Origin of the sequence: Georgenia sp. M64 (genome assembly GCF_038049925.1) — a bacterium.
Classification (GTDB): domain Bacteria; phylum Actinomycetota; class Actinomycetes; order Actinomycetales; family Actinomycetaceae; genus Georgenia.
Map to the genome: position 1 here is coordinate 113,582 of NZ_CP145809.1, position 57,671 is coordinate 171,252.

The window sequence follows — 57,671 nt, forward strand, 5'->3', positions numbered from 1 at the left end:
AGCACACGGACGCCACGATCGACGTCTCCGGCTTCGACCAGTCGCTCCTGGACTCCGGCGTCATCGACGGCGCCCAGATCGGCATCCCCACCTCGACGAACACGCTCGCGCTGTTCGTCAACCCCAACCTCGTCGAGCAGGCCGGCGTCGAGCCCCTCCCGGAGGACTACACCTGGGAGGACTACAACGCCTTCCTCGCCGCCGTCTCGGACGCCGGCGCCACCACCGACGAGGGTCAGCCGATCTACGGCGGCGCCGACTACACCGGCACCTTCTGGTTCTTCATGCAGTGGCTCGTCCAGCAGGGCGTCACCCCCTTCGAGGACGACGGCTCCTTCGGCTTCGACGAGCAGCACATGAAGGACTTCCTCGCCATGACCGAGGACCTCCGTGCGGCCGAGCAGGTCTACCCCGTCGACCGCGGCATCCAGCTCCTCCCGCTGGGCGGCTTCACCGTCAACGAGTCGGCCTCGGAGTTCAGCTGGGACAACTTCCTCGCCGGCTACACCGCCGACTCGGGCACCGAGAACATCGAGATGCTCCCCATGCCGGTGCCCGAGGACGGCGAGCGGGGCATGTTCTTCAAGCCGTCCATGCTGCTCTCGTCCGGCGCGAACACCGAGCACCCGGAGGAGGCGGCCATGCTCATCGACTTCCTCGTCAACGACCCCGAGGTCGGCGCCATCTTCGGCACCTCGAAGGGCGTCCCGGCGGTCGCCGCCCAGCGTGACGCGATGGAGCTCGAGGAGGGCAGCGTCGACGCCCGCGTCGTCGCCTACGAGGACGCCGTCGCCGAGTACGTCACCGAGCCCGTGCCGATCCCGGTCAAGGGCTTCGGCTCCATCGAGGCGGAGTACAAGCGCCTCGCCGAGGAGCTGGCCTACGGCACGATCACGGTCGACGAGTTCGTCGAGACGTGGTTCGCCGAGGCCCAGCTCATGACCCAGTAGGACTCCCGACGCCCACGAACGGATCGACAACCGTGACCACCACCGACACGGTGACCGGTCGGCGTGCCGCCGTCCCGCCGTCCCCCGCCCCGCGGCGGAGACGGCGGGCGGCGGAGACCCGGGCCGGCTACGCCTTCCTCACGCCCTGGCTGCTGGGCTTCTTCGCCCTGACCGCCGGCCCCATGCTCGCCTCGCTCTACCTCGCCTTCACCGACTACAACCTCTTCGCCGCCCCGTCGTGGGTGGGGCTGGAGAACTTCCGGCTCCTGTTCGACGACCCGAGGTTCATCCAGTCGGCGAAGGTGACGCTGACCTACGCGGTCCTGGGCACGCCCATCAAGCTCGCCGCCGCCCTGGCGGTGGCGATGCTGCTCAACACCGCCCACCAGGGCAAGGGCTTCTACCGGTCGGTGTTCTACGCACCCTCGCTCATCGGTGCGAGCGTCTCGATCGCCATCGTGTGGAAGGCGATGTTCATCGACAACGGCATCGTCGACCGTCTCGGACAGTCGGTCGGCCTCGAGGCCGGCGGCTGGGTGGGCAACCCCGACATGACCATGCCGATGTTCATCCTGCTGACCGTCTGGCAGTTCGGCGCCCCGATGGTCATCTTCCTCGCCGGCCTCAAGCAGGTCCCGGCCGAGCTCTACGAGGCGGCCTCCGTCGACGGTGCCGGCCCGGTGCGCAAGTTCTTCTCCATCACCCTGCCGATGCTCTCGCCGGTGCTGTTCTTCAACCTCCTGCTCGAGACCATCCACTCGTTCCAGATCTTCGCCTCCGCCTTCATCATCTCCGGCGGCACCGGCGGGCCCGCGGGCTCGACCCTCTTCTACACGCTCTACCTCTACATCCGCGGCTTCCAGGACTTCCGCATGGGCTACGCCTCGGCGATGGCCTGGGTCCTCGTGGTCGTCGTGGGCCTGATCACCATCGTCTTCTTCCGCACGTCGAAGTCCTGGGTGCACTACAGCGGGGAGGGAAAATGACCGCCGTCGACACCGCGCCGGCCACCACGCGCGACTCCGAGGAGCACAGCGCCGCCCTGCGCAGCAGGCACCAGCGCTCCTCCCGGGTCCGCTCGCTGCTGTTCCACCTGTTCGTCCTGGCCGTCGCCGCCGTGGTCCTCTACCCGGGCCTGTGGATGCTCATGTCCTCGCTCAAGCCCACGTCGGAGATCGTCGGCAACGTCAGCCTCATCCCCACCAACGCCTCGCTGGACAACTTCACCAAGGCGCTGCAGGGCATCGGTGGGATCTCGTTCTGGACGTTCTTCTGGAACTCCACGATCCTCGCGGTGGGGGCCGTGGTGGGCACCGCGCTGTCGGCGTCGGTCAGCGCCTACGCGTTCTCACGCATCGAGTTCCCCGGCCGCAAGGTCTTCTTCGCGCTGATGATCGCGACGCTCCTGCTGCCCTTCCACGTCGTGATCATCCCGCAGTACATCGTCTTCAACAATCTCGGCCTGGTGAACACCTACGTCCCGCTCCTCATCGGCAAGTTCCTCGCCGCCGAGGCGTTCTTCGTCTTCCTCATGGTCCAGTTCATGCGCAACCTGCCGCGCGAGCTGGACGAGGCCGCCCGCATCGACGGCGCGGGACACCTGCGGATCTTCACCTCGATCATGCTGCCGCTGATGAAGCCCGCCCTGGTGACGTCCTCGATCTTCGCGTTCATCTGGTCCTGGAACGACTTCTTCGGTCCGCTGCTGTACCTCAAGGACCCGTCGTTGTACTCCCTGCCCATCGCGCTGCGGCTGTTCGTGGACCAGACGTCGACGTCCGACTACGGCGCCCAGATGGCGATGGCCGTGCTCGCCCTCATCCCCGTCCTGCTGTTCTTCCTCCTCTTCCAGCGTCACCTCATCGAAGGTGTCGCCACCCAGGGGCTCAAGGGCTGATGGGGACGGCGGCGCGGGAGCGGGCGACGGTGACAGGCGGGACGAGCGGGGACCGACCCCGGGACCGGTTCGAGGGCCTGCCCGACGACCGGTCCGACGCGAGCGGGCACGAGCTGCCCGACGGCGGCGAGACGGACCGGTCCGCCGACCGCGCCGCAGGCTTGACGTCGCGGATGTCGCTGTTCACCGAGGTCGCCGTCGTCGGTGCCGCCGTCGCCGTCGCCGCGATCACCGTGGTGCTGGCGGTGCTGGTCATGGCGGCCGGGGCCGCGCACCTGCGTTGCCACCTCGCAGGCGAGCCGGACACCGTCCGGCGCCTGCTGACCGACGTCCGCTCCGCCGTCCGTGACCTGTGGCCGCTCGCCCTGGCGGTCCCGGCCGCACTCGCCCTGCTCGCCACGAACGTGTGGGCCGGGCTCAACGGCCTCCCCGGCGGCACCGTCGTGGCGGCGGTCAGCGCCGCGACAGCCGTCGCCGTCACGGTGGTCACCCTCCGGGTGGTGGGCACGTGGGAGCCGGGACGGTCCTGGCGGCCCGCCGTCCGGGCGGCCGCCTCGTGCTCCGTCACCGACCTCACGGGGTCGGTGCTGCTCGTGGCCGCCGTCGTCATGGTGGCCACCATGGTGTGGATGCTGCTGCCGCTGCTCCTCCTCGCCGGTGGGCTGCTCACCATGGCCGCCCTCGCCGTCGAGCGACGGGCCGGGCGATGAGCGTGGCGCTGACCGGGGTGACGAGTTCGGCGCCGACCGACGCGGCGCTGAGGGTCCGGCACGACCTCGGCCACCGGGTCGTCGTCGGTCACGGCGACGTCGATCTCGTCACCTACGTCTACGGCCCCGATGACGTCCAGCTCGAGTCCCCCCGGCCCTACCTCCACCCCGTGCGCACGCTCGGCGGGGAGCTCATGACGCTCTTCCGCCCGCACGACCACGTCTGGCACAAGGGCATCGCCCTGTCGCTGCCGAACGTCGGGCGCCACAACTTCTGGGGCGGACCGACCTTCGTGCGCGACGAGGGCTACGTGCAGCTGGCGAACAACGGGAGCATGGACCACGTCCGGTTCACCCAGCTCGAGGTCTCCGGCGACGCCGCACGTCTGGCCCACGAGCTCGCCTGGCACACCCAGCCCGACGGTCCCGACGGCGGCGCCGAGGTGGTGCGCGAGACGCGGCGGATCACGGCCACCGTGCCGCCCGACGACGGATCGCGGGCGGCGTCGACGGCCTGGGTGCTCACGCTGGAGTCGTCGTTGACCAACGTCTCCGACGAGGCGCTCGACATCGGCTCGCCCACGACGAACGGCCGCGAGAACGCCGGGTACGGCGGTCTCTTCTGGCGTGGTCCCAGGGCCTTCACCGGCGGCACCATCCTGTGGCCCGGGCAGGCGGGCGGGGAGGAGGCCCGCGGCACCCGCGCGGAGTGGATGGGCTTCACCGGCCGCCACGACGGGTCCGGGGAGTCCTCGAGCCTCGTCGTCGTCGACGACGGCGCCAACCCCCACCACCCGCCCGAGTGGTTCGTGCGCAACGAGTGGTTCGCCGGGGTGAACCCGGCGCCGTTCTTCAGCGAGGAGGTGCCGTTCCCGCCCGGTGGGACGCTGGACCTGCGCTACGCCGTCGTGATCGCCGACGGCGCCGCCGACCCGGTCCGGGCCGAGGCGCTCGCCGGGTTCGGCCGCACGGCGCTCGCGGGGCTGGATGCGGCTGAGCCCGAGGGTGTTGCTCGGGGTTGAGCCCGCAGGTGTTGCTCGTTTGAGCCCGCCGGATTCGCCCGGTTGAGCCCGCCGGATTCGCCCGCGGGTGAGTCCGTGGGCTTCGCTCGGGGGGTGAGCCCGCGGCTGAGTCAGGACCCTCCGGCGCGAGTCAGCAGCAACGTTTCTGCTGACTCGACCCGGTGGGTACTGACTGGGCGAAGCCGCGTCCGATGGGTACTGACTGGGCGAAGACGTGCCCGGCGGGTACTGACGGGGCGGATCGGTGCCGGGCGGCCGAGGTCTCGGGCGGTTCGGCCTGGGCGGCTACCGACTGGACGGCGCCCGTCCGGTCACTCGCGACCGGACGCGCTGCTTGCCGGCCCGGCGGCGCCCGGCCGGAGGTCGGTGACCTCCGCGCGCAGCCCGGTGGTGAAGCGCTCGTCGGCGTCGAGCACCTCCGGCGTCACCGATCGGCCGTGGGTGGCTGAGGCGTAGATCGCGGCCACGAGCTCGAGCGGACGGCGGGCGTGGGTGAGCAGGTCCGGGAGCGGCTGCCCCGCGGCGACGGCGTCGACGAACGCGCGCACCAACGGGATGTGCCCGCTCGGCTCGTCGTCCTCCGGCAGCTCCCACGTGCGGGCCCGCTCCGGGTCGACGCCGCGGGCAGGGGTGACCCTCCAGCTGCCGCGGTCGTGACCGTAGAGGTGCTCGACCTCGATCGTGGCCAGCTCGGTGTCGATGCGCAGGTAGCTCGTCTCGCGCGGCGAGAGCACCGAGGACACGGCGGTGGCGACGACCCCGTTGTCGAAGCGGATGATCGCGGTCGAGGCGTCCTCCATCTCGATCTCGCGGGCCAGCCGCCACAGCCTCGCGTCGACCTCGGCCCAGTCGCCGAGGAGGTGCGCGAGCAGGTCCATCTGATGGATCCCGTGGCCGAAGGTGGTCCCGCCGCCCTCGCCGTCCCACGTGCCGCGCCAGTCGACGGCGTAGTAGTCGTCCTGGCGCAGCCAGAGCGTCTGGCACTGCGCCAGGAGCGGACGGCCCAGCTCGCCGGAGTCGAGGAGCGACCGCACGTGCGCGGCCGCGGTGCCGGTGCGCTGCTGGAAGACCATGCCGAACGCGATGCCCGCCGCGTCGGCGGCCGCCTGCATCTCGTCGAGCTCGGTGAGGGAGAGCGCGGGCGGCTTCTCGCACAACACGTGCACGCCCGCCGCGCAGGCGGCGAGGGTCTGCTCGCGGTGGAGCTCCGGCGGCGTGCAGAGGATGACCAGGTCGAGGTCCTCGCCGTCGAGCAGCGAGTCGAGCGTCTCGTGCCGGCCGGGGACCGCCCATCGGTCGGCGAACTCCTCCCGGCGCCGGGCGCCGCGGTTCGCCACCGCGACGAGGTCGACGCGTGGGTCGGCGGCGAGCGCCTCGGCGTGCAGGTGGGCGACGGCACCGGTGCCGACGATGGCGGCCTTGAGAGTCACCGCTGCTCCTTCGCTCGGGGGACTCTCCGCAGCGTAGCCGCATGTCTAAAACGTTTCAATCCACGAATGGGCGCGTCCGTCTTCAGCTCCGGGCAACGTGTCTGCTCCGGACCCGGGCAACGCGTCTGCTCGGGACATTGACGACGCGTCCTGCTGCAGACCTACGCGTGAGCCGCGACGCCCGCGAGCTCCGGCAGCTCGAACCGGAGTGGGTCGGCCCGGACCATCGCGACGCCGCGGTGCACCGCACCGAGGGTGACGCTGTCGGCCCCGAGCGTGGACGCGACGAGCGTCGGGACCGGCAGGTGCGTGTGCGCGGGGAGCTTCGCCGCGGCACTCTCCACGATGGGGCCGGCGGCCTGGGCCAGGGCGCCGGCGACGATGACCCGCTCGACGTCGAGCAGGCCCGTGAGGACGGCGGCCACCCGGGCGAGCCGCTCGCCCAGGCGGTCGACGATCGCGGCGGCCGCCTCCTCCCCGGCCTGCGCCGCCTCGACGACGTCGACCAGCTCGGCCGGCTCGGCGGCCCGGCGGCGCATCAGCGACCCGGGGGGGACATCGCCCGCGTCGATGGCCTCCTGCGCCCAGGCGCGGGCGACGAAGCCCAGGCCGTCCGCGGACCCGACGTCCTCGACGAGGTCGAGGAGGTGCAGCTCTCCGGCGCCGCCGTGCCGGCCACGCAGGAGCGTGCCGTCGACGATGAGGCCCGCGCCGAACCGCTCCCCGGACAGCAGGGCGACGAACGACGACGCACCCACCCCGGCGCCGACGCTGCCCTCGGCGATCGCGGCCAGGTTGGCGTCGTTGTCGACGACGGTCCGCCCGGCCGCCAGCTCGGTGGCGAGGTCGGCGTTCATCCTCGGCCAGTATCCGTCCTGCCCGGCAGGTGAGCGTCCGCGGTCGTCAGCGGGTGCGGGGATGCCCACGACCGTGACGAGAACGGCCCGGTCGTCGGCGCCGACGGCGTCCAGCGCCTCGGCCACGGCGGCGCGTGTCACGGCCACGCGGCTGGCGGCGTCCTCGTCGTCGCGCTGGGTGCGTTCCGCGCGGGCGAGGACGCCCCCCCGAAGGTCGGCGACGCACGCGGTCACCCGGTGCTGGCCTGCGTCGACCCCCAGGACGTACCCCGCCCGCGGCTCGAAGGCGTAGTGCCGGGCGGGCCGGCCCTTGGTCGCCCCGCCCGGCGGCCGGTGGTCCTCGACCTCGCGGAGCCAGCCGAGCCGGACGAGGTCGTCGGCCCGCGCCAGCACGGTCGCGCGCGTGAGGCCGGTGGCGGTCATGGCGTCCGTCGCGGTGAACGTGGGCACGTCCCAGGCGTGGTCCAGCACCGCGGACATGTTCGTCCGGCGCAGCAGCTGCGGCGGGGGCGGCGTGCTGCGGCTGGGGTCTTGACCTGGGTGGCGCACGTCCCTACATTAAACCCTGCGCCTAAATTTAGATGCTAAATCAATCCCTGGCCGCACCGTACCGCCACGTTCGCATCGAAGGAGACGACGACGTGCCCTCCCAGCCTCCCCTGCCCTCCCGGGCCCTGACCCGCCGGACGTTCCTGCGCGGTCTCGGTGCTGCCGGGGCCGGCCTCGCCCTGTCCGGCTGTGCCCCGACCTCACGGTCCGGGGTCACGGAGATCACCTTCTACCAGTCCAAGCCCGAGGTGATCGGCTACTTCGACGACCTCATCGAGCAGTTCCACCAGTCGCAGTCGAGCATCCGGGTGCGCCACGACGCGACCTCCAACCTCGCCGGCTCCTTCGTGCGGGAGTCCCCGCCGGACATCGGCTGCCTCAACTACAACTTCGAGATCTCCCGCTACATCGAGCGTGGGGCCCTGAGCGACCTCGGCGACATGCCGGAGGCCGCACGGATCAAGGACGAGCTGCAGCCCCTCATCGACGTGACGGCCACCTACCCCGGCCGGACGAGCGTCATCCCGTACTCCCTCATGGCGGCCGCCGTGCTCTACAACCGCGACATCTTCGCGGAGCACGGTCTCGAGCCGCCGACGACGTGGGAGGACTTCGTCGCCCTCTGCGAGACCCTCACCGCGGCCGGCGTCACACCCGTCTACAGCACGTTCCGCGACCCGTGGACGATCGCCCAGGGCCACTTCGACTACTCCGTCGGCGGCATGCTCGACACGACCGACTTCTTCACCCGGCTCAAGGCGCAGGGGGCGGACGTCGGCGCGGGCTCGCCGGTCGCGTTCCAGAAGCAGTTCCTCGAGCCGGTCGAGCGGATGACCCAGATCGCCGCGTACTCCAACGACGACGCGCCCAGCCGAGGCTACGGCGACGGCAACCTCGCGTTCGCCAACGGCGAGGCCGCCATGTACCTGCAGGGGCCGTGGGCCCTCACCGAGATCGCCAAGACGAACCCCGACATGAACGTCGGGGCGTTCCCCCTGCCGATGACCCAGGACCCGGAGGACCGCAAGGTCCGGGTGAACATCGACCTGGCCCTGTGGATCCCGGAGGGCTCCACCAAGAAGGCGGCGGCGCGGGAGTTCCTCGCGTTCCTCATGCAGCCGGAGATCATCGACACCTACAACGCCGACAACCTCGGCTTCGGCGTCACCAAGGACGCCGCAGAGGTCACGAACCCGACCCTGGTCGAGCTCAAGGAGTACTACGACCGCGCCGCCTTCTACATCGGCGCCTCGCAGCTGGTCCCTCAGTCGATCCCGCTGCAGAACTACGCCCAGTCGTTGGTGGCCGGGGCACGCCCGGAGTCCGTCCTGCGCACCCTCGACGCGGACTGGGCCCGCCTCGCCTTCCGATCCTGACCAGCCTCACCGCCGAGAACTGGAGTCACCCCATGGCCACCACCACAGCCACCCGACCGGATCGGGGCACCGCCGCCGTGCCCGCGAGATCCGGCAGCGGCCGGCGCCCCGCCGGCCTGACGTTCTACCTCTTCCTCGTGCCCTCGCTCGTCCTGTTCACCCTCGCCATCACGGTGCCGGCGATCATGGGTATCACGCTCAGCTTCACGAACTCCGTCGGCTTCGGCGAGTTCGACTTCGTCGGCCTGACGAACTACGTCGCGATGGTCTCCGACCCGGCGATCCTCAGCTCGTACGGGTTCACGGTCGGCTTCGCCCTGGTCACCGTCCTGCTGGTCAACGTCGTCGCCTTCCTCCTGGCGGTCGGCCTGACCGCCAAGATCCGGGGCAAGATGGCGCTGCGGGCGATCTTCGTCCTGCCCATGGTCATCTCGGGCATCGTCATCGCCTACGTCTTCAACTTCCTCTTCTCCAACTCGCTGCCCCAGCTCGGGCAGGCGATCGGGTTCGGACCCCTCGAGCAGAGCCTGCTCGCCGACCCCGACCTCGCGTGGGTCACGATCGTCATCGTCACCGCCTGGCAGGCGATCCCCTCCGCCCTGCTCATCTACATCGCCGGCATCCTGTCCATCCCCGGCGAGGTGTACGAGGCCGCCTCTCTCGACGGTGCGTCGGCGACCAGGCGACTGCTCGCCATCACGCTGCCGCTGGTGGCGGGCTACGTCGTCATCAACATCATCATCGGCTTCAAGAACTTCCTCAACGCCTACGACATCATCGTCGGCCTCACCAACGGCGGTCCCGGCACCGCGACCCGGAGCGTCGCGATGACGATCTTCTCGGGCTTCACCGGCGGCGACTACGCCTACCAGATGGCCAACGCGACGATCTTCTTCCTCATCGCCGTCGTCCTGGCCGTGCTCCAGCTGCGCCTCACGCGCGGAAAGGCTGCGTTCTGATGACCACCAGCCAGACGGGCGTCACGACCGCCCCCGCACAGGTCCCCGTGAGACGGCGCCCGCTCAAGGCCCGGTCGGGCGACACCCGGCCGAGCTGGTCGGCGACCACCGTGCTCCTCCTGTGCTCGCTCGCCGTCTTCGCCCCGCTCTACGCGACCCTGACGATGGCCTTCAAGACCACCCAGCAGTCCGTCGACGGCCAGGCCTTCTCCCTGCCCTCCCCGCTCAGCGTCGACGGCTTCGTCGCCGCCTGGGACCTCACGAACTTCCCCCGCGGGTTCGGGATCTCGGTGTTCGTCACCGCGATCACCGTGGTCGGCACGGTGATCCTCGCGGCCTTCGCCGCGTTCGCCATCGCCCGGAACTGGGACCGGCGGTTCTTCCGCTGGTCGTTCTTCTACCTCCTCGCCGCGATGTTCCTGCCCTTCCCCGTCCTGGCGCTGTCCCAGGTCAAGCTCACCGGCATGGTCGGGCTGGCGAACCCGGTCGGCGTCGCGATCCTGCACGTGATGTTCCAGCTGTCGTTCAGCGTCATGCTCTTCACCGCGTTCATCCGCTCCCTGCCCGAGGAGCTCGAGGAGAGCGCGCGGCTCGACGGTGCGTCGACGTGGATGACCTTCCGCCACGTCGTCTTCCCGATGATGGCGCCCATGAGCGCGACGGTCGCGATCTTCGCGTTCCTCGCGTCGTGGAACGACTTCATGATGCCCTCGCTCATCATCGCCGACTCCACGCAGCAGACCCTGCCGGTGCTGCAGAGCGTGTTCCAGACCCAGTTCAGCAGCAACTACAACGTCGCGTTCGCGTCCTACCTCATGGCCATGGCGCCCGCGATCGTCGTCTACGTCTTCACCCAGCGATGGGTGATGGCCGGCGTCACCCAGGGCGCCATCAAGTAGCACCGGCCCGACAGGCACCGCCGAACCGGCACACCCGCGGGCACACCCGCACCGCACCGGCACGTCCGCACGGGCGAGTCGCACCGACACACCCGCACCGGCACACCGCACCGACACACCCGATCCGTACAGAGAGCGAGCCCGAAGCCCATGACCGAAGTTCTCGACGTCCGCGCCATGCCCGACCTGGGCAAGGACGACGCCGCCTGGTGGCGCCAGGCGGCTGTCTACCAGATCTACCCCCGCTCCTTCGCGGACTCCGACGGCGACGGCATCGGCGACCTGCCCGGCATCACCTCGCGGGTGCCGTACCTCCGGCGCCTGGGCGTCGACGCCGTGTGGCTGAGCCCGTTCTACCCCTCGGCGCTCGCCGACGGCGGCTACGACGTCGACGACTACCGCGACGTCGACCCGCGCCTGGGTACGTTGGCCGACTTCGACGCCCTCGTCGCCGCCCTGCACGGGGAGGGGATCCGGCTCGTCGTCGACCTCGTCCCCAACCACACCTCCGACCGCCACGAGTGGTTCCGGGAGGCGCTCACCTCACCGAAGGGCTCCCCGGCGCGGGACCGCTACATCTTCCGCGACGGCAAGGGCCCGGACGGCGCCGAGCCGCCCGCCGACTGGACCTCCGCCTTCGGTGGCCCCGCCTGGGAGCCGGTCGGTGACGGCCAGTGGTACCTGCACTACTTCGCGACCGAGCAGCCCGACCTCAACTGGGACAACCGAGAGGTGCGCGACGACTTCCTGCGCACCCTTCGGTTCTGGTCCGACCGTGGCGTCGACGGCTTCCGGGTCGACGTCGCGCACGGCCTGGCCAAGCAGCTGCCCGACGAGCTGCCCACGCAGGCCGAGCTCGACGCCCTGCCCAAGGACGGGACCCACCCGCTCTGGGACCGCGACGAGGTCCACGAGATCTACGCCGAGTGGCGTGCGGTCTTCAACGCCTACGACCCGCCCCGCACCGCGGTCGCGGAGGCGTGGGTGCAGGCGTCGCGCCGGGCGCGCTACGCCAGCGCCGAGGGCCTGGGCCAGGCCTTCAACTTCGACCTGCTCGAGGCCGACTTCGACGCCGAGCAGTTCCGTGAGGTCATCACGTTCAACCTCGAGCTCGCCGAGACGTCCGGCTCGTCGACGACGTGGGTCTTCTCCAACCACGACGTCGTTCGTCATGCGACGCGCTACGGACTGCCCCCGCGGCACGGCAGCACGGACAAGCACGGCGGGAGCTGGCTCCTCTCCGGCGGCACCGAGCCCGAGCTGGACCGGGAGCTCGGCGTGCGCCGCGCCCGCGCCGCGACGCTGCTCCAGCTCGCGCTGCCCGGCTCGTCCTACCTCTACCAGGGTGAGGAGCTGGGTCTGCACGAGGTGGCGGACATCGCCCCCGACGCCCGGCAGGACCCGGCGTACTTCCGCAACGCCGGCGTCGACGTCGGCCGGGACGGCTGCCGTGTGCCGCTGCCCTGGGCGCGGGAGGGGGAGTCGTTCGGGTTCGGCCCGGCGGCGGCGGTCATGCCCCAGCCGGACTGGTTCGGTGACCTCTCGGTCGAGGCGCAGGACGGCGTCGCGGGCTCCACCCTCGAGCTGTACCGCGACGCCCTCGCGCTGCGCCGGGAGCTCCAGAGCGACGAGGACCTCGTCTGGGTGAGCACCGACGACGACGTGCTCGCCTTCCGCAGGTCCAACGGCTGGCTCAACGTCACGAACTTCGGGGCGCGGACCGTGGCCCTTCCCGCGGGTGAGGTCCTCCTGAGCAGCGTGCCGCTCACCGACGGCAGGCTGCCCGGCGCCGCCACGGCGTGGCTGCGCACCGAGGTCTGAGGCGCGCTCGGCAGCTGAGCGGCGGCCGCCCCTGCTGAGCCCGGCTCGGCGGGGGCGGCCCCGTTCACCCGGCGGCGGTGACCGGCTGCGACGACTCCCGCACGACGAGCTCGGGGGTGAAGACGACCTGTCGCGCCGGCTCGTGGTCGGGCCCGGCCGAGCGCAGCAGCATGTCGGCGGCGAGGTGGCCGAGCTGGTGGGTGGGCTGGCGCACCGACGTCAGCGGGGTCATGAGCATCGCGGCGAAGTCCACGTCGTCGTAGCCGACGACGGCCATGTCGCCCGGGATGGACAGCCCGTGCGCACGCAGGACGCGCATCGCGCCGAGGGCGGTGAGGTCGTTGACGCAGAACAGTGCGCTCGGCACCGGGCCACCGGCGAGCAGCTCGGTCACGCCCTGCTCGCCGCCGGTGGCGTTGAGGGAGGGGACGACGACCTCGACCAGGGCCTCGTCAGGGTCGAGGCCGGCCTCGGTCAGGGCCCGCACCGCGCCGGCGCGTCGGTCGACGCACTGCTTGATCGAGGGCGGGCCGTTGACCAGCCCGATGCGCCGGTGGCCCTGGGAGATGAGGTGGGTGACCGCCATCGCCGCTCCGGCGACGTCGTCCACGGCGACGGAGCAGATGCCGGGGTCCGGGGAGGTCCGGTCGAGGAGGACGATGCCGAGGCCGCGCTCGCGCAGGCGCATCAGGGGCCCGAGGTCGTCGCCGGCCGGGGTCGCCAGGACACCGAGGACCCCGTGCTCCTCGAACAGGCGGAGGTAGCGCGCCTCACGGCGTGGGTCCTCGTCGGAGCTGGCGAGCATGAGGGTGTAGTCGTCCTCGGCGAGTCGGTCCTCGATGCCGCGGGCGACCTCGGTGAAGAACGGGTTGGCGATGTCGAGCAGCACGGCGCCGACCGTGGTGATCTTCCCGGCCCGGAGCTGCCGCGCGGATCCGTTGCGCACGAAGGAGAGCTCGGCGATCGCACGCTCGACCTTCTCGCGGGTGGTCGGGGCCACCCGGTCGGGCCGGTTGAGGACGTTGGAGACCGTGCCCAGCGAGACGCCGGCGAGGCGTGCGACGTCGTTGATGCTCGAGCGGCGCACGGACGTTGCCGCCGGCTCGACCGCGTCGGTCGTGCCGGAGTGCTGGACATTCTCGGTCGTGCTCATCCGGCGCCTCCTCGTGCCCACGCGGTCCTTGACGACCCCCCGGGACCTCCCTAGCGTCCATTGTGCCCCTGAACCGATTCACGGGGCGATCGCCCACGGAGGAACCATGGCCCGCGTCTGCTTCGTCTCCCGCATCCGCCCCGACCAGGTCGAGACCTACAAGGCCCGGCACGCCGAGGTCTGGCCGGCGATGCTCGACGCGCTGCACGAGACAGGGTGGCGCGACTACACCCTCCACCTCGCGCCGGACGGCCTGCTCGTCGGGGTCGTCGACGTGGACGACTTCGACGCCGCGCGCGAGGCGATGGCCGCTCGCGAGGTCAACACCCGGTGGCAGGCCGAGATGGCCGAGCTCTTCGGCACCGACGGCCCGCCCGACGAGGGGTTCGTCGAGCTGGAGTGCGTCTTCGACCTCGACGCCCAGCGGGCCGCGCTGGGCCGGACCGACTGAGGAGCCTGCGGGGAAGCTTCACCGGGTCGGTGGGGAGGATCCGACGGTTCGGGTCACATCCGACGGCTCTCCACCGTCGGAAGCTCCCCAGCATGGGCGCGGCGCGGCGCGTCAGCCGGTCCGCCGCCGAGCGTGCGAGGGTGGGGCCTGGCCGCCACGCCGATCTTCCTCACCCGCACCGGTTGACGACGCGCCGCCGCCCTCGCTACGCTGGATGAAACGTTTCACAGAGCAGTGGAGCGACGACCAGGAGCGAGGAACACCGTGACGACGTCGAGCATCGACGACCGGCGCCGGGCCGCGACGGCCGCGCTGCGCGAACAGACCATCGAGCTGCCGAGCTGGGCGTTCGCCAACTCCGGCACGCGGTTCAAGGTCTTCGGCCAGGCCGGCGTGCCGCGCGACCCCTTCGAGAAGATCTCCGACGCCGCCGAGGTGCACCGGTACACCGGCGTCGCGCCGCGCGTGTCCCTGCACATCCCGTGGGACCTCGTCGAGGACTTCGGCGCGCTGCGCCGCCACGCCGAGGACCTCGGGGTGAGCATCGGCGCCATCAACTCCAACGTCTTCCAGGACGACGACTACATGCTCGGCTCGCTGTGCAACCCGGACCCGCGGGTGCGCCGCAAGGCCGTGGACCACCACCGCGCGTGCGTCGACGTCATGCGCGCCACGGGCTCGACCGACCTGAAGATCTGGCTCGCCGACGGCCTCAACTACCCCGGCCAGGACGACCTCCGTGCCCGTCAGGACCGCCTCGCCGAGGGCCTCGCGGCGATCTACGCCGAGCTCGACGAGAACCACCGGATCCTGCTCGAGTACAAGTTCTTCGAGCCCGCGTTCTACGCCACCGACGTCCCGGACTGGGGGACCTCCCTGCTGCACTGCCTCGCGCTGGGCGAGCAGGCGACCGTCGTCCTCGACACCGGCCACCACGCGCCGGGCACGAACATCGAGTTCATCGTCGCCCAGCTGCTGCGGCAGGGCCGGCTGGGGGCGTTCGACTTCAACTCGCGCTTCTACGCCGACGACGACCTCATGGTCGGTGCGGCCGACCCCTTCCAGCTCTTCCGGATCATGCACGAGATCGTCGGCGCCGACGCCCTGCGGCCGGACTCCGGCGTGAACTTCATGCTCGACCAGTGCCACAACATCGAACCGCGCATCCCCGGCCAGATCCGGTCGGTGATGAACGTCCAGGAGGCCACCGCCAAGGCCCTCCTCGTCGACCGCGAGGCGCTCGGCGCCGCCCAGGCCGCCGGTGACGTGCTCGGCGCGAACGCGGTGCTCATGGACGCCTACAACACCGACGTGCGCGACCTCCTCGCCCAGCTCCGCCAGGACATGGGGCTCGACCCCGACCCGATGGGCGCCTACGCCGCGTCGGGCTACGCCGAGAAGATCGCCGCCGAGCGCGTGGGCGGAACCCAGGCCGGCTGGGGCGCCTGAGCCCGGGTCCGGGCCACCCACCACCAGGACCAGGACCTGAGCCGCCCGGACCTTCGTGGCCCGACCGCCGCCCTGAACGACCCCGCGCCCGCTCGACCCGCGCTTCCCGACCCACGAGAGGACCCCCGTGACCAACCCCGCAGCCGCCGACCTCGTCGCCCGCTCCAACCGCCTGGGCGCCGACGCGCGCAACACCAACTACGCCGGCGGCAACACCTCCGCCAAGGGCACCGAGACCGACCCCGTCACCGGCGAGCCGGTCGAGCTGCTGTGGGTCAAGGGCTCCGGCGGCGACCTGGGCACGCTCACCGAGAAGAACCTCGCAGTCCTGCGCCTCGACCGTCTCCGGGCGCTGACGAACGTCTACCCGGGCGTCGAGCGCGAGGACGAGATGGTCGCCGCGTTCGACTACTGCCTCCACGGCAAGGGCGGCGCCGCCCCGAGCATCGACACCGCCATGCACGGCCTCGTCGACGCCGCGCACGTCGACCACCTCCACCCCGACTCCGGCATCGCCCTGGCCACCGCCGCCGACGGCGAGGCCCTGACCCGCGAGTGCTTCGGCGACCGCGTGGTCTGGGTGCCGTGGCGCCGTCCCGGGTTCCAGCTCGGCCTGGACATCGCCGAGGTCGCCCGCGCCAACCCCCAGGCCATCGGCTGCGTCCTGGGCGGCCACGGCATCACCGCCTGGGGCGCCACGAGCGAGGAGAGCGAGGCGCGCTCGCTGGAGATCATCGCCGCCGCGGAGGAGTTCATCGCCGCGCGCACCGAGGCCCTCGCCGCCGAGGGCACCCACCCCTTCGGTCCCGAGGTCGCCGGGCGGGGCGCCCTGCCCGCGACCGAGCGTCGCGCCCGCGCCGCCGCCCTCGCCCCCACGGTCCGCGGCCTCGCGAGCACCGACAAGCCGCAGGTCGGCCACTTCACCGACGCCGACGTCGTCCTGGAGCTCCTGTCGCGTGAGAAGCTCGGCGCGCTCGCCGAGCTCGGCACCTCCTGCCCCGACCACTTCCTGCGGACCAAGGTCAAGCCGCTCGTCGTCGACCTGCCCGGCGACGCCCCGCTCGAGGACGTCCTCGTCCGGCTGACCGAGCTCCACGCGGCCTACCGCGAGGACTACGCCGCCTACTACGACCGTCACGCGACGCCGGACTCCCCGGCCATGCGCGGCGCCGACCCCGCGATCGTCCTCGTGCCGGGTGTCGGCATGTTCTCCTTCGGCAAGGACAAGCAGACCGCCCGCGTCGCCGGCGAGTTCTACGTCAACGCCATCAACGTCATGCGTGGCGCCGAGGCGATCAGCACCTACGCCCCGATCGACGAGTCCGAGAAGTTCCGCATCGAGTACTGGGCGCTGGAGGAGGCCAAGCTCCAGCGCATGCCGAAGCCGAAGACGCTGGCCACGCGCGTCGCCCTGGTCACCGGCGGCGGCTCCGGCATCGGCCGCGCCACGGTCGAGCGGCTCGCCGCGGAGGGCGCCTGCGTCGTCGTCGCCGACCGTGACCTCGCCGCGGCCCAGGAGGTCGCCGCCGCCCTCGGCGGGGACGACGTCGCCGTCGCCGTCGAGGCCGACGTCACCGACGAGGACGCCGTCCGCGCGCTCGTCGACGCCTCCGCGCTCGCCTTCGGCGGGGTGGACCTCGTCGTCAACAACGCGGGCCTGTCGGTCTCCAAGCCCCTGCTCGAGACCACGACGGCGGACTGGGACCTCCAGCACGACGTCATGGCCCGCGGCTCGTTCCTCGTCTCGCGCGAGGCGGCCCGGGCGATGATCGCCCAGCGCATGGGCGGCGACATCGTCTACATCTCCTCGAAGAACTCGATCTTCGCCGGCCCCAACAACATCGCCTACTCGGCCACGAAGGCCGACCAGGCCCACCAGGTGCGTCTCCTCGCCGCCGAGCTGGGCGAGCACGGCATCCGCGTCAACGGCATCAACCCCGACGGCGTCGTGCGCGGCTCCGGCATCTTCGCCGGCGGCTGGGGCGCCAAGCGGGCGGCCGTCTACGGCGTCCCGGAGGAGGAGCTGGGCGCGTACTACGCCCGGCGGACCCTGCTGAAGAAGGAGGTCCTGCCCGAGCACGTGGCCGCCGCGGTGCTCGCCCTGACCGGTCCGGACCTCGTCCAGACCACGGGCCTGCACGTCCCGGTGGACTCCGGCGTCGCGGCCGCCTTCCTGCGGTGAGGGCCCGGCCGTGAGGACCTACGCCGCCGTCGACCTCGGCGCCTCGTCCGGCCGGGTCATCACCGGCCGGGTCGAGGGTGGGCGCGTCGTCACCGAGGAGGTCGGGCGCTTCCCCAACGGGGCGGTGCCCGTCCCCACCCGCGGCGGGACCACCCTGCACTGGGACGTCCTCGCGCTGTGGTCGGGGATCCTCGACGGGCTGCGCCGCGCCGCGGCCGGCGGCGACCTCGCCGCCGTCGGCATCGACTCCTGGGCCGTGGACCACGGCCTTCTCGACGCCGGCGGCGCCCTGCTGGGCAACCCCGTGCACTACCGCGACGCCCGTACCGACGGAGTGCCCGAGCAGGTCTTCGCCCACCTCCCGGCCGAGGAGCTGTACGCCACCACCGGCGTCCAGGTGCAGCAGTTCAACACCATCTTCCAGCTCGCGGCCGCAGCCGGGACGCCCGCCCTGACCGCCGCCCGGCGCGCCCTGCTCGTCCCCGACCTCCTCGGCTACTGGCTCACCGGCGCCGAGGTCGCCGAGGTCACCAACGCCTCGACCACCGGCCTGCTCGACGTCCGGGCGCGGGACTGGTCGGCCGACGTCGTCGGCCGGCTGGGGGCGGCGTACGGGACCGACGTCGCCGGGCTGCTCGCCCCGGTCGTCGAGCCGGGCACCGACCTCGGGCCGCTGCGCCCGGAGATCCTCGACCGGATCGGGCTCGCCCCGGCCGGTGGGTCCGGCTCCCCGGGCCGCTACCCGCACCTCGTCACCGTCGGCTCGCACGACACCGCCTCCGCGGTCGCGGCCGTCCCCGCCGAGCGGGAGGACTTCGCCTACATCTCCTGCGGCACGTGGTCCCTCGTCGGCCTCGAGCTGGACGCCCCCGTCCTCACCGAGGCCTCCCGCGCCGCCAACCTCACCAACGAGCTCGGCGTCGACGGCACCGTGCGCTACCTCCGCAACGTCATGGGCCTGTGGGTGCTCCAGGAGACCCTGCGCACCTGGCGCGAGCGCGGCCAGGACGCCGACCTCGCCGGGCTGCTCGCCGCGGCCGCCGACGTACCCGCCCTGCGCTGCGTCGTCGACGTCGACGACCCGGCGTTCCTGCCGCCGGGCGACATGCCCGCCCGCATCGCCGAGGCCGCCCGGCGCACCGGGCAGCGCCCGCCGGAGAGCCCGGCCGAGACCGTGCGCTGCATCCTCGACTCCCTCGCCCTGGCCTACCGGCGCGCCGTGCGCACCGCGGCCGGCCTCGCCGGTCGGGAGGTCGGGGTGATCCACCTCGTCGGCGGCGGCGCCCGCAACGCGCTGCTGTGCCGACTCACGGCCGCGGCCACCGGCCTGCCGGTCGTCGCCGGGCCCACGGAGGGGGCTGCGCTCGGCAACCTCCTCGTCCAGGCCCAGAGCCTCGGCGACGTCGCACCGGGGTTGCCGGCCCTGCGCCGGGTGGTCGCCGCGTCCGTGCCGACCACCCGCTACGAGCCCACCCACGCCCGCACCGCCCGGGACCGACCCGCCGGCACCGAGGCCGCGTGGGACCACGCAGAGGACCTGCTGCGGCCGTGAGGGTCGCGCACCGCCAGAAGGAGACACCATGCCCGTGACCGCCCCCTACCCCGAGCTCGACGAGATCCTCGCGAGCATGGGGGTCGCCGGCAGCCGGATCAGCGAGATCGACGCGAGCGAGGCCGGGGCGGGCAACATCTCCGTCCAGCTCGGCTGGGAGGTGGAGGTCCGCCGCCGCTTCCCCCTCGCCGAGGAGATCGAGCTGCCCCTCGCCGCGCCCGCGCTCGCCGGCCGCACCCTCCTCGTGACCGGCTCCGGCCGGCGCCTGCGGCAGATCTCCGACGATCCGCTCGCCAACATCGGTGCGCTGAGCGTCAACGACGGCGGGACGACGGCGACCCTGCGCACCGCGCCCGGGCGCCTGTTCGAGCGGCTCACGTCCGAGCTGAACTCCCACCTCGCCGTCCACAACGACCAGGTCGAGCGCCGCGACGTCGTCTTCCAGGCCGTCGTCCACGCCCAGCCGATGAACCTCACCTACCTCAGCCACATCGAGGCGTACCGCTCCACCGAGGCGATGAACGCCCGCATCATCCGGTGGGAGCCGGAGACGATCGTCGCCGTCCCGCAGGGCATCGGCGTGCTGGAGTTCATGGTCCCCGGTTCGCCCGAGCTCATGGCGGCCAACGTCGCCGGTCTGCGCGAGCACGAGATCGTCCTGTGGAGCAAGCACGGGGTCATGGCACGCTCGGACCTGTCCGTCACCCGGGCCGTGGACCGCATCGAGTACGCCGAGACCGGCGCCCGCTACGAGTACATGGACCTCGTGGCCGGCGGCCGCGCCCAGGGGCTGACCAGGGAGGAGCTGCACACCGTCGTCGAGGCGTTCGACGTGCCGACGACGCTCGCCTGACCGGCGGCGTGGGGGCGGGACCCGAGCCTGTCGCGGTGGAAAGCGCTTGCCAGCGAGGGGTCGGGCTGGCAGGATCGGGTGGGACCCGCGGTGTGACCCGTGGGCCCGCCGCGAGGCGGACCGGCACCGGAGCGGGCCGGCCACGACGAGGAAGGGCGACGATGCCGAAGGTTGCGATGATCACCGGCGGGAACCGCGGGATCGGTCTGGGGATCAGCGAGCGGCTCCTCGACGAGGGGTACGCCGTCTCGATCCTGGCCACCCGGGAGGAGCCGGCCGACGTCATGGGCGCGCTGCGCGAGCGCGGCGAGGCGATCTACGTGCGCGGCTCGGTCGCCGAGCTCGACGACCACGCCCGCTACGTCGACGCCACGCTCGAGGCGTTCGGGCGCATCGACGTCCTCGTCAACAACGCCGGCGTCGCCCCGAGCGTGCGCGACGACATCCTCGTCGCGACGCCCGAGAGCTACGACCGCGTCATGGACATCAACCTGCGCGGGCCGTACTTCCTCACCCAGCGGGTTGCGGCGGCGATGATCGAGGCGCGCGGCGAGCTCACCGGGCTGCCCGAGGCGCCGGTCGGCACCATCGTCAACGTCTCGTCCATCTCCGCCACGGTCGTCTCGACCAACCGCGGGGAGTACTGCCTGTCCAAGGCCGGCGGGGCCATGGCCACCCAGCTGTGGGCGGCGCGGCTGGCCCCCGAGGGGATCGTCGTCTACGAGGTCCGACCCGGCGTCATCGCCACCGACATGACCTCCGGCGTCAAGGAGAAGTACGACGCCCTGTTCGCCGGCGGCCTGGCGCCCATGCCGCGGTGGGGCCGCCCGTCCGACGTCGCGGGCGCCGTCGCCCAGCTCGTCGCCGGCCAGATGCCCTACTCCACCGGCGACGTCGTCAACGTCGACGGCGGCATGCACATCGCCCGCCTGTGACCGCCGAGCCCGCGCCCACCGCGTCCGGGAGGACCGCCATGACCCACGACCCGCAGCCCCTGACCATCGCCGGGAGGCAGGTGCCCGTCGTCACGGCCAACACCGTCGTCGTCGGCACCGGCTCGGCCGGCTTCTGCGCCGCCGACCGGCTCGTCGACTTCGGCCAGGACGACGTCGTCATGGTCGTGGACAAGGTCGGCGCCGGCGCGAGCCGCAACGCCGGCTCGGACAAGCAGACCTACTACAAGCTCACCCTCTCCGGCTCCGACCCCGACTCGGTCCACGAGATGGCCCGCACCCTCTTCTCCGGCGGAGCAATGGACGGCGACAACGCCCTCGCCGAGGCGGCCCTGTCCGCGCGGGCGTTCCTCCACCTGTGCGACCTCGGCGTCCCGTTCCCGCAGAACCGGTACGGCGAGTTCATCGGCTACAAGACCGACCACGACCCCCGCCGGCGCGCCACCTCCGTGGGCCCGTACACGTCGCGGTCGATGGTCACCCAGCTCGAGGAGAAGGTGAACCGCGACGGCACGCGCATCTTCGACGACTGCCGCATCGTCGACCTCGTCACCTCCGGCGGCGCCGTCGTCGGCCTGCTCGTCCTGCGCCTGGACGTCCCCTTCGACGGCGACGAGAGCCCGTTCATGCTCTTCCGCGCCACCAACGTCGTCTACGCCACCGGCGGCCCGGCGGGCCTGTACGCCACGCGGGTCTTCCCCAACGGCCAGTGGGGCGCCTCGGGCGCCGCCTACCGGGCGGGCGTGCGCGGCAAGAACGTCACGGAGTGGCAGTTCGGCCTCGCCTCGATCAGGCCGCGGTGGAACGTCTCGGGCACGTACATGCAGGTGCTGCCCCGGTTCGTCTCCACCGACGCCGACGGCGGCGACGAGCGCGAGTTCCTCTCCGAGGCCATCCCCGACTACGGGCGCCAGCTGTCGCTGATCTTCCTCAAGGGCTACCAGTGGCCCTTCGACGTGCGCAAGGCGCTGGACGGCTCGTCGCTCATCGACCTGCTCGTCTACCGCGAGACGGTCCTGCGCGGGCGCCGCGTGTTCCTCGACTTCCGGTCCAACCCGGTCCGGCCCGAGCTGGACGCGGGCGAGCTCAGCCCCGAGGCGCACGCGTACCTCGAGCGGGCCGGCGTCCTCTTCGGCACGCCGATCGAGCGCCTGCAGCACATGAACCGCCCGGCATACGACTTCTACCTCAACAAGAACCCGTACGTGGACCTCGAGAAGGAGATGCTCGAGATCGACGTCTGTGCCCAGCACAACAACGGCGGCCTCGTCGTCGACGCCTGGTGGCAGTCCAACCTCGCCGGGTTCTTCCCGGTCGGGGAGGCCGGCGGCGCTCACGGCGTCTACCGGCCCGGCGGTGCCGCGCTCAACAGCGGTCAGGTGGGCGCCACGCGGGCGGCGGAGTTCATCGCCGCCCGGCGCACGGACACACCCGTGGACGACGCGGCCTTCGCGGCCGCGGCCGAGCCGGTGCTGGCCGGGGCCGTCGAGCTGGCCGCCGCCGCGACCGCCCGGTTCGCCGGCGGCGAGGAGGACAACACCGGTGACCTCCTGCGCGAGGTCGGGGAGCTCATGAGCGCGAAGGCCGGACCGGTGCGCTCGGCGCAGTCGATCCATGAGGCGCTCGTCCAGGTCCAGAGCTGGCTCGCCGGCTACGAGCGGTTCGTCAGCGCCGACGGCGGGTCGCGACGCGCCGTCAACCGCACCTTCCTCGTCCGTGACATCCTCACCACCGCCTACGTCTACCTCTCGGCGATGGCCGACTACGTCGGCCACGGCGGGCGGTCGCGGGGGTCGGTGCTCTACACCGACCCGGACGGCTCGCTGCCGCGGGCCGGGTTCGGTGCCGACGCCGAGCGGGAGCTGGACCTGCCAGAGCTGTTCCGCTTCAGCCTCGACGGCGGGGCTCTCGACGGGGAGGTCCAGGAGACCTGGTGGACGCCGCCGGCCGGCGCGGCGGACGGCCGGACCGTGTACGGGGACGCTGGGACCGCGTACGACGACGGCGGGACCGCGCAGAAGGACGGCGTCGACGGCGCGGGCCGGGTCGGGTTCGAGTGGCGACCCGTGCGCCCGATCCCCGAGGACGACGACTTCTTCGAGAACGTCTGGCGGGAGTTCCGCGAGCACCGCAACATCTACTGACGCCGGAGGGTCCCGATGACCGCCGACTCCCCGCCCGGGGCCTCGCTGCCCCGGCCGCTCGACGTGCCCCTGCTCGACGTGCCCCTCCTCGACGGCCCGGTGCGCCTCGCCGGCCTGGCCGAGGTGGAGCCGACGCCGGACGGCCTGGTGCTGCACCGGCTGCCCGCGGCGGCGCGCGCGCAGCTCCCCGACGACTTCGTGACGATGTGCGAGGAGCAGCCGGCGGGCGTGCGGCTCCTCATGCGCACCTCGGCGACCGTCCTCGAGCTGGACGTCCGGGCCACGCGGACCCGGTTCACCGGGCGCCCGGTGGCCGACGCGGGCCGCTACGAGGCGGTCGTGGCCGGCGCCGTCGTCGCCTCGGGCACCGCCGAGGCCCACGGGGTCCTCGAGCTCGACCCGGTGACCGGCCTGGGCGCCCGCCGGCCGGGCCCGGTGGCCACCGTGCGCCTCGGCCCGCTGCCCCCCGGCGAGAAGGACGTCGAGGTCTGGCTCCCGTACGGGGAGATCACCGTGCTCGTCGCGCTGCGCGCCGACGCCCCGGTCGTCGCCGCCGCCGGGGAGACGCGCCCGCGGTGGGTCCACCACGGGAGCTCGATCAGCCACGGCGCCTCGGCCACCGCACCCACGGGCACCTGGCCGGTCGTGGCCGCCCGGGCGGCGGGTCTGGACCTGGTCAACCTGGGCCTGTCCGGCAACGCGCTGCTCGACCCCTTCACCGCCCGCGCGATCCGGGACCAGCCGGCCGACGTCATCACCCTCAAGCTCGGCATCAACGTCGCCAACCACGACGGCTTCCGGCGCCGGACCTTCGCCCCGGCGGTGGACGGCTTCCTCGACACCGTGCGGGAGGGCCACCCGGACACGCCTGTCGTCGTCATCTCGCCGATCCTCTGCCCGATGGTCGAGGACCGGCCCGGGCCGACGTCGATCGACCCGGACTCGCCGCCCGGCGCCCCGATCTTCCGGACCGCGGGCAAGCCCGAGGAGGTCGCGGAGGGCAAGCTGAGCCTGGCCGTGATGCGGGAGATCCTCGCCGCCGTCGTCGCCCGGCGCCGCGCGGCCGGCGACCAGGCGTTGACCTACCTCGACGGCCGGGAGCTGTTCGGCGAGGCCGACTGGAACCGGATGCCCATGTCCGACCTGCTCCACCCCGACGACGACGGGCACCGGCACATGGGGGAGCGGTTCGCCGCCCTGCTGCCCGGGCTCGCCGCGCTGGGCAGCTAGCGCGGGGTGTCGGCCGGACCCTCCGGCGCGGGGTGTCGGCCGGACCCTCCGGCGCGGGGTGTCGGCCGGACCTCCTGGCGGGGCGGCGTCGACTCCCGCAGGACGACCTCCCCGGCGAGGTGGACCTCGCGCGGCTCGCCCGGCCCCAGAGCCAGCTCCGTGGCCAGCACGCCCGCCTCCACGAGGGGGACCCGCACGGTGGTCAGGGCCGGGGTGATGTCGCGGAGGGTGGAGATGTCGTCGAACCCGGCGACGGCGACGTCGTCCGGCACCGCGACGCCGGCGTCCCGGGAGGCGGCCATCGCACCCACCGCCATGACGTCGTTGACGGCGAAGACCACCTCGGGCCTGGCCTCGCGCCGCAGCAGCTCGGCCATGCCCTCGTACCCGCCGTCGCGGGTGAAGCCGGAGTGCACGACCGTGCCCTCCGCCAGGGGTGCGCCGAGCTCGTCGAGCGCCTCGCGGAAGCCGCTGAGCCGGTCCCGGGAGGTGAGGTGGTCCACCGGGCCGGCGACGACGGCGAAGCGGCGGTACCCGATCCCGTGCAGGTGCCGGGCGAGGTCGGCGGCCCCCTCGCGGTTGTCCACCACCACGGTGCTCATGCCCTCCAGCGGCTGGCTGACGAGCGCCACCGAGCCGCCGGCGGCCTGGAACCCCTCGAGTGCCTCGCGCAGCGCCGCGGTGCCCTCGGGGTCGTCGCGCCGGCCGCCGGTGACGACGATGGCGCGGACCCGCTGGCGGCGCAGGAGCTCGACGAAGCTCACCTCGCGGGCAGGGTCGTGCTCGGTGGAGGTCAGGACCACCGACAGGCCCGCGGCCTCGGCGGCGCGGGTCACGCCCGCCGCGATGGCGGAGAAGTAGGGGTCGGCGATGTCGTGGACGATGAGCCCGAGCGAGGTGGTGCGCCCCCGGGCCATGGCCTGGGCGTTGGCGTCGGGGGAGTAGTGCAGCCGCGCCGCGGCGGCGAGGACCCGCTCGCGCAGCGCCGGTCCCACCGTCCGGTTGGTGCTGCCGTTGATCGCCCGCGACGCCGTCGCGAGGGACACCCCGGCCTCCCGGGCGACGTCGCTGAGGGTCGTGGTGCGCACCTGCCCAGGGTAAAGGCTTTCCGGCTTGCCGCGGCGGTCTTCGCCACTCGATAGTGTGGCCGGTGCCGAGGTGTGGCGGCCGTCGGGGCCGCCCGAGGGACCAGGAGGCACGATGAGCCAGGCCGGGGCATCTCCCGTCGAGGCGGTCGACCGCGCCCTGCTCGCCCTCCAGGCCCTGGCCGACGCCGGCCCCCGCGGGCTGGTGCTCGCCGACCTCGCCGCGTCGCTGGGGTTGAACAAGACCACCACCCACCGCGCCCTCGCCGCGCTGAAGTTCCGCGACTTCGTCATCCAGGACGCCGTGAGCGGCCGGTACGTGCTAGGTCCCGGTGCCACCCGGCTGGGCGAGTCCTTCTACGCCGACGAGAACCTGCCCGCGCTCCTGCACCCGGCCCTCGTGGCCCTCGTGGCCGAGGTCGACGAACTGGTTCACCTCGGGGTGCTCGCGGGGACGCAGGTCGTCTACCTCGACAAGGTCGAGCCCGAGCGGGCGGTGCGGGTCTGGTCGGCGATCGGACGGCGCGTGCCGGCGGCGACGACGGCGCTGGGCCGGGCGCTGCTGGCCTACCGCGGCACGGACCGGCCCGTGCTCGAGGGGTACGTCCGCTCCCTCCCGGACCCCTCGCCGGCCGTCGCGGAGCGCGCCTGGGCCGCGCTCGAGGAGGCCCGGGCCGGGGGGTTCGCCCGGGAGAGCGAGGAGAACGAGCCGGGCATCAGCTGCCTCGCGGTGCCGCTCCTGCGCCTGGGGGCAGCCGTGGCCGCGGTGAGCGTGACCGCGCCGGCCGAGCGCATGACCGAGGACCGCGTCACCGCCCTGCGCGGGACGATCTCCCGGGTGCTGCCGCCCCTGCTGCCCGAGGGCTTCACCCTCCCCGAGCCTGCCCGCTGACCGGCGAGGTCCCGACGGACCGACGAGGCCCGACGCCCGACGAGGCCCGACGCCCGACGAGGCCCGACGCCCGACGAGGCCCGACGCCCGACGAGGCGCGACTGACCGCGATCCCCTCACCAGGGCGGTTGCGGCCGTAGGCGCGACGTGACAGAGTGCGTTACACCTACCGTTATGTGCGTTCCCCTGAGTGAAACGGAACCTTTCATGGATGTCCTCCAGGCCCTCACCGACGCCCGCCTGGTCCCCGTCGTCGTCCTCGACGACGCCGCCGACGCGGACCCGCTGGCCGCCGCCCTCGTCGCCGGCGGCCTGCCGGTCGCCGAGGTCACCTTCCGCACCTCCGCCGCGGAGGATGCCATCCGGGCCATGTCGGCCCGCGGTGACATCCTCGTCGGCGCCGGCACGGTGCTCACCGCCGAGCAGGTGGACCGTGCTGTCGACGCCGGGGCCTCCTACGTCGTCTCGCCCGGTCTGAGCCGCGCCGTCGTCGAGCGCTGCCGCGAGCGCGGCGTGCTCCCGCTGCCGGGCGCCGTGACCGCCACCGAGATCCAGGCCGCCCTCGAGCTCGGCCTGGACACGGTCAAGTTCTTCCCCGCCGGCACCTCCGGCGGCGCCCCCGCCATCAAGGCCCTCGCCGCACCCTTCGGCGGAGTGCGCTTCGTGCCCACCGGCGGGATCGGGCCGAAGAACCTGCGCGAGTACCTCGACATCCCGGCCGTCGCCGCCGTCGGGGGGTCGTGGATGGTGCCGAAGAACCTCGTCGCCGCCGGCGACTTCGCCGAGGTGACCCGCCTGACCACCGACGCCGTCGCGCTCGCCGCCGGCGCCTGAGAGAGGACCAGACATGAGTGACCTGACGATCCGCCCCGCCGAGGAGTGCCAGTACGACGTCGTCTCCCTGGGCGAGGTCATGCTCCGCCTGGACCCGGGCGAGGGCCGCATCCGCACCGCCCGGAACTTCCGCGCCTGGGAGGGCGGCGGCGAGTACAACGTCGCCCGCGGCCTGCGCCGGTGCTTCGGCCTGCGGGGCGCCATCGTGACCGCCCTGGCCGACAACGAGATCGGCCGCCTGGTCGAGGACCTCATCCTCACCGGCGGTCTCGACACCCGCTTCATCAGCTGGGTGCCGTACGACGGCATCGGGCGCGGCGTGCGCAACGGCCTGAACTTCACCGAGCGGGGCTTCGGGGTCCGCGGCGCCGTCGGGGTCTCCGACCGCGGCCTCACCGCCGCGTCGCAGCTCGCCCCCGGCGACGTCGACTGGGACCACCTCTTCGGCGAGCTCGGGGTCCGGTGGCTGCACACCGGCGGGATCTACGCCGCGCTGTCGGAGACGTCGGCCGAGACGGTCGTCGCGGCCGTCACCGCCGCCAAGCGGCACGGCACCGTCGTCTCCTACGACCTCAACTACCGGCCCAGCCTGTGGAAGGCCATCGGCGGGCAGGACAAGGCGCGTGAGGTCAACCGCGAGATCGCCGAGCACATCGACGTCATGATCGGCAACGAGGAGGACTTCACCGCCTCGCTCGGCTTCGAGGTCGAGGGTGTGGACGAGAACCTCTCCGAGCTCGAGGTCGACAAGTTCGCCGCCATGATCGACAAGGTCGCGGCGGAGTACGAGAACTTCAAGGTCATCGCGACGACGATGCGCACCGTCCGCAGCGCCACCGTCAACGACTGGGGCGCCCTCGCCTGGTCGCGGGCGACCGGGACCGTCCAGGCCACCCACCGGCCCGGGCTGGAGATCCTCGACCGGGTCGGTGGCGGGGACTCCTTCGCCTCCGGGCTCATCTACGGCCTCCTCGAGGGCGAGCCCCTCCAGACGGCGGTCGAGTACGGCGCCGCGCACGGGGCGCTGGCGATGACCACCCCGGGCGACACCACCATGGCCAGCAAGGCCGAGGTGCTCAAGCTCGCCGGTGGTGGCGGGGCCCGCGTCGACCGCTGAGTCGACGTCACGCCTGAGCGCAGGGCGCGCACACCGGGAAGGGGCCGGTCGACCGTCGAGGTCGGCCGGCCCTTCTGTGCGCCCCTGCGTGCTCTGTCCGTCCGCTGGCGCAGGCGGACGCTCCGGTGGAGGGCTGCTCGCAGCGCGGGAGGTCCACCAGGGGTGGGGGAGCCGGTGCACACGCGGGCGACACCCTCCTCTTGACGGGTGTGTGCGCTGGCGCATAGATTGGTGGAAAGCGCATTCCCGGAGGCACCGACGCCGCCGCGGCCGCCCTGAGACCCGGAGGAACCCACATGACCACGCTGCGCATCGCGATGAACGGCATCACCGGACGCATGGGCTACCGGCAGCACCTCGTGCGCTCGATCCTGCCGATCCGCGACGCCGGCGGCGTCGAGCTGCCCGACGGCTCGCGCGTGCAGGTCGAGCCGATCCTCGTGGGCCGCAACGAGGCCAAGCTCCGCGAGCTCGCCGAGCTCCACGGCGTCGAGCACTGGACCACCGATCTCGACGGCATCATCGCCGACCCCACCGTCGACATCGTCTTCGACGCCTCCATGACGAGCCTGCGCCCCGCGACCCTGGCCAAGGCCATGCGCGCCGGCAAGCACATCTTCACCGAGAAGCCCACCGCCGAGACCCTCGAGGACGCCGTCGAGCTCGCCCGGCTGGGTGAGGAGTCCGGCGTCACCGCCGGCGTCGTCCACGACAAGCTCTACCTGCCCGGTCTGGTCAAGCTCCGGCGACTGGTGGACGAGGGCTTCTTCGGCCGCATCCTCTCCATGCGCGGCGAGTTCGGCTACTGGGTGTTCGAGGGCGACGTCCAGGCTGCGCAGCGCCCCTCCTGGAACTACCGCAAGGAGGACGGCGGCGGCATGACCGTGGACATGTTCTGCCACTGGAACTACGTCCTCGAGGGCATCCTCGGCTCCGTCGAGTCCGTCACCGCCAAGGCCGTCACCCACATCCCGACCCGCTGGGACGAGAAGGGCCAGCCCTACGAGGCCACCGCCGACGACGCCGCGTACGGGATCTTCGAGGTGCGCACCCCCGACGGTGACCCCGTCATCGCCCAGATCAACTCCTCGTGGGCCGTGCGCGTCTACCGCGACGAGCTCGTGGAGTTCCAGATCGACGGCACCCACGGCTCCGCCGTCGCCGGGCTGAACAAGTGCGTCGCGCAGCAGCGCGGCCACACCCCCAAGCCGGTGTGGAACCCCGACCTGCCGGTCACCGAGTCCTTCCGCGACCAGTGGCTCGAGGTGCCCGCCAACGCCGACCTCGACAACGGGTTCAAGCTGCAGTGGGAGGAGTTCCTCGGCGATGTCGTCGCGGGGCGTCCGCACCGCTACGGCCTGCTCTCCGCCGCCCGCGGCGTCCAGCTCGCCGAGCTCGGCCTGCAGTCCTCGGCCGAGGGGCGGCGCCTGGAGATCCCGGAGATCACCCTGTGAGCGCCCCGCCGGCCGGGACGGACCGCGTGGTGGTGGACCTGCCGAACGTCGTCGGCACCACCGACCCGTACGTCCTCGGCGCCCGCGGTCCCTGGACCCGGCCGGCGGGCCCCCTGACCGCGCGACGCGCCTTCGCCGCCGCGCACGTCGTGCCCCTGACGACGGCGGACAACACCCCCGGCCGTCCCGCCGAGCTCGACTGGGACGCCACGCTGGGCTTCCGCCACATGCTGTGGTCCTACGGGCTCGGCGTCGCCGAGGTCATGGACACCGCCCAGCGCGGCATGGGCCTGGACTGGGACGCGGCTGCCTACCTCATCCGCCGCACGGCCGCCGAGGCCCGCTCGGTGGGCGGGCTGCTGGCGTGCGGCGCCGGCACCGACCACCTGACGCCGGCCCGGGTCGCCGAGCTCGTGGCGGGCGACCGGGAGGCGGGCCTGCACGCCGTCACCGACGCCTACCGCGAGCAGCTGGGGACGGTCGCCGCTGCCGGTGCCACGCCCGTCCTCATGGCCTCGCGTGCCCTCGCCGCGGTGGCCCGGGACGCCGACGACTACCTCGCCGTCTACTCCACGCTGCTGTCTGAGGTGACCGAGCCGGTCATCCTGCACTGGCTCGGCGAGGTGTTCGACCCGGCGCTCGCCGGGTACTGGGGGGCCGGGGACCCGCACGCGGCGGCTGCAACGGTGCTCGAGCTCCTGCGCGCCCACGGGGGCAAGGTCGACGGCGTCAAGGTCTCGCTCCTCGACGCCGGGTTCGAGGTGTGGCTGCGTGGGCAGCTCCCGGCCGGCGTCCGGCTGTACAGCGGGGACGACTTCAACTACCCCGAGCTCGTCGTGGGTGACGACCATGGCCACTCCGACGCGCTGCTCGGCGTCTTCGCCGCCATCGCCCCGGCCGCCTCCACCGCCCTCCAGGCGCTGGAGTCGCGGGACGAGGCGGGCCGGGCCCGAGCGCTGGAGATCCTGCGCTCGACCGAGGCGCTCGGCCGGCACATGTTCGAGGAACCGACACCCCACTACAAGGCGGGCATCGCGTTCCTGTCGTGGCTCAACGGGCACCAGCCCGGCTTCCAGATGGTCGGGGGCCTGCAGTCGGCGCGGTCCGCGCGCCACCTCACCACCCTCTTCCGGCTCGCCGACGGCGCGGGCCTCCTGCTCGACCCCGACCGTGCCGCGCACCGCATGAGGGCCTTCCTCGAGGTCGCCGGCATCACTCCCGAGGAGACCCGATGACCGACCTGTCCCGACTGTCCCTCAACACCGCCACGACCAAGGCCTGGACCCTCGAGCAGGCCGTCGACGGCGCTGTGCGGGCCGGCCTGCCGGCTCTCGGGCTGTGGCGTGACCGTGTGGCCGAGGCGGGGCTCGAGCGCAGCGCGCGTCTCGTCGCCGACGCGGGTCTGCGGGTGTCCTCCCTGTGCCGCGGCGGTTTCCTCACCGCCGCCGACGACGAGGGACGGCGCGCCGCCGTCGAGGACAACCGGGCGGCGATCGTCGAGGCCGCCACCCTCGGGACGCGCGAGCTCATCATGGTCGTCGGCGGACTGCCGGCGGCGAGTGCGCCCGGTGGGCCGGCCCTGCCCGACGGCGACCGTGACGTCGTGGCTGCGCGCCGGCGGGTGGCCGACCGGATCGGCGAGCTGGTCCCCTTCGCCGGCGAGCACGACGTCCGGCTCGTCCTGGAGCCGCTGCACCCGATCTTCGCCGCGGACCGGGCGGTGCTGTCCACCCTCGGTCAGTGCCTCGACCTCGCTGCCGACTTCCCGGCCGAGTCGGTCGGGGTGGTCGTGGACACCTACCACGTGTGGTGGGACCCGGAGCTGCGCACGCAGATCGCCCGGGCCGGGGCCGAGGGCCGCCTCGCGTCCTACCAGGTGTGCGACTGGATGCTGCCGCTCTCGGCCGACCCGCTGCTCTCCCGCGGGTACATGGGCGACGGGTACATCGACTTCCCGACGATCACCCGCTGGGTGAGCGAGGCCGGCTACGCCGGCGACGTCGAGGTGGAGATCTTCCGCCAGGAGATCTGGGACGCGCCCGGTGACGAGGTTGTCGCCACGATCGCCGACCGGTACGTGCGACACGTCCTGCCCTCGCTCACCGCGCCGGTCCGCAGCGCCTGACAACAGAAGCTGGCTCCGGCGCCCGACCTTCGCGCCGGACGTCAGGTCCGGGACGGGACGCCCACGGGGAGCGGCTCTGCGCTTCGGAGCCGCCCAGCCGACCCACCGGCGCCGTCACCCGCGAGCCGGTCCATGACGCGCGCGGTTACTCCGTGACGCCGAGGTCGTCCGTCTCCCGAAGCGGTCCGTGACCCGACGCCATCAAGACGGCCTTCGTCGGGTGTGTCGGGAACCTTGCGCCACCCCCGATCGTCGGACTTACAGTGGAACCCGTGGGGCTCGGGCCCCCAGCGAAGGTGAGGTGGGCGCGGTGCAGGTCGACGCCAGCGCGGTCGTCGAGACGGTCGGGCAGGTCCTCCTCGTCGGAGGGCTGGTCACGCTCGCCGTCGCCACCGCGGTCGGACTCGCTCTCTGGTACGTCGTGCGCCGGGTCCGGCGGTCCCGCCGCCTGCGCCGCGGCCTCGACCGGAGCCGGCTGACCGTCCGGTCGGTCGCCGCCGACGACGCCGGCCGCCGCCTGGCTCGTCTTCACCTGGAGCTGCACCGCTCTCTCGACGCGACCCAGCGCTCCATCGGCGCTGCCACCTCCTCCCACCGGCCGGTGGGCAACATGCCCTCGATCGCCGCGAACCTCGTCCGCGCGGGCGAGCAGCTCGAGGAGGAGCTCCGCCTCGCCGAGCTCGAGCCGGACAAGGCGCTGCGCGAGACCTGGGCCGCGTGGCTCGAGGGGCAGGTCGCCGAGCACGCCCGCCTCTCCACCGACCTGCGGCGGTCGCTCCTCACGACAGGCGTCGGCCCGGGCGTCAACCACCTCGACCGCGCCAGCCAGCACCTCGCCGTCGAGATCGAGGCCCTCTCGGCGTGGGACCCCGCGTACCGCAAGCACCCCCACAGCGCCTGAGGCGACGGATGTCCATCGGTCGACGGCTGGCGCGACTCGTCCGCGCCGAGCGGCGCGTGCGCCCCGACGATCCCGTTCGAGCGGTCGAGGCTGCCCACGCGCGTCAGGAGGAGCTCGTGGACGCCGCTCGGCGCAGCGTCGCCGACGTCGCCGTGCACCGGCGCCGCACCGAGATCCTCGCGGAGCGCGCCGCGGCCGAGGCCGGGCGGGCCGCGGACCTGGCCGCAGCGGCAGTCGCCGCCGGCGACGACGGCGCCGCCCGCGAGTACCTGCGCAGCTCCCTCGCCGCCGAGGAACGTCACCGCACGCTCCAGGACCGCTACGCCGCGCTGGACGCCCAGGTCCGCGAGCTCGAACGCACTCTCGGCGGGCTCGAGTCGCGCACGGAGCAGGCCGCCCGCCACCTCGACGACCTGCGCGCCGACCACGACGCTGCCCGCGCGTCCCTCGGGATGCGGGACGCCGCCGCCGTCGCCGGCCGCCGGGCCGCCGACGCAGCGCTCGCCGCGGACCGCGCGGAGGACGAGATCCGCCGGCTGAGAGCACGCGCCGTCGGGCACGCCGAGCTCTCCTGGTCCGACCCCGGCTCCGCGCAGGTCCGAGACGCCTTCGACCGGCTCGAGACCGGACTGGCCGCCGAGAGGGAGCTCGAGCGGCTCAAGGAGCGCCGCGCCATCGAGGGCGGCTGACCGCTCCCCGCCCGCGACCCTCCTCGCCCGGGTTACCGGCCTTCCCCGCACCGCCGTCGCGGCGTAGCGTGGTCGGCGCGCCGGCCCGCCCGGCGACGGGGGCCCGCACGTCGACGGAGCGACGATGGCGAACGACCGGCTCAGACCGCAGACCCGCGCGCTCCTCGGCGCGTTCACCCTGCTCACGCTCCTCGCCGTCGTCTCCCTGGTCGGCGGTGCCGCGCAGACCGACCGCACCTTCGCCTGGACGATCCAGCCACCCGCGACGGCGACGTTCCTCGGGGTCGGCTACCTCTCGGGCACCGTGCTCGTCGTGGGCTCCTGGCGCTCGCGCTCCTGGGCGCGGACCCGTACCCCGGTTCTCGTCATCGGCGTGTTCACGGCTCTGACCCTGGCTGCCACGGTCCTCCACCTCGATCGTTTCCACCTCGGCGCGGGCGGGCTGGCGGAGGGCGCCGCCTGGGCGTGGCTCATCGTCTACGTCGTCGTGCCGCTGTGGATCGGTGTGACGCTGGTGCGTCAGGGCCGTCCAGCCGCCGGCCGCGGACGGCGCCTGCCGAACGTGCTGAGGGTTGCCCTCGCCGCCGAGGGAGCGGTGCTCGCCGTCGTGGGCGCCGTGCTGTACCTCGTCCCGGCCGCCTCGGCCTCCTGGTGGCCCTGGGCGCTGACGCCGCTCACGGCGCGCGCCGTCGCGTCGTGGCTCCTCGCGTACGGCCTGGCCGCTGCGCTCCTCGTCGGGGCGGACCGGCTCGACCTCCTCGAGGTGCCGGCCCTCGCGTACACGGTCCTGGGGGTCGGGGAGCTCGCCGTGGGTCTCGCGGCAGCCGGTGCCGGCACCGCCGACCTGGGGAGTCGCGCCGGCGTCGGCTACCTGGTCGTGGGCGGCACGGTCGTGCTCACCGGGGCGGCGACGGCTCTCGCCGCGCGGCGCGCCGGGACGACGCCCACCCCGCGGCGTGCCGGGCCGCGACTCACCCCCCGGCGCGCCGGGCCGAGACTCACCCCGCGGCGTGCGCGGACCCGTCCATGACGCCGACCAGACCGCGCTCGCCCGCGGCCATGACGTGGCCGTGCGCCGCCCGGAAGACGGGGGCCGCGACGGGGGAGAGTGCGCGCATCCACGGACGGCGCGTCTCGACGTCCCAGGTGATGTCGGTGGCCACACCGCCCGTGGTGGGGCGCAGCTCCCACCGTCCCCGGCCGGTGAGCTGCCCGGCCACCCGCGCCTCGACGAGGAACGGCGGCCGGATCCTCACCACCTCGACGCCGAAGGAGAGTCGGTACCCCAGCGGGGTCCGGAAGACGAGGTGCGTGCGCCGCCCGTGGCCCAGCCTGTCGCCGTCGGCCACGACCCGCGACGACGCCACGTACGGCCACCACGCCGGCCAGGCCTCGACGTCCCAGAGCACCGGCCACAGGTCGTCGGCCGTCGTGGGGACCTGCCACGTGGACGTGAGCAGGAATCGCGCCACCGGCACACCGCCTTCCGTCCTCGGGCCGAGCTCGACCGTCCAACCCTTCGACAGCTCCGGTGACCAGCCTGCCTGCCTGTCCGCGGACCAACCCGTCTGCCCGTCCGTCGACCGGCCTGCCCGTCCGTCCGGTGACCAGCCTGCCCGCCCGTCGCCCCCGCCACCACCTGGAGGTCCACAGCGATGACCACCGACGACGCCGTTGCCGGTCCTGTCCGTCCCGCGATCGTGCTCCTCACCCGCGACGACGGCACGCGCCGCATCGTCGAGGACGCGCTGCACCGCCGGTACGGCGCGGACTACGACGTCCACACCTTCGGTGACGTCGCGACCACCCACGACGAGCTCGCGGGGCTGACCGCCGCCGGGACACCGGTCGCCCTCGCCCTCGTGGCGCTGGGCACCGACGACCCCGACGGGCTCGAGGTCCTCGAGCACCTCCCGGTGGACCGCACCTGCGTGCGTGTGGCGCTCGTACGGTGGGGCGACTGGAGCACCACCCGGCCCATCTTCGACGCCATCGGCATGGGCGCGATCGACCGCTGGATCACGTGCCCCGGCCTGCCGGTCGACGAGGAGTTCCACACCGCCGTCACGGAGTACCTCGAGGAGGCGGCGACCCGGCGCGGCACCCGGTTCGAGGTGGTCCGCGTGGTGGGCGAGCGCTGGGACCCGCGCACGCAGCACCTGCGCGACCTCTTCGACCGAAACCACCTGCCCGCGGGCTTCTACGACGCCACCGCCCCGGAGGGGCGCGCCGTCCTGCGCGCCGCGGGGCTGGCGGACCCGGCCCTGCCCGTCGTGCTCCTGCACTACCAGCAGGTCCCGACCGTGCTGCAACGGCCCACCGACATCCAGATCGCCGACGCCTTCGGCCTCTTCGAGCCGGTCGGCAGGGACGAGGTGTTCGACCTGGCCATCATCGGCGCCGGTCCCGCCGGGCTCGGCGCCGCCGTGTACGCGGCGTCGGAGGGGCTGCGCTCGATCGTCGTGGAGCAGGAGGCCGTCGGCGGCCAGGCCGGGACGTCGTCGCTCATCCGCAACTACCTCGGCTTCCCCGCGGGCATCTCCGGCGGCCGCCTGGCGTTCCGCGCCTACGAGCAGGCCTGGACCTTCGGTGCCCGGTTCCACTTCATGCGCTCGGTCACCGGGCTGGCCGCCGACGGTGACGAGCGGCGCCTGACGCTCTCCGACCGCGGTACCGTCCGGGCCGCCACCGTGGTCCTGGCGACCGGGGCGTCCTACAAACGGCTCGGGGTCCCCAGCCTCGACGGCCTCTCCGGCCGCGGCGTCTTCTACGGGGCCACGGTCTCCGAGGCGCCGGCCATGCGCGGGCGCCAGGTGTACGTGGCCGGCGGAGGGAACTCCGCCGGCCAGGCGGCGGTGCACCTCGCCCGCTACGCCGATCACGTCACCCTGCTCGTGCGGCGCCAGGGCCTGGAGACGACGATGTCGGAGTACCTGCGCCGGGAGATCGCCTCCACCCCCGCGATCACCGTCCGCACCCGCTCCGAGGCGGTCGCCGGGACCGGGACGGACTTCCTCGAGACCCTCACCCTGCGCGACCTGGACACCGGCGCGGAGGAGACCGTGCCCGGCGTGCTGTTCGTCCTCATCGGTGCCGAGCCGCACTCGCAGTGGCTCGCGGGCTCCGTCGCACGCGACCGGTGGGGCTACGTCCTCACCGGCGCGGACCTCACCGGCGGCCGGGGCACGGCCGCCCCGGCACCGGAGGACCCCACCTGGCCGGCGGAACGGTCCCCGGCGATGCTCGAGACGACGATGCCCGGGGTGTTCGCCGTCGGTGACGTCCGGCACGGCTCGGTCAAGCGCGTGGCCTCGGCGGTGGGGGAGGGGGCGCTCGCCGTCTCCCTGGTCCACCAGCACCTGGCCCGCCGGTAGCGGCCGGTGGGGCGCCCGGCCCGGCCGGGCCGGCACCGGTGGGGCGCCCGGCCCGGCCGGCAGGAACCGCTGGGGCACCCAGGCCGCCGCACCAGAACCGGTGGGCCCGGGCGGGGCATCCGACGGCGTCATGGCGCGTAGCGTCGGCCCTGTGAACGACGACGTCATCAGGGTCGACCGCCTGGAGAAGTCCTTCGGCCGGGTGCGGGCACTCGACGGGCTCGACCTCACGGTCGCCCGCGGGGAGGTCCACGCCTTCCTCGGGCCCAACGGTGCGGGGAAGTCCACCACGATCCGGGTCCTGCTCGGCCTGCTGCGGCCCGACGCCGGCCACGTCGAGCTGCTGGGCGGGGACCCCTGGCGCGACGTCGTCGCCCTCCACCGGCGCCTCGCCTACGTCCCCGGCGACGTCAGCCTGTGGCCGGGCATGACCGGCGGCCAGGCGATCGACCTGCTCGGGAATCTGCGCGGTGGGCTCGACGAACGGCGCCGCGCCCACCTCCTCGAGCGCTTCGAGCTCGACCCCACCAAGCGCGGGCGCACCTACTCCAAGGGCAACCGGCAGAAGGTCGCGATCGTCGCCGCGCTCGCGTCCGACGTCGAGCTCCTCGTCCTGGACGAGCCCACCTCCGGCCTGGACCCGCTCATGGAGGCGGTCTTCCAGGAGGAGATCGCCGCCGAGCGCGAGCGCGGCCGCACCGTCCTGCTCTCGTCCCACATCCTCAGCGAGGCCGAGGCGCTCGCGGACCGCGTGAGCATCATCCGCGAGGGCCGGGTCGTCGAGACCGGCACGCTCGCCACGCTGCGCCGGCGTACCCGCACCACGGTGCGCGCGGACCTGGCCGGCCCGCCGCCCGCCACGCTCGACGGCCTGCGTGCGGTGCGCGACGCCGAGATCGAGACGCGTGACGGTCGGTCGGTGCTCACCGGTCACGTCGACGGCGACGACCTCGCCGCCGCCGCGGCGGAGCTGTCCCGTCTCGAGCTGCTCTCGCTCACCGTGGCACCGCCGTCGCTGGAGGACCTCTTCCTGCGGCACTACGGGTCACCGTAATGAGTGCTGCCCGCGCGCGTGCGGGGGCACACGTCGCCAGCGGGGGCACGACCGCTGCGCACACCCGGACCCGCTCCCGCGCACACGGGGCGAACCGGCGCGGCGAGCCGCGCGCCGACGCGCCCAGGGGCACCGCCGCCATGACCGGGACGCGGCGTCTTCTCGTGGCCCTCGCCGAGCAGGACCGCGCGTCCATCGCTCCGTGGGTCGCCCTCATCACGGTGCTGTCCGCGTCGTCGGTGCTCGTGTACCCGTGGATCTTCCCCGACTCCGCGAGCCGGCTCGAGCTGGCCGCGACCGTGGGAGCGAACCCCGCCCTCGGCCTCATCTTCGGCCCGGCGCGGGACCTCTCCACCGCCGACGGGTTCAACGCCTGGCGTGCGTTGAGCCTGGGCGGGTTCTTCGCCGCCCTCATGGCGATCTTCACGGTGGTGCGCAACAGCCGCGCCCTGGAGGACTCCGGGCAGGCCGAGCTCGTCGCCGCCGGCGTCGTCGGCCGCGGGGCCCGGCTCGGCGCGGCCGTCGGCCTGGCGGGCCTGGCGTCGGTCGCGCTCGGCGTCGTCTCGGCGCTCGTCACGATCCTGCTCGGCGGCTCCCTGGTGGACTCGCTGACCCTCTCGGCCACCTTCACCGCCTCGGGGCTGATGTTCGCCGGGGTCGCGGCCGTGGCGGCGCAGCTCGGCTCGGACGCGCGGACGGCGAGCACGCTCGCCGTCGTCGTCCTGGGGTCCTCCTTCCTCCTGCGCGGCTGGGTCGACGCGGGCGGCGGCGCGGAGTGGATGAGGTGGCTCAGCCCTCTGGGGTGGATGCACGAGGTCCGGCCTGCGGCCGGGAACCACTGGCTGCCCCTGCTCGCCGCCCTGGGGCTGAGTGTGGCGCTGATCGCCGTCGCGGTCGCGCTGCAGTCGCGGCGCGACTTCGGCCAGGGAGTCGTGCCGGTCGCGCCGGGACCGGCACGAGGCCGGGTCGCGGCCACGCTCACCGGGTTCGTCGTCCTCCTGCACCGCGGTGCACTCCTGTCGTGGGCGGTGGCGTTCGCCGTCGTCGGCGCGGTGTTCGGCACCCTCGCGACGTCGGTGGGCGAGCTCATCGCGGAGAACCCCACCGTCGGCCTGCTCATCGCCGCCGGCGGCGCGACGGAGGAGAGCCTCGTCCTCCAGCTGGTCCTGACCCTCCTCAGCCTCCTGGGCACCCTCGCCGCGGTCCTCGGCGTCCAGGTGGTCATGCGGCTGCGGGCCGAGGAGGTCGCCCACCGGGTCGAGCCGGTCCTGGGCGCGGCCGTGCCCCGCTCGGCCCTCCTGCTGCGCCACGCGGCCGTCGCGCTCCTCGCCCCGGCGGTGGCGATGCTCCTCGGCGGCACGGTCCTGGCCTGGGTCGCCGCGTCGCAGGACGCCACGGTCGGTGCCGGCGAGGTCGTGTCGCAGGCGGTCGCCACGGTGCCGGCCGCGTGGGTGCTGGTCGCGCTCGCGCTGGCCGCCGTCGGGGCCCGGCCCCGCCTGCGCATGGTGGGGTGGGCCGGGGTGGTGGCGAGCTTCGCCCTGACGATCCTCGGCCCGATCTTCCGCCTCGACGACTGGGTGCTGGGTATCAGCCCGTTCTGGCACGTGCCGGACGTCAACGCCGCCGAGCCGGACCTCACCGGTCTGGCGGGGCTGGCTCTGGTGACCGCGGCGCTCGTGGTCGTGGCGTTCGTGGGCTTCCGCCGCCGCGACGTCGACTAGCGCCCGGCTCCGGCGTCGTCCGTCGCACGGGGTCCCCGTCGCGTTCCCGCCGCTGAACCGCCGCGCCCACTGTGCCGCGCCTCTAGCGTTCGTCCATGCGAATCCGTGCGCTCATCGTCGTCGCCCTGCTTGCCGCGGGCGGCGCCGGCTGCACCGACACGACCCGGCCCCTCGTCCCGGTCACCTCCGGGTCGGCAGCGCCGGCCCCGACCGCCCCAGTGACGTCGAAGCCGTCGGCCGGCGAACCCACCCTGACCGGCGAGACCGCGGCGGCCGGCGCGGGGACGTCGGCGCCGTGGACGGTCCCGGACGTCCCGGGCGAGATCGCCCGGGCGATCGTCTCCGGCGGCAACGGGGAGAGCATGATCTCCGGAGCCGCCACGGCCGGGGAGCCGCTCACGCTCCGGGTCGCGTGCCGAGACACGGCGTCAGGGGCCGAGGCCGGGTACTCCCTCGTCGACGCCCGCGTCGACCAGGAGCGCTCACTGGGGGAGCGCACCTTCCTCAGCGGTACGGCGCAGTGCGACGGGCTCGAGACCGTGAACGGCTTCTCCGCCGATTTCACCGGGCCCGTGCAGGTCATCCTCACGATCGACGCAGTGGACCCCGTCGACGGCTACGCGATCCTCAGCACGTCCTAACGACCGGCCTCCCGGACCAGCTCCTCGAGCCGGTCCGCGTGCGCACCGCGCCAGAACGGCTTGCCGCACCGCGTGCACCGGACGAACTCCTCGTACGTGCGCGCGGTACCCGGCAGCAGCAGGTGGGCCACCTCCGCCTTCGTCACGGGGACGAGCGGCCCGCCGCACCGCGCACACAGCGTCAGCGGGGCGAGCGGCGGTCGAACCGGTCCAGGACGTCCGCGAGCTGCTCCGTGGTCGTCCGGCCGTGGACGTCCGCGGCGCGGGCGGGCTGCCGGGCCCAGGAGCCGGCCGTCGTGGCGACCACGGCGCCCCCGTCGGGGGCGAGCACCCGACGTCGGAGCAGCCCTCGGTCCTGGGTCAGCAGCACCCGGGTCTCGGCGACGGCGCGCGCGGCCAGCTCGTCGTCGTCGGCGGCGTTGGAGTAGTCCACGTCGATCCCGAGCAGGCGCATCCGGCGGGCGAGCGTGCCGAGGTGGACGTCGAGGAGGAAGCGCCAGGCCGCCACGGGCTGCGGGCGCCGCACCGGCGCGACGACGACGACGTCACCCGGGCGCGGCCGCGCGTCCACCCCGACCTCCGTGCCCGCGACCGTGATCGCGCCGACCTCGGTCAGCGGCAGCCCCGCCGCCGGGACGAGGTGGCGCAGCGGCACGCCGGCCTCGAGGGGCACGTCGGCCTCCCGGACCCGCGGGGCCAGGTAGCGGCGCAGCGACGGGTCGACCCGGAGCCGTGGCGGGCCGGCGCTCATCCTCCGAGGCTACGTCGCGGCGGCCAGCGCCGGGACGGGGGACGGTGGGACGAGCCCGCGGTGGGTCGGGTAACGGGGTGGCGGGGCCGGGCGGCGAGGGGGGTCAGGACGCCGCGGGCTCCTGGCGGGTCTCCGGCGCCGGCAACCACAGGACGGCGGCGGCCAGCGAGATCCCGCCGGACAGCGCGAAGGCCGCGCCGTAGCCCACATGGTCCACGAGCAGGCCCGCCAGGACCGGCCCGAGGATCTGCCCGACGTCGGTGGCCATCTGGAACGCGGCCAGCACCGGGCCGCCGGAGCGCTCCTGTCCGACCACGTCGGCCACGGTGGCCTGCTGGGCGGGGTTGAGCATGCCCGTGCCCACGCCGGCCAGCGCCGAGACGGCAAGGAGGGAGACGACGTCGCCGGTGAGCCCGAGGACCGCGGTCAGCGCCCCGCTGACGGCGAGGCCCAGGATGACCAGGGGCTTGCGGCCCCGGCTGTCCGCCAGGCGTCCGGCCGTGCCGAGCGCAGCGGCATTGCCGACGGCGAACGCGGCCAGCGCCGCACCCGCCGCCCACGGCGCGGCGCCGAGGGCCGCCGCGGCGAAGAGCGGGACGATCGCCACCCGGACGCCGAAGTTCGACCAGCCGTTGGCGAAGCCCGAGGCGAGTGACGCCCGGTAGGCGGGATGTGCCCACCCCTCCCGGAGGGTCATCGGCGGCCGCGGGACCGTGCCGGGCGGCGGGCGGAGCGCCTCCGGGCGGAGCAGGACCGCCACGAAGCCGGCGGCGACCACCAGTGCTGCGGCGTAGACGAGGAAGGGCACGCGCAGCCCCGCCTCGGCGAGCAGACCGCCGAGCAGCGGGCCGCCGATGTTGCCCAGGAGGAAGGCGGTGCCGTATGCGGCCGAGGCGCGCCCCCGCGCGGCGGGAGGGGCGAGCCGGACGATGAGGCCCATCGCCGAGACGGTGAACATCGTCGAGCCGATGCCGCCCAGGCCGCGGAAGACGAGGAGCTGGCCGTAGGACTGCGCGAACGCCGTGACACCGGTCGACAGAGCCACGATGAGCAGGCCGGTGATGTACACCGCACGCTCGCCCAGGCGGGTGACCAGGCGCCCGCTGGCCGGGGCGAACACGAGCCGGAAGAAGGCGAAGACGCTCACCACCACCGAGGCGGCGGTCACGCCGACGTCGAAGCTGCGCGCGAACTGGGGGAGCACCGGGGCGACGAGGCCGTAGCCCATGGCGATGACGAACGCGGCGGCGACGAGCACCCAGATCTCGCGGGGGAGCGTGGCGGGCGCGGGAGTGGCGCGGGTATCGGTCATGTCGCGGTCGATTATGCGCTCACAGGAAGGCCGTGCCGCACCCGGCACGTGAACGGCCCCCGGGCACTCCCCCGGGGGCCGTGTCCGAGGCTCAGCTCACGAGGCGGATGGTGAGCGGGTACCGGTAGCGCTCGCCACGGTTCGCGGCCACGGCCGCCAGGATCATGAAGACGACGGCTGCGATGTAGTACAGGTAGAGGAACGCCCCGATGCCGAGGGTGATGACCGTGATGATCGTCATCGCGACGCCGAGGATCGCCAGGGTGATCTGGAAGTTCAGTGCCTCCTTGGACTGGTCCTCCACGAAGGCGCCACGGTCCTTGAGCACGAGCCAGGTGATGAGCGGGCCGAGGAACGAGAAGAGGCCGCTGATGTGGGCGAGTGTGGCCCACAGCCGCTGGTCCGCGTCGCTCATGATGGTCGGCGCGTAGGGCTGCTGCTGGCCGTAGCCGGGCTGGGGGTACGGGGGCTGCTGGCCGGGCCGGCCGTACTGTCCGGGTCCGGGCTGGTCGTACTGTCCGGGGCCGGGCTGCCCGTACGGGGGCTGGCCGGTCTGGCCGTAGCCGGGCTGGTCGTACGGGGTCTGCTGGCCGGTCTGGCCGTAGCCGGGCTGCCCGTAGCCGGGCTGCTGGCCGGCCTGGCCGTAGCCGGGCTGGTCGTACCCCGGCTGCCCGTACTGCCCCTGCTGGGTCCCGTAGCCCTGGCCGCTCTGGCCGTAGCCGGTCTGCGCGCCGGTCGGGCCGTAGTCGGGGCCGGCCTGGCCGGAGCCGGTCGGGCCGTATCCCGAGTACCCCGACTGGCTCGTTCCCTGCTGGGACTGCTGGCCGTAGTCATGGCGCGGCTGGTCGTGGTCCTCATCCGCAGCGCGGTCGGGCGCGGCCCCCCACGCCTCGCCCTGGGCGGCCGCGGCGGCCGCCGCCGGCGACGGAGTGTCGGTGCTGTCGGTGCTGTCGGTGCTGTCGGTGCCGTCGGTGGCATCGGTCCGGTGGGGTGCGGCGCCCCACGCCTCGCCCTGTGCGGCAGCCGCTGCCCCAGCCGGCGACGGGGGCTCGGAACGCCCCGAGAGCGGCACCGTCGGGTCCTGCGGGAGCGGGGTGGTCGCGTCCGCGCCCTCCTGAGGCAGCGGCGTCGTCCGTGCGCCCTCGGAGCCCTCGTCGTGCTCGGGCGTCGTGCGCTCCGGGTCGTTGGGGTTGGTCGTCATGCTCGCTCACCACTCTTCGCGTCGGATCACTGCAGCCTCAAGCGTCCCAGCACGTTGGCGTCGGCGTACAGGATTCGGGTGTCGGCGGGGCGCGCTGCCCGAGTACACCAGGGCAGGTGGGAGAAGAGAACGTCAGGGTATGCCGGACGTTCTCTTCGGCGTGTGGGCTGGCCGGTCCCGCCCGCACGACGTGAACCCGGTCACAGGTGGCGCACTCGTGACCGCGACCCGTGCCGCAGCGGCAGGCACCCCTTGACCGTGGCAGGGGGCGGTCCTACGGTGGCCGCGTGGTCGGTAATTAATCACTGACTACGATGCGCGCACACCCGGCGCGCCGTTACGGAGGACCGCCATGACCGCACGCACCGCACCCGTCACCGAGCCCGCCGTCCCCGCGGACGTCAGCGCCCTGGTGGAGGACGCCGTCGCTCTCGCGGACCGGTGGCTCGCCGCCACGGAGGCCGGGCAGTCGGCCTCGGAGCGTGCCACGAGCGAGCAGCTCGCGGGCCTCGTCGGGGACGCCGAGGGCCTCGACCTCGCAGTGCGGTTCGTCGACCGGGTCGCCCGGCCCGAGGACGCCCGTGTCGCGGCCAAGGAGCTCTCGACCATCTCCTCCGCCGCGGCCGCGGGCTTCCTCTCCACCACGGACCGGGCCCTGCTCGGGGTCGGCGCCCGGGTGGCCCGGCTCGCCCCGGGTGTCGTCGTCCCGCTCGCGCGGCGGCGCCTGCGCCAGCTGGTCGGCCACCTCGTCGTCGACGCCCACGACCCCGCTCTCGCCGAGCACCTCGCCCGCGCCCGCAGCGAGGGCTTCCGGCTCAACATCAACCTCCTCGGCGAGGCGGTCCTCGGTGAGCGCGAGGCGGCCGGCCGCGCCGAGCGCACCCGTGCGCTCCTCGGCCGCGAGGACGTCGACTACGTCTCGATCAAGGTCTCCTCGCTCGTCTCCCAGATCTCCACCTGGGACACCGAGGGCACGGTCGCCCGGGTCATCGAGCGCCTCCGGCCCGTCTACCGTGCCGCCGTCGCCCGCTCGCCGCACGCCTTCGTCAACATGGACATGGAGGAGTACCGCGACCTCGACCTCACCATCGAGGTCTTCACGGCGCTGCTGTCCGAGCCCGAGTTCCACGACCTCGAGGCCGGCATCGTGCTCCAGGCCTACCTTCCCGACTCCGCCGCGGCGCTCGAGCGGCTCGTCGAGTTCGCCCGCGGCCGCGTCGCCGCCGGCCGGGCCCCGATCAAGATCCGCCTCGTCAAGGGCGCGAACCTGTCCATGGAGCAGGTGGAGGCCGAGCTGCACGGCTGGGCCCAGGCGCCCTACACCTCCAAGGCCGAGGTGGACGCGAACTACCTGCGCCTCGTCGAACGGGTGCTGCGCCCGGACCTCGTGGGCGTGGTCCGGGTGGGCGTTGCCTCGCACAACCTCTACGACGTCGCCCTCTCCCACCTCCTCGCGCAGACGCGTGGCGTGAGCGCGGCGCTCGACGTCGAGATGCTCCAGGGCATGGCGCCCTCGCAGGCCCGCGCGGTGCGCGACACGGTCGGCGCCGTCATCCTCTACACCCCGGTGGTCGCGCCCGAGGACTTCGACGTCGCCGTCTCCTACCTCATCCGGCGCCTGGAGGAGAACGCGCAGTCGCAGAACTTCCTCCACGGGCTCTTCGCCGGCGCGCCGGGGGCCATGGCCGATCAGGAGCGGCGCTTCCGGGACTCCGTCGCCGACCTCGCCGCCGCCCCGACCTCGCCGCGCCGCACCGCCGACCGGCCCCCGGCCGGGCCGCGGTTCACCAACACCACCGACTCCGACCCCGCCCTGCCCGAGACCCGGGCCTGGGCGGCCGACGCCGTCGCCACCACCCCGCCGCCCCTGACCTCCCGCATGCTCGGCTCCGCGGCCGAGGTCGACGACGTCGTCGCGATTGGCCGCGACGCCCAGCCCGCCTGGGCCGCCCGGCCGGGGCGGGAGCGGGCCGCGGTCCTGCGCCGCGCCGCCGACGAGCTCGAGGCCCGCCGTGGCGCTCTCGTCACGGTGATGGCCGCCGAGGGTGGCAAGACCGTCGCCGAGGCCGACCCCGAGGTCTCCGAGGCCATCGACTTCGCCCGGTACTACGCCGATCGCGCCGAGGAGCTCGACGGGCCGGGGCTGCTCAGCGACGGCGCCAGCTTCACCCCGCCGGTGCTCACCCTGGTCACCCCGCCCTGGAACTTCCCCGTCGCCATCCCCACCGGCGGTGTGCTCGCCGCGCTGGCCGCCGGCTCCGCCGTCGTCATCAAGCCCGCCCACCCGGTGCCCGGGTGCACCGAGCCGGCCATGGCCGCCCTCCACGCCGCCGGGATCCCCGGGGACGTCCTCCAGGTGGTCCGGGCCGACGAGCGCGAGGTCGGGCGGGCCCTGGTCTCCCACGAGGGCGTCGACACCGTGATCCTCACCGGCGCCGCGGAGACGGCGGAGATGTTCGCCTCCTGGCGCACCGGCCGGCCCGGCGGGCCGCGCGTGCTCGGCGAGACCTCCGGCAAGAACTCCCTCGTCATCACCCCCGCCGCCGACTACGACCTCGCCGTCGCCGACCTCGTCCGCAGCGCGTTCGGGCACGCCGGTCAGAAGTGCTCCGCGGCCTCGCTCGTCATCCTCGTCGGCTCGGCGGGCCGCTCGGAGCGGCTGCACCGCCAGCTCGTCGACGCCGTCACGTCCCTGCGGGTCGGGTGGCCCACCGATCTCGGCACCACCATGGGACCGGTCATCGAGCCGCCCACCGGCAAGCTCCACCGGGCCCAGACCACCCTCGACGCCGGCGAGAGCTGGCTGGTCGAGCCGCGCAGCCTCGACGACACCGGACGTCTGTGGTCCCCGGGCCTCAAGGACGGCGTCGCCCCCGGCTCCTTCTTCCACCAGACCGAGTGCTTCGGTCCGGTGCTGGGCATCATGCGGGTCGAGACCCTCGCCGAGGCCGTCGAGCTCCAGAACGCCACCGCCTACGGCCTCACCGGCGGGCTGCACTCCCTCGACGAGGCCGAGATCGAGTACTGGCTCGACCGCGTCGAGGTCGGCAACGCCTACGTCAACCGCCACATCACCGGCGCCATCGTCCAGCGCCAGCCCTTCGGCGGGTGGAAGGCCTCGGCCATGGGACCCGGCGCCAAGGCCGGTGGCCCCAACTACGTGGCCGAGCTGGGCACCTGGGCCCCCGACGGCGTCCCCACCCGCCAGGCGGAGCCGCCCGCCCACGTGCGCCACGCGCTCTCGGACTACACCGGGCTCGTCATCTCCCAGGCCGACCGGTCCTGGCTGCGGTCCGCCGTCGCCTCCGACGCCGCCGCGTGGCAGGCGGATCTCGGCCGCGCCGCCGACCCCACGGGGCTGTCCGTGGAGGAGAACGTCCTGCGCTACCGGCCCGCCCCGCTGACGGTGCGGACGGTCCCCGGTGCCGCGGTCGTCGAGCTCGTGCGGGTCCTTCTCGCCGCCGAGCTGGCCGGCACCCCCGTGCGGGTGAGCCTCGACCCGGCCACCAGCGCGGCCCTGAAGGACCTCGACGGCGCGGGGGAGGGGGCCAGGGCAGGCCTGCGGCGCCTCGCCGAGCACGTCGACCGCGCCGAGACGGCGGACGAGCTCGTGGACCGGGTGCGGCGCGACGGGCTCGAGCGGGTGCGCGTGATCGGCACCGGACCCGAGGCGTCGGCGCTCGTCGACGCCCTGTGGACCCCGGACGTGACGGTCCTGCACGGGCCGGTCCTGGCCACCGGGCGACGCGAGCTCCTCGGGGTGCTGCGCGAGCAGGCCGTCTCCCGCACGCTCCACCGCTTCGGCCACCTGCCGGCGCACCGGTGAGCCGGCCGGTGCGGGCAGCGGTGCGGGGGCCACGGTGCTGAACCGCTCCAGCCTCAAGGACCAGGCCCTGGAGGTCATCCGCCAGGACCTCGTCTCCGGGGAGATCAGGCCCGGCGAGATCCACTCCGCCGCGTCGATGGCCTCGCGCCTGGGCACCTCGTCCGGGCCGGTGCGCGAGGCCATGCTCACCCTCGTCGAGCAGGGAATCATGGAGGTGGTGCCCAACCGGGGCTTCCGGGTCACCGACCTCTCGGACCACGACCTCGACGAGGTCCACGAGCTCCGCATGATGCTCGAGGTCCCGGCCATGGGCCGTCTCGCCGAGCTCGGCCTCGGCGCCCACGCCGGCGCCGTCCGCACGGCGGCCCGGCGCTGCGAGGAGGCCGCCCGCCGCCAGGACCTCAGCGAGTTCCTCGTCACCGACCGCGAGTTCCACCTCGGCCTGCTGGAGCTCCTCGGCAACGGCCGGCTCGTGAAGTTCGTGGGTCAGCTGCGCGACCAGACCCGCCTCTACGGCCTGCAGGTGCTCGCCCGCGAGGGCCGGCTCCAGGAGTCGGCCGCGGAGCACGTCGAGCTCCTCGCGGCCATCGACGACGGCGACGCCGCACGGACCGCCCAGGTCATGGCTCGTCACCTCGCCCACGCCCGCAGCGACTGGGGGCCCGGGCCGGCGACGGCGCTCGCCCCGTCCTGAGGGGCCCCGCGCATTCCCGGCCGGCTCGACCGACCGACGTGGAAGCGCTTCCGCTAACCTGTGGGGGCGGCCCGGAGCGGTCCGCCGGGCGGGCCGGGAGGTGCGGATGAGCGGGGCGGAGTTCGCGCTCGTCGCGGTGACGATCACCCTCGCCGCCGGCCTCCAGTCCTCCATCGGGTTCGGCCTCGGCCTGTTCGCCGCGCCCGTCATCGCGCTCGTCGACCCCACGCTCCTGCCGGGCGCCGTCGTCATCCTCGGCACGTCGGTCGCGCTCCTGGTCGCCGTCCGCGAGCGCGCGAGCATCGACTTCCGCGGTGCCGGGTGGGCGATGGTCGGACGTCTGCCGGGAACCGCCGTCGGCGCCGCCCTCGTCGCCACCCTGCCCACGCGGGGGCTCAGCCTGGCCCTGGCCGCCTCCGTCCTCGCCGGCGTGGGCCTGAGCATCGCCGGGTGGCGGCCGGTGCCCCGGCGACGAGCCGTCGTCGCCGCGGGGCTCGCCTCCGGCGTCATGGGCACGGCGACGGCGATCGGCGGACCGCCCATGGCGCTGGTCTGGCAGGGCTCGTCGGGCCCACGCATGCGCGGGACGATGAGCGCCTACTTCATCGCCGGCTCCGTGTTCTCGCTCGTGGCGCTGCTCGCCGTCGGCGCGCTCGAGGCCCGGACGGTGACGATCGCCGTGGCGCTCCTGCCCGCCCTCGTCCTCGGCTTCGTCCTGTCGCGGCTCGTGCGCCCCTGGCTCGACGCGAACCGGCTGCGCACCGCGGCGCTGGCCGTCTCGGCGGCGGGTGCGGTGCTCGTCGTCGTCGCGGGCTGACGCGGCGCGCCACGCGCGAGCGCGGGGTAAGCGCCAGGGCGATCCTTCCCGTCCGGCGCGCGCAGGAGTACCTTCCGCGACACGTGTCTCGTAGATGAGGCGGTGGCGGGCGACGGCGTCGCCAGAAGGGTCACGTCCATGGAACCTCGCGCACTTCGCCGGTGGGGGGTGGCGGCGCTCGCCGTGCCGACCCTCGCCCTGACCCTCGCCGTCGCCCCCGCCGGGGCGGCCCCCTCGCCCACCGCACCCGACGCGTTCAGCGCCGAGGCGCTCGAGCCGGACGGCACCGTCACCGCCGGGAAGTCCGCGTCGTCCCGCCTCGCGCGCACCCCCGACGCCCTCCTGGAGCGTTCGGACGGCGACCCGGTCAACGTGGTCATCAAGCTCGACTACGACGCCGTCGCCAGCTACGCCGGCGGCGTCGACGGCCTCGCCGCGACCAGCCCGCGGGTGACCGGGCGCAAGCTCACCGGCGCCACGCCGGCCGAGCGCGCCTACGGCCGCCACGTCGCCGCGCTCGAGAGCGACGTCGTCGCCGACCTCGCCGCCGCCGTGCCGGCACTCGAGGTCGGGCAGTCCCTGCGCACCGTCTACGGCGGCGTCTCGGCCGTCATCCCCGCGGCCGCGGTCGAGGACGTCCTCGCCGTCGACGGCGTCGTGGCGGTCCAGCTCGACGAGCTGCGCCAGCCGCTCACCGACGCCAGCCCGGCGTTCGTCAACGCCCCGCCCGTCTACACCGCCCTGGGCGGTCCGGCCGACGCCGGCGCCGGCGTCATCTACGGCAACCTCGACAGCGGCGTCTGGCCCGAGCACCCCTCCTTCGCCGACCTCGGCAACCTCGATGCCCCGCCGGGACCGGCGCGGGAGTGCGACTTCGGGGACAACCCGCTCACCGCCGAGACCGACGTGTTCGCGTGCCAGAACAAGCTCATCGGCGGCGCGGCCTTCCTCGACACGTACCTCGACAGCCCCGCCCGCGCGGCCGCCGAGCCCTTCCACACCGCCCGTGACTCCGACGGGCACGGCACCCACACCGCCTCCACCACCGCCGGCAACGTGGTCGACAGCGCCGAGGTGTTCGGCGTCGAGCGCGGCCCGGTGCAAGGCATCGCGCCCGGCGCCTGGGTGATGGAGTACAAGGTCTGCGGCGTCCAGGGCTGCTTCGACTCCGACTCGGCCGCAGCCGTCGGGCAGGCCATCACGGACGGCGTCGACGTCATCAACTTCTCCATCTCCGGCGGCACCGACCCCTTCACCGACCCGGTCGAGCTGGCCTTCCTCGACGCCTACGCCGCCGGCGTGTTCGTCTCCACCTCCGCCGGCAACGACGGCCCCGGTGCCTCCACGGCGAACCACCTCTCGCCGTGGGTGACCTCCGTGGCGGCCTCGACCCAGACCCGCGAGTTCGCCACCACGCTCGAGCTGGACGCCGGCGGCGCCACCTTCACGGTCGACGGCGCGTCCATCACCGCCGGCGCCGGCCCGCGGACCGTGGTGATGTCCTCCGCGGCGCCGTACTCCGACCCGCTGTGCCTCAGGCCCGCTCCCGCCGGCACCTTCCAGGGCGTCATCGTCGCCTGCCAGCGCGGTCAGAACGCCCGCGTGGACAAGGGCCACAACGTCCTCCAGGGCGGCGCCGAGGGGATGATCCTCTACAACCCCACGCTCCAGGACAACGAGACCGACTCCCACTGGCTGCCCACTGTCCACCTGGCCGACGGCACCGACTTCGTCGCCTTCATGACGACGCACGCCGGAGAGACGATCATGGGGTCCTTCGCGGCTGGCGAGGCACGTGACGGCCAGGGCGACGTCATGGCCGCCTTCTCCTCCCGCGGCCCCGCAGGCCTGACCATCAAGCCCGACCTCACCGCACCCGGCGTGCAGATCCTCGCCGGCGACACCCCGGTCATGGAGACCATCACCAGCGGCCCGGCGGGGGAGTACTTCCAGGCCATCGCGGGGACGTCGATGTCCTCCCCGCACGTCGCCGGCGCCGGCGCGCTCCTCATGGCCGCACACCCGAACTGGACGCCCGGCCAGGTCCGCTCCGCCCTCATGACCACCGCCGTCACCGACGTCGTCAAGGAGGACCTCACCACCCCCGCCGACCCGTTCGACATGGGTTCGGGTCGCATCGACGTCGGCGCCGCGGCGGCCGCGGTCCTCACCCTGGACGAGACCGAGGAGCGGTTCCTCGCCCTCGGTGGCAGTGAGCTCACCGCGATCGACCTCAACATCCCGTCGATCAACGCCCCCACGATGCCCGGGTCCATCACGACGACGCGCACGGTCACCAACCACACCTCGACCATCCAGAAGATCGACGTGACCACGGCGGCGCCCGAGGGCACCTCGATCACCGTGACGCCGGCGAAGTTCAACGTCCTGCCCGGACGGTCGCAGACCCTCACGGTGACCATCGCCGCTGCGGAGGCGACGGGCGAGCAGCAGTTCGGCAGCATCCTCCTCACCCCCAAGGGCCGCGGCGGAGCCCTGCACCTGCCGGTCGCGTTCGTGCCCACCCAGGGCGCGATCAGCCTCAGCCAGTCCTGCGACCCCGCGTCGATCGCCGTCGGCGGCCTCACCGAGTGCACCGTCGAGGCCGTCAACAACACCTTCGACGAGCAGGCGGTCGACCTGACGACGACGGTCAACCAGCCGCTCCTTCTCCGGGCCGCCGCGGGCGCCGTTCTCACCGGTCCGCGGAGCGCCACGGCGCAGGCGACCCTCGCAGGGGCTGCTCTCGGTGTGCCGGACGTCGCGCCGGGTGCATCGCCGGCAGGTGGGTACCTCGCGCTGTCCCTGTTCGGGATCGCGCCGACCGTCGTCGGCGACGAGGACATCGTGAACTTCAGCGTCCCGGCCTTCGAGTTCGCCGGGCAGACGTGGAACACGCTCGGCGTGGACTCCAACGGCTACCTCGTCGTCGGTGGCGGGACGAGCGAGGACAACAACTGCTGCAACCTCCCGGCCGGCCCCGACCCGGCCCCGCCGAACAACGTGCTCGCCCCGTTCTGGACCGACCTCGACGGCACCGGGGCGCCCGGGATCTACGCGGGCACGCTCACGGACGGTGTGAACACCTGGCTCGTCATCGAGCACCAGGTCAACGTCTGGGGCACCACGGACCTCCGGAGCTTCCAGACGTGGATCGGCGTGAACGGTGTCGAGGACATCTCGTTCACCTACGCCGCGCCTCAGCTTGACCCGGCCGGTCAGGACTTCCTCGTCGGTGCCGAGAACGCGCTCGGCCAGGGCGACATGGAGGCGGTCCTGCCCAGCGTCGACCTGCGGGTGACGTCCACCGACGCCACCCCGGGCGGGAGCCTCGTCTACACGGTCACGGCCGAGGGGCTGCGCGCCGGCGCCGGGCTCGTGACCACGTCGATGACCGCGGGCGGTGTCCCCGGGACCACCGTGGTCCGCACCCCGGTGGAGGTGACGCGCCGGTAAGCGCTGCGCGGTGGGTGGCTGCTGGGGGCGCCACCCACCGCGGGGCGCCACTGGCGCGTGCCACGTCGTTCGTCACCGAAGGACCACCATGACCACCGAAGCGCGCCGCAACCCCGTCGGTCCCGAGAAGCGCCCGGACGGGACGCCCGCCTGCGAGACGGGCGACCTCATCATCATCCACAACCTCTTCCGCCGGCTCTACGCCGAGGCGCCGCAGCTCGTCCGCGCGGTGCCCGACGGCAGCGCCGAGCGGACCCGGGTGGTCGCCGACCACGTCGACGACCTCTCCCGCGCCCTCCACATCCACCACACCGGCGAGGACGAGGTCCTCTGGGACCGGCTCGAGCAGCGGGCCCCGGCGTGCGCGATGCACGTGGGGCAGATGCGCGAGCAGCACGCCCGGATCGCCGAGCTGCTGGACCGTCTCGACGGCGAGGTCGCCGCCTGGCGCGGTGGCGCGACCGCGGCGCACGGCGAGAGGGTCGCCGGGACCCTCGACGAGATCCGCGGCAGCCTCTTCAGCCACCTCGGCCAGGAGGAGGAGGACATCGCCCCGGTCGCGGCCGTCACCCTCACCCAGGCGGAGTGGGACCTCATGGGTGAGCACGGCATGGCCCGGATCCCCAAGGACAAGCTGCTCATGCAGCTCGGCGCCATCCTGGACGGCCTCGACCCGGAGGAGCGCAAGCACTTCCTCAAGAACGTGCCCGCACCCGCGCGGCTGCTGTGGGCGCTGCTCGGCAGGCGCAGGTACGCCCAGGCCAAGCGCGAGCTCTACGCCGACCTCACCCCCGCCTGACGGGCGTCCAACCCGGTCCGGCCTCAGCAGGGCGGGCCGTTGTGTCCGTGCACGCACGGACCCGCGGCGAGCGTCGTCCGGCGCCTACGGGGTGTAGCCGAGGTTGGGCCCGAGCCACGTCTCGGCCTGGGCCACCGACCAGCCCTTCCGGGCGGCGTAGTCGGTCACCTGGTCGCGGCCGAGCTTGCCGATGGCGAAGTACCTCGCCTCGGGGTGGCCGATGATGAGGCCGGACACCGCCGACGTCGGCGTCATCGCGCACGACTCGGTCAGCGCCATGCCGGCCTCGTCCGCCCCGAGGAGGGCGAAGAGGGTGCGCTTCTCGGTGTGGTCCGGCTGCGCGGGGTAGCCGGGCGCCGGGCGGATGCCGGCGTAGCGCTCGCGGACGAGGTCGGTGACCGGCAGGTCCTCGTCCGGCGCGTAGCCCCACAGGTCGCGGCGCACGTACCGGTGGACCCACTCGGCGAACGCCTCGGCGAGCCGGTCGGCGAGGGTCTGGGCGAGGATCGCGGAGTAGTCGTCGTGGTCGGCCCGGAACGTCGCGGCGAGCTCGTCCGCGCCGTGGACGCCGACGGCGAAGCCGCCGAGGTGGTCGCCCGCCGGGGCGACGAAGTCAGCGAGCGCCGCGTACCCGTTCGCGCGCTCCTTCTGCTGACGCAGGGTGTGCAGCCGCACGCCCTCGCCCGCCGACGAGCCCGCGGGGGCGCCGTCGGGCCGGGCGCTGCCGTCGGACGGTCCGCCGTCGTCCGGCTCGACGACGATGTCGTCGCCCTCCCGGTGCGCCGGCCACAGCCCGACGACGCCGCGGGCGACGAGCAGCTTCTCCTCCACGATCCGCGCGAGCAGGGCCTGACCGTCGGCGAAGAGGTGGCGGGCCTGCTCGCCCTGGCGCGGGTCGTCGAGGATCGCCGGGTAGGTGCCGCGCAGCTCCCACGCGGAGAAGAACGGCGTCCAGTCGATGATGTCGACGAGCTCGGCGAGGTCCGGCTCGATCACCCGCCGGCCGAGCACCTGCGGGGTGGGCTGGCCGGGGGCCTCGACGGCGCGGCTGCCGGCGCGCGCCGTCGCCAGGTCGACGAGGGTGACCTTCTTCGCCCCGTGGCGCTCGCGCAGCTCGGCGTACTCGGCGCCGACCCGGGCGGCGATGGCGGACTCGCGGCCGATGACGTCGGCCGCCACCCCGACCGCGCGGCTGGCGTCGACGACGTGCACCACCGTGCCGGAGTAGGCGGGGTCGATCTTGACGGCGGTGTGCGCTGCGGAGGTGGTCGCCCCGCCGATGAGCAGCGGCGTGGTCAGACCCCGTCGGGTCATCTCGGTCGCGACGCCGACCATCTCGTCCAGGCTCGGGGTGATGAGCCCGGACAGGCCGATGACGTCGGCGCCGATCTCGGCGGCGGTGTCGAGGATCTTCGCCGCCGGCACCATGACGCCGAGGTCGGTCACCTCGTAGCCGTTGCACGCCAGGACCACGCCGACGATGTTCTTGCCGATGTCGTGGACGTCGCCCTTGACGGTGGCCATGACGACCCGGCCCTTGACGTGGCCGCCCGTCTCGGCCGCCGCGGCCTCGAGGTAGGGGGTCAGGTGCGCCACGGCCCGGCGCATGACGCGGGCGGACTTGACCACCTGCGGGAGGAACATCTTGCCGCTGCCGAACAGGTCGCCGACGACGTCCATGCCGTCCATGAGCGGGCCCTCGATGACCGACAGGGCCGAGCCGAGCTCGGTGTAGGCCTCCTCGGCGTCCTCGACGACGTGGTCGGCGATGCCGTGGACGAGCGCGTGGCGCAACCGGTCGGCCACGGGGGCCTCGCGCCACGCGTTCCGGGCGGCTGCGCCGTCGCCGGCCTCGCGGGCCTGGCCGCGGTAGCTCTCGGCGAGGGTGATGAGGCGGTCGGTGGCGTCCTCGCGCCGGGCGAGGACGACGTCCTCCACGGCCTCGCGCAGCTCGGGGTCGATGTCCTCGTAGACGCCGAGCATCCCGGCGTTGACGATCCCCATGTCCAGGCCCGCGCGGATGGCGTGGAAGAGGAAGACGGTGTGCATGGCCTCGCGGACCACGTTGTTCCCGCGGAAGCTGAACGAGACGTTGGAGATCCCGCCGCTGACCAGGGCGCCGGGCAGGTTCGCCTTGATCCACCGGGTGGCCTCGATGAAGTCCAGTGCGTAGCGGTCGTGCTCGCTCATGCCGGTGGCGACGGTGAGGACGTTGGGGTCGAAGACGATGTCCTGCGGATGCACGCCGGCGCGCTCGGTGAGGAGGCGGTACGCACGCTCGCACACCTCGGTGCGGCGCTCGTAGGTGTCGGCCTGGCCCTGCTCGTCGAAGGCCATGACGACCATGGCGGCGCCGTGGCTGCGCACCACCGCCGCCCTGCGCAGGAACTCCTCCTCGCCGTCCTTGAGCGAGATGGAGTTGACGACGCCGCGCCCCTGGAGGCACTTCAGGCCCGCCTCGAGGACGTCCCAGCGGGAGGAGTCGACCATCACCGGCACGCGGGAGATGTCCGGCTCGCCGGCGAGGAGGTTGAGGAAGTGCGTCATGGCCTCGACGCCGTCGAGCATGCCCTCGTCGAGGTTGACGTCGATGATCTGCGCGCCGGCGTCGACCTGCTGGCGGGCGATCTGGATGGCGAGGTTCCAGTCGCCGTCCATGACGGCGGCGCGGAAGCGGGGGGAGCCGGTGACGTTGGTGCGCTCGCCGACGTTGATGAAGTTCAGCTCGGGCGTGACCTCGAACGGCTCCAGGCCGGACAGGCGCAGCCGGTGGGCGAGCGTCGCGGGGATGCGCGGGCGGGCGTCGCGCACGGCAGCGGCGATGGCGGCGATGTGCTCGGGCGTCGTCCCGCAGCAGCCGCCGACGATGTTGACCATGCCGTGGGTCGCGAAGTCGCCGAGCGTGGCGGCCATCTGCTCCGGCGTCTCGTCGTAGCCGCCGAAGGCGTTGGGCAGGCCGGCGTTGGGGTGGACGGAGACCAGGCGCTCGGTCGCGGCGCCGATCTCGCCGAGGTAGGGGCGCATGGCCTCCGGGCCCAGCGCGCAGTTGAGGCCGACCGAGAGCAGGTCGGCGTGCTCGGTGGAGATGACGAACGCCTCGGGGGTCTGGCCCGAGAGTGTGCGGCCGGACGCGTCGGTGATCGTGCCCGAGAGCATCACCGGGACGCGGCGGCCGAGCTCGGCGCCGACGTCCTCGACGGCGTGCAGGGCGGCCTTGGCGTTGAGGGTGTCGAAGACCGTCTCGACGAGGACGAGGTCAGCCCCGCCGTCGAGAAGCGCGCGGGCCTGCTCGGTGTAGGCGGTGCGGAGGTCGTCGTAGGTGACGGCGCGGTACTCGGGCCGCTCGACGTCGGGGGAGAGGGAGGCCGTGCGGTTGGTGGGGCCCATCGCGCCGGCCACCCAGCGGGGGCGGCCGTCGGCTGCGGTGAGCTCGTCGGCGACCTCGCGGGCCAGGCCCGCGGCGCGGCGGTTGATCTCCGGGACGAATGCTTCGGTGCCGTAGTCCGCCTGGGCGATGGAGGTAGCGGTGAAGGTGTTGGTCGTCGCGATGTCCGCGCCGGCCTCGAAGTAGCGGCGGTGGACGTCGCGGATGACGTCGGGGCGGGTCAGTGCGAGGAGGTCGAAGTTGCCCTGGTAGGAGCGGGCGGCCTCGGCGCCGTCGAAGAGGAAGTCCTCCTCGGTCAGGCCGGCCTGCTGCAGGAGCGAGCCCCAGGCGCCGTCGAGGACGAGGATGCGCTCGCGGGCGGCCTCGCGCAGATCTGCTCCGGTCATGGGTCTCACCTCCGTCCGGGCCGACACGGTGCCGATCCGTCTACCCAGGGTAGGTCGGCGTCCGGATGGTGGAGAGGTGGTCCCGCCAGGTGGGCGCGGACCCGAGCTCGCCGGTCCTTCGCGGTCAGGAAGGGGAACGCGCTCGCGAAGGCGCGCTGCCCCCATATGCTTCGCGGGATGAGGACCGTTCCGGAGGACCGATTTGAGTGACAACCGACATTCCTCAGCCCACCCGGAGCGGTCGCCGTGGCACGGAGCCGCCGGGCCCCACAGCGGGCAGGCGCGCGCGCCCGTCCCGGCGAACCGGTACGTGCAGCTAGCCCCGACCGGGACGGTCCGCGGGACCGGGACTGTGATCGTCCTGATGATCCTCACGCTGGGCCTGTACCGCCTCTACTGGTACTACTCGGTCCACGACGAGATGCGACGCCACACCGGTACCGGTATCGGCGGCGGTGCCGCAGTTCTCATCGCCCTCTTCGCGGGCGTCGTCTCCCCGTTCCTGGTCGCGCACACGGTCGGTCGGCTCTACGAGTCGCGATCGTGGAGACCGCCCGTCTCGGCACTCACCGGCTTGTGGGTCGTGCCCGGCGCCGCTCTTGTGATCGGTCCTCTGATCTGGTTCGTCCGCACCAACGGCGCCCTCAACGACTTCTGGCGCGGCGCGCGGCTCGCCTGGTCGAGGTAGTCAGAGTCACCGGTTGAGCCGACGGATGTGGT

Annotated in this window: 44 protein-coding genes and 1 pseudogene (1 of these 45 cut by a window edge); 36 read left to right on the forward strand and 9 right to left on the reverse strand. The window is 73.6% G+C overall.

Annotation, left to right across the window (positions count from 1 at the left end; all coding sequences use genetic code 11):
- The 5 genes in view from AAEM63_RS00520 to AAEM63_RS00540 are tightly spaced (at most 32 nt apart) and all read left to right on the forward strand, a layout consistent with a single transcriptional unit that may run on beyond the window.
- On the forward strand, positions 1–950 hold the 3' portion of the coding sequence (locus AAEM63_RS00520) for an ABC transporter substrate-binding protein (protein WP_341359796.1). 379 nt of this gene lie to the left of the window's left edge; the window shows 950 of its 1,329 coding nt (coding positions 380–1,329); its start codon lies off the left edge, out of view; its stop codon occupies positions 948–950.
- A gap of 32 nt (positions 951–982) precedes the next feature.
- Positions 983–1,936, forward strand: a complete 954-nt coding sequence (locus AAEM63_RS00525) for a sugar ABC transporter permease (protein WP_341359797.1) — start codon at positions 983–985, stop codon at positions 1,934–1,936.
- Positions 1,933–2,847, forward strand: coding sequence for a carbohydrate ABC transporter permease (locus AAEM63_RS00530; RefSeq protein ID WP_341359798.1), 915 nt, complete (start codon positions 1,933–1,935; stop codon positions 2,845–2,847). The genes AAEM63_RS00525 and AAEM63_RS00530 overlap by 4 nt, the downstream gene beginning before the upstream one ends.
- Entirely contained in the window at positions 2,847–3,557 is a 711-nt protein-coding gene (locus tag AAEM63_RS00535) for a hypothetical protein (protein WP_341359799.1), read from the forward strand. The genes AAEM63_RS00530 and AAEM63_RS00535 overlap by 1 nt, the downstream gene beginning before the upstream one ends.
- Positions 3,554–4,579: a PmoA family protein gene (locus AAEM63_RS00540; protein WP_341359800.1), complete on the forward strand. Its 1,026-nt coding sequence runs from the start codon at positions 3,554–3,556 to the stop codon at positions 4,577–4,579. The genes AAEM63_RS00535 and AAEM63_RS00540 overlap by 4 nt, the downstream gene beginning before the upstream one ends.
- A gap of 311 nt (positions 4,580–4,890) precedes the next feature.
- Here AAEM63_RS00540 and AAEM63_RS00545 read toward each other — a convergent pair whose 3' ends face one another.
- Positions 4,891–6,009, reverse strand: coding sequence for a Gfo/Idh/MocA family oxidoreductase (locus tag AAEM63_RS00545; protein ID WP_341359801.1), 1,119 nt, complete (start codon positions 6,007–6,009; stop codon positions 4,891–4,893).
- 161 nt (positions 6,010–6,170) lie between these two features.
- A complete protein-coding gene (locus AAEM63_RS00550) occupies positions 6,171–7,415 on the reverse strand; it encodes an ROK family protein (RefSeq protein WP_341359802.1) in 1,245 nt (414 codons plus the stop codon).
- 92 nt (positions 7,416–7,507) lie between these two features.
- Between AAEM63_RS00550 and AAEM63_RS00555 the strand changes: the two genes are divergently transcribed.
- The 4 genes from AAEM63_RS00555 (at position 7,508) to AAEM63_RS00570 (ending at position 12,470) form a co-directional block, all read left to right on the forward strand.
- Entirely contained in the window at positions 7,508–8,791 is a 1,284-nt protein-coding gene (locus AAEM63_RS00555) for an extracellular solute-binding protein (protein WP_341359803.1), read from the forward strand.
- Positions 8,792–8,823: 32 nt separating this feature from the next.
- The gene (locus AAEM63_RS00560) at positions 8,824–9,750 is read left to right on the forward strand and encodes a sugar ABC transporter permease (protein WP_341359804.1); all 927 of its coding nucleotides are present in this window, start codon (positions 8,824–8,826) and stop codon (positions 9,748–9,750) included.
- Positions 9,750–10,649 carry a carbohydrate ABC transporter permease gene (locus tag AAEM63_RS00565; RefSeq protein WP_341359805.1) on the forward strand — a complete coding sequence of 300 codons (900 nt, stop codon included), beginning with the start codon at positions 9,750–9,752 and terminating at the stop codon, positions 10,647–10,649. The genes AAEM63_RS00560 and AAEM63_RS00565 overlap by 1 nt, the downstream gene beginning before the upstream one ends.
- A gap of 150 nt (positions 10,650–10,799) precedes the next feature.
- The gene (locus AAEM63_RS00570; protein ID WP_341359806.1) at positions 10,800–12,470 is read left to right on the forward strand and encodes an alpha-amylase family glycosyl hydrolase; all 1,671 of its coding nucleotides are present in this window, start codon (positions 10,800–10,802) and stop codon (positions 12,468–12,470) included.
- 64 nt (positions 12,471–12,534) lie between these two features.
- Here AAEM63_RS00570 and AAEM63_RS00575 read toward each other — a convergent pair whose 3' ends face one another.
- Positions 12,535–13,623, reverse strand: coding sequence for a LacI family DNA-binding transcriptional regulator (locus tag AAEM63_RS00575; protein ID WP_341359807.1), 1,089 nt, complete (start codon positions 13,621–13,623; stop codon positions 12,535–12,537).
- A gap of 106 nt (positions 13,624–13,729) precedes the next feature.
- Here AAEM63_RS00575 and AAEM63_RS00580 point away from each other — a divergent pair, with 106 nt between their 5' ends.
- The 8 genes from AAEM63_RS00580 (at position 13,730) to AAEM63_RS00615 (ending at position 24,437) form a co-directional block, all read left to right on the forward strand.
- Positions 13,730–14,074 (forward strand): L-rhamnose mutarotase, encoded by a 345-nt coding sequence (locus AAEM63_RS00580; RefSeq protein ID WP_341359808.1) that lies wholly within the window; start codon positions 13,730–13,732, stop codon positions 14,072–14,074.
- A 279-nt stretch (positions 14,075–14,353) separates the two neighbouring features.
- Complete coding sequence (rhaI, locus tag AAEM63_RS00585; protein ID WP_341361278.1) at positions 14,354–15,523, forward strand: L-rhamnose isomerase; 1,170 nt, start codon at positions 14,354–14,356, stop codon at positions 15,521–15,523.
- 127 nt (positions 15,524–15,650) lie between these two features.
- Entirely contained in the window at positions 15,651–17,705 is a 2,055-nt protein-coding gene (locus AAEM63_RS00590) for a bifunctional aldolase/short-chain dehydrogenase (RefSeq protein ID WP_341359809.1), read from the forward strand.
- Between the two features lie 10 nt (positions 17,706–17,715).
- Positions 17,716–19,257: a rhamnulokinase family protein gene (locus AAEM63_RS00595; protein WP_341359810.1), complete on the forward strand. Its 1,542-nt coding sequence runs from the start codon at positions 17,716–17,718 to the stop codon at positions 19,255–19,257.
- A gap of 28 nt (positions 19,258–19,285) precedes the next feature.
- Positions 19,286–20,110 carry a class II aldolase/adducin family protein gene (locus AAEM63_RS00600; RefSeq protein ID WP_341359811.1) on the forward strand — a complete coding sequence of 275 codons (825 nt, stop codon included), beginning with the start codon at positions 19,286–19,288 and terminating at the stop codon, positions 20,108–20,110.
- Positions 20,111–20,271: 161 nt separating this feature from the next.
- Positions 20,272–21,045 (forward strand): 3-ketoacyl-ACP reductase, encoded by a 774-nt coding sequence (locus tag AAEM63_RS00605; RefSeq protein WP_341359812.1) that lies wholly within the window; start codon positions 20,272–20,274, stop codon positions 21,043–21,045.
- Positions 21,046–21,083: 38 nt separating this feature from the next.
- Entirely contained in the window at positions 21,084–23,207 is a 2,124-nt protein-coding gene (locus AAEM63_RS00610) for an FAD-binding protein (RefSeq protein ID WP_341359813.1), read from the forward strand.
- Between the two features lie 15 nt (positions 23,208–23,222).
- Entirely contained in the window at positions 23,223–24,437 is a 1,215-nt protein-coding gene (locus tag AAEM63_RS00615) for a GDSL-type esterase/lipase family protein (protein ID WP_341359814.1), read from the forward strand.
- Here the strand turns inward: AAEM63_RS00615 and AAEM63_RS00620 are convergent.
- Positions 24,434–25,525, reverse strand: coding sequence for a LacI family DNA-binding transcriptional regulator (locus AAEM63_RS00620; RefSeq protein ID WP_341359815.1), 1,092 nt, complete (start codon positions 25,523–25,525; stop codon positions 24,434–24,436). The genes AAEM63_RS00615 and AAEM63_RS00620 overlap by 4 nt on opposite strands.
- 112 nt (positions 25,526–25,637) lie before the next feature.
- Between AAEM63_RS00620 and AAEM63_RS00625 the strand changes: the two genes are divergently transcribed.
- The 9 genes from AAEM63_RS00625 to AAEM63_RS00665 all read left to right on the forward strand — a co-directional run bounded on the left by AAEM63_RS00625 (position 25,638) and on the right by AAEM63_RS00665 (position 34,564).
- Positions 25,638–26,414, forward strand: a complete 777-nt coding sequence (locus tag AAEM63_RS00625; protein WP_341359816.1) for an IclR family transcriptional regulator — start codon at positions 25,638–25,640, stop codon at positions 26,412–26,414.
- A gap of 207 nt (positions 26,415–26,621) precedes the next feature.
- Positions 26,622–27,248, forward strand: coding sequence for a bifunctional 4-hydroxy-2-oxoglutarate aldolase/2-dehydro-3-deoxy-phosphogluconate aldolase (gene eda, locus AAEM63_RS00630; RefSeq protein ID WP_341359817.1), 627 nt, complete (start codon positions 26,622–26,624; stop codon positions 27,246–27,248).
- Between the two features lie 13 nt (positions 27,249–27,261).
- Positions 27,262–28,365 carry a sugar kinase gene (locus AAEM63_RS00635; protein WP_341359818.1) on the forward strand — a complete coding sequence of 368 codons (1,104 nt, stop codon included), beginning with the start codon at positions 27,262–27,264 and terminating at the stop codon, positions 28,363–28,365.
- A 296-nt stretch (positions 28,366–28,661) separates the two neighbouring features.
- Positions 28,662–29,819 carry a Gfo/Idh/MocA family oxidoreductase gene (locus AAEM63_RS00640; protein ID WP_341359819.1) on the forward strand — a complete coding sequence of 386 codons (1,158 nt, stop codon included), beginning with the start codon at positions 28,662–28,664 and terminating at the stop codon, positions 29,817–29,819.
- A 32-nt stretch (positions 29,820–29,851) separates the two neighbouring features.
- On the forward strand, positions 29,852–31,054 hold the full coding sequence (locus AAEM63_RS00645) for a dihydrodipicolinate synthase family protein (protein ID WP_341361279.1): 1,203 nt from the start codon (positions 29,852–29,854) through the stop codon (positions 31,052–31,054).
- Positions 31,051–31,944, forward strand: coding sequence for a sugar phosphate isomerase/epimerase family protein (locus AAEM63_RS00650; RefSeq protein WP_341359820.1), 894 nt, complete (start codon positions 31,051–31,053; stop codon positions 31,942–31,944). Before AAEM63_RS00645 ends, AAEM63_RS00650 begins: the two co-directional genes overlap by 4 nt.
- Before the next feature lie 301 nt (positions 31,945–32,245).
- A complete protein-coding gene (locus AAEM63_RS00655) occupies positions 32,246–32,845 on the forward strand; it encodes a hypothetical protein (protein WP_341359821.1) in 600 nt (199 codons plus the stop codon).
- An 8-nt stretch (positions 32,846–32,853) separates the two neighbouring features.
- The gene (locus AAEM63_RS00660; protein ID WP_341359822.1) at positions 32,854–33,534 is read left to right on the forward strand and encodes a hypothetical protein; all 681 of its coding nucleotides are present in this window, start codon (positions 32,854–32,856) and stop codon (positions 33,532–33,534) included.
- 124 nt (positions 33,535–33,658) lie between these two features.
- On the forward strand, positions 33,659–34,564 hold the full coding sequence (locus AAEM63_RS00665; RefSeq protein WP_341359823.1) for a hypothetical protein: 906 nt from the start codon (positions 33,659–33,661) through the stop codon (positions 34,562–34,564).
- On the opposite strand, the gene AAEM63_RS00670 is transcribed toward AAEM63_RS00665, so the two are convergent.
- Positions 34,533–35,006, reverse strand: coding sequence for an SRPBCC family protein (locus AAEM63_RS00670; RefSeq protein WP_341359824.1), 474 nt, complete (start codon positions 35,004–35,006; stop codon positions 34,533–34,535). The genes AAEM63_RS00665 and AAEM63_RS00670 overlap by 32 nt on opposite strands.
- 183 nt (positions 35,007–35,189) lie before the next feature.
- On the opposite strand from AAEM63_RS00670, the gene AAEM63_RS00675 reads away from it, so the two are divergent.
- The 4 genes from AAEM63_RS00675 (at position 35,190) to AAEM63_RS00690 (ending at position 40,324) form a co-directional block, all read left to right on the forward strand.
- Positions 35,190–36,908, forward strand: coding sequence for an FAD-dependent oxidoreductase (locus tag AAEM63_RS00675; RefSeq protein ID WP_341359825.1), 1,719 nt, complete (start codon positions 35,190–35,192; stop codon positions 36,906–36,908).
- A gap of 151 nt (positions 36,909–37,059) precedes the next feature.
- Positions 37,060–37,962, forward strand: a complete 903-nt coding sequence (locus tag AAEM63_RS00680; RefSeq protein WP_341359826.1) for an ABC transporter ATP-binding protein — start codon at positions 37,060–37,062, stop codon at positions 37,960–37,962.
- A 140-nt stretch (positions 37,963–38,102) separates the two neighbouring features.
- Positions 38,103–39,683: a multidrug ABC transporter permease gene (locus AAEM63_RS00685; RefSeq protein WP_341359827.1), complete on the forward strand. Its 1,581-nt coding sequence runs from the start codon at positions 38,103–38,105 to the stop codon at positions 39,681–39,683.
- Positions 39,684–39,778: 95 nt separating this feature from the next.
- Entirely contained in the window at positions 39,779–40,324 is a 546-nt protein-coding gene (locus AAEM63_RS00690) for a hypothetical protein (RefSeq protein ID WP_341359828.1), read from the forward strand.
- Here AAEM63_RS00690 and AAEM63_RS00695 read toward each other — a convergent pair.
- The 3 genes and pseudogenes from AAEM63_RS00695 to AAEM63_RS00705 all read right to left on the reverse strand — a co-directional run bounded on the left by AAEM63_RS00695 (position 40,321) and on the right by AAEM63_RS00705 (position 43,588).
- Positions 40,321–41,075 (reverse strand): annotated as a pseudogene (locus tag AAEM63_RS00695) (Mut7-C RNAse domain-containing protein). The gene AAEM63_RS00690 and the pseudogene AAEM63_RS00695 overlap by 4 nt on opposite strands.
- Positions 41,076–41,178: 103 nt before the next feature.
- The gene (locus AAEM63_RS00700; protein ID WP_341359829.1) at positions 41,179–42,387 is read right to left on the reverse strand and encodes an MFS transporter; all 1,209 of its coding nucleotides are present in this window, start codon (positions 42,385–42,387) and stop codon (positions 41,179–41,181) included.
- A gap of 91 nt (positions 42,388–42,478) precedes the next feature.
- Positions 42,479–43,588: a DUF4870 domain-containing protein gene (locus AAEM63_RS00705; RefSeq protein WP_341359830.1), complete on the reverse strand. Its 1,110-nt coding sequence runs from the start codon at positions 43,586–43,588 to the stop codon at positions 42,479–42,481.
- A 352-nt stretch (positions 43,589–43,940) separates the two neighbouring features.
- Here AAEM63_RS00705 and AAEM63_RS00710 point away from each other — a divergent pair, with 352 nt between their 5' ends.
- The 5 genes from AAEM63_RS00710 (at position 43,941) to AAEM63_RS00730 (ending at position 53,180) form a co-directional block, all read left to right on the forward strand.
- Positions 43,941–47,414, forward strand: a complete 3,474-nt coding sequence (locus tag AAEM63_RS00710) for a bifunctional proline dehydrogenase/L-glutamate gamma-semialdehyde dehydrogenase (protein ID WP_341359831.1) — start codon at positions 43,941–43,943, stop codon at positions 47,412–47,414.
- Between the two features lie 34 nt (positions 47,415–47,448).
- The gene (locus AAEM63_RS00715) at positions 47,449–48,108 is read left to right on the forward strand and encodes a GntR family transcriptional regulator (RefSeq protein ID WP_341359832.1); all 660 of its coding nucleotides are present in this window, start codon (positions 47,449–47,451) and stop codon (positions 48,106–48,108) included.
- A gap of 106 nt (positions 48,109–48,214) precedes the next feature.
- The gene (locus AAEM63_RS00720; RefSeq protein WP_341359833.1) at positions 48,215–48,925 is read left to right on the forward strand and encodes a sulfite exporter TauE/SafE family protein; all 711 of its coding nucleotides are present in this window, start codon (positions 48,215–48,217) and stop codon (positions 48,923–48,925) included.
- Between the two features lie 138 nt (positions 48,926–49,063).
- Entirely contained in the window at positions 49,064–52,381 is a 3,318-nt protein-coding gene (locus AAEM63_RS00725) for a S8 family serine peptidase (RefSeq protein ID WP_341359834.1), read from the forward strand.
- Positions 52,382–52,469: 88 nt separating this feature from the next.
- Positions 52,470–53,180 (forward strand): hemerythrin domain-containing protein, encoded by a 711-nt coding sequence (locus tag AAEM63_RS00730; RefSeq protein ID WP_123916050.1) that lies wholly within the window; start codon positions 52,470–52,472, stop codon positions 53,178–53,180.
- Positions 53,181–53,264: 84 nt separating this feature from the next.
- On the opposite strand, the gene metH is transcribed toward AAEM63_RS00730, so the two are convergent.
- A complete protein-coding gene (metH, locus tag AAEM63_RS00735) occupies positions 53,265–56,951 on the reverse strand; it encodes a methionine synthase (RefSeq protein ID WP_341359835.1) in 3,687 nt (1,228 codons plus the stop codon).
- Positions 56,952–57,261: 310 nt separating this feature from the next.
- Between metH and AAEM63_RS00740 the strand changes: the two genes are divergently transcribed.
- Complete coding sequence (locus AAEM63_RS00740; protein WP_341359836.1) at positions 57,262–57,639, forward strand: DUF4234 domain-containing protein; 378 nt, start codon at positions 57,262–57,264, stop codon at positions 57,637–57,639.
- Positions 57,640–57,671: the final 32 nt, after the last annotated feature.

What these genes read in the sequence shown, in the direction of transcription:
- AAEM63_RS00530 (WP_341359798.1), top strand. Translation starts at nt 1,933, where the DNA reads ATGACCGCCGTCGACACCGCGCCGGCCACCACGCGCGACTCCGAGGAG.
- AAEM63_RS00535 (WP_341359799.1), top strand. Translation starts at nt 2,847, where the DNA reads ATGGGGACGGCGGCGCGGGAGCGGGCGACGGTGACAGGCGGGACGAGC.
- AAEM63_RS00540 (WP_341359800.1), top strand. Translation starts at nt 3,554, where the DNA reads ATGAGCGTGGCGCTGACCGGGGTGACGAGTTCGGCGCCGACCGACGCG.
- AAEM63_RS00560 (WP_341359804.1), top strand. Translation starts at nt 8,824, where the DNA reads ATGGCCACCACCACAGCCACCCGACCGGATCGGGGCACCGCCGCCGTG.
- AAEM63_RS00565 (WP_341359805.1), top strand. Translation starts at nt 9,750, where the DNA reads ATGACCACCAGCCAGACGGGCGTCACGACCGCCCCCGCACAGGTCCCC.
- AAEM63_RS00570 (WP_341359806.1), top strand. Translation starts at nt 10,800, where the DNA reads ATGACCGAAGTTCTCGACGTCCGCGCCATGCCCGACCTGGGCAAGGAC.
- AAEM63_RS00575 (WP_341359807.1), bottom strand. Translation starts at nt 13,623, where the DNA reads ATGAGCACGACCGAGAATGTCCAGCACTCCGGCACGACCGACGCGGTC.
- AAEM63_RS00580 (WP_341359808.1), top strand. Translation starts at nt 13,730, where the DNA reads ATGGCCCGCGTCTGCTTCGTCTCCCGCATCCGCCCCGACCAGGTCGAG.
- AAEM63_RS00600 (WP_341359811.1), top strand. Translation starts at nt 19,286, where the DNA reads ATGCCCGTGACCGCCCCCTACCCCGAGCTCGACGAGATCCTCGCGAGC.
- AAEM63_RS00605 (WP_341359812.1), top strand. Translation starts at nt 20,272, where the DNA reads ATGCCGAAGGTTGCGATGATCACCGGCGGGAACCGCGGGATCGGTCTG.
- AAEM63_RS00610 (WP_341359813.1), top strand. Translation starts at nt 21,084, where the DNA reads ATGACCCACGACCCGCAGCCCCTGACCATCGCCGGGAGGCAGGTGCCC.
- AAEM63_RS00615 (WP_341359814.1), top strand. Translation starts at nt 23,223, where the DNA reads ATGACCGCCGACTCCCCGCCCGGGGCCTCGCTGCCCCGGCCGCTCGAC.
- AAEM63_RS00625 (WP_341359816.1), top strand. Translation starts at nt 25,638, where the DNA reads ATGAGCCAGGCCGGGGCATCTCCCGTCGAGGCGGTCGACCGCGCCCTG.
- eda (WP_341359817.1), top strand. Translation starts at nt 26,622, where the DNA reads ATGGATGTCCTCCAGGCCCTCACCGACGCCCGCCTGGTCCCCGTCGTC.
- AAEM63_RS00635 (WP_341359818.1), top strand. Translation starts at nt 27,262, where the DNA reads ATGAGTGACCTGACGATCCGCCCCGCCGAGGAGTGCCAGTACGACGTC.
- AAEM63_RS00640 (WP_341359819.1), top strand. Translation starts at nt 28,662, where the DNA reads ATGACCACGCTGCGCATCGCGATGAACGGCATCACCGGACGCATGGGC.
- AAEM63_RS00650 (WP_341359820.1), top strand. Translation starts at nt 31,051, where the DNA reads ATGACCGACCTGTCCCGACTGTCCCTCAACACCGCCACGACCAAGGCC.
- AAEM63_RS00660 (WP_341359822.1), top strand. Translation starts at nt 32,854, where the DNA reads ATGTCCATCGGTCGACGGCTGGCGCGACTCGTCCGCGCCGAGCGGCGC.
- AAEM63_RS00665 (WP_341359823.1), top strand. Translation starts at nt 33,659, where the DNA reads ATGGCGAACGACCGGCTCAGACCGCAGACCCGCGCGCTCCTCGGCGCG.
- AAEM63_RS00675 (WP_341359825.1), top strand. Translation starts at nt 35,190, where the DNA reads ATGACCACCGACGACGCCGTTGCCGGTCCTGTCCGTCCCGCGATCGTG.
- AAEM63_RS00685 (WP_341359827.1), top strand. Translation starts at nt 38,103, where the DNA reads ATGACCGGGACGCGGCGTCTTCTCGTGGCCCTCGCCGAGCAGGACCGC.
- AAEM63_RS00690 (WP_341359828.1), top strand. Translation starts at nt 39,779, where the DNA reads ATGCGAATCCGTGCGCTCATCGTCGTCGCCCTGCTTGCCGCGGGCGGC.
- AAEM63_RS00700 (WP_341359829.1), bottom strand. Translation starts at nt 42,387, where the DNA reads ATGACCGATACCCGCGCCACTCCCGCGCCCGCCACGCTCCCCCGCGAG.
- AAEM63_RS00705 (WP_341359830.1), bottom strand. Translation starts at nt 43,588, where the DNA reads ATGACGACCAACCCCAACGACCCGGAGCGCACGACGCCCGAGCACGAC.
- AAEM63_RS00710 (WP_341359831.1), top strand. Translation starts at nt 43,941, where the DNA reads ATGACCGCACGCACCGCACCCGTCACCGAGCCCGCCGTCCCCGCGGAC.
- AAEM63_RS00720 (WP_341359833.1), top strand. Translation starts at nt 48,215, where the DNA reads ATGAGCGGGGCGGAGTTCGCGCTCGTCGCGGTGACGATCACCCTCGCC.
- AAEM63_RS00725 (WP_341359834.1), top strand. Translation starts at nt 49,064, where the DNA reads ATGGAACCTCGCGCACTTCGCCGGTGGGGGGTGGCGGCGCTCGCCGTG.
- AAEM63_RS00730 (WP_123916050.1), top strand. Translation starts at nt 52,470, where the DNA reads ATGACCACCGAAGCGCGCCGCAACCCCGTCGGTCCCGAGAAGCGCCCG.
- metH (WP_341359835.1), bottom strand. Translation starts at nt 56,951, where the DNA reads ATGACCGGAGCAGATCTGCGCGAGGCCGCCCGCGAGCGCATCCTCGTC.